This is a genomic window from Undibacterium sp. GW821-FHT11B02, from assembly GCF_058808955.1.
The window spans coordinates 1-57,671 of the sequence record NZ_JBXASD010000002.1 but is presented as its reverse complement, the minus strand read 5'-3'; the positions used below and the strand labels follow the sequence as shown (position 1 = coordinate 57,671).

Here is a 57,671-nt window from a genome sequence, read left to right as displayed (position 1 = left end):
TGACGCCTTTGGGTAAGAAATATGCCGAAGTCGAACAGGCGCAAAAGCAGGAATTGTTTGGTCAGCAGTTGTTGAGTCATGTGCCACTGGCTGCCCACATACGACGTAAGCTGGAAGTTGAAACCAGTGGCAGCTTGTCCGAACAGCCGCTGATTGATTTGCTGGAAGAATTCCTCAAAGCCGATGAAGCGAAGCGGGTCCTGGAAGTCGCGATTGAATGGGGCCGCTATGGCGAAGTCTATGAGTATGATTATCATACTGGCCGTCTGACCTTACCGGAAACGAATGACGAATAAGCGTACTTTTGGTATCGGTCCTCGAAAGGTATGAACTTACCGGGCGACGTACCTGCACTGGTGCATGATTCTTACCTGCTGAGGACGACACTTTCCGTGATCCTGTTCGGGCTAGTCGTGCTGCCAGTCGAAACGCGTGCCGAAGATCCAGCAAGCCCGACGGTGACTGTGACAGGCAAGAAAGAGTCCGTCGTCAAAAAGATCGACAAGACTGTCTATGACGTTTCCAACATGTCGAGAGCAGCAAACGGTACCGCCCAGGACGTATTGCAAGCTACACCTGAAGTATCGGTGACAGCCGACGGGCAAATCTCGGTCAAGGGAAATACCCAGGTTACGGTCCTGATAGACGGCAAGCCGACGGCGATGCTGTCCGGTGATGAGCGGGTGGTGGCGCTACAGACCATGAGTGGTGCTGACATTGCCAGTATCGAAGTCATCACCAATCCGTCCGCCGCCTATCAAGCCAATGGCGGTGCGATCCTGAATATCGTGTTGAAGCGAAACCGCAAGCCCGGCGCACACGCGCAGATACAGGGAAGTGTCGCGGACCAGGGACTCTGGAATGTCGGTATGTCAGGCGACGTGACCGGAAAAGATATCAGTGTGCATGGCAACCTGGCGTTCCGTCATGATGGCACGCTGAAATTCCGTCAGTCAGCAGTTGAGTGGAATAATTTTCTCAGTGGCCAAGGCGGGCAAACCATACAGACTTCTGAGGTGTTCGTCCGACGCATTGTCGAAAGTGCGGCCTTGGGTGTCGATTATGTGCTAAGTGACACGGATAGTCTTAGCCTGTCGGCTCGATACAATAATCGCCATTCGCGTCCGCTGTTCGACGTACTCAACGAGAGCCGTGCAGGAGCTGCCGAGACCATCTATCACCGTATCTCCTACGGCCCCAACCAGCAGTCTGACGACAGTGCCGGCTTGAGTTACAGTCATCAGGACAATGGGGCAGCGCTGAAGGCAATGTTCCAGCACAGTGATACGGTCGGTCTGATCGACAAATCTTATAGCGACGTGTTCGTCGAACCGGTGCGCGACACCAGCTACAGTCATGGTGCTACGAGGTCAGCGCGCCACCTCAGTCAGGCCTCCGTCGACTGGAGCCGCTCATCGGAACATGGTCAGTGGGGCATGGGCCTGGATATTCAGGACAAGCTTGACGACATTTACAATTATCAGGCGTCCGTCGATCCTGCAACAGGTACCGAAATACCTAATCCTGATACGACCAACGGCTACGCCGTGAAGACGACGCTGACTGCCGCCTATCTGACCGATAAGATCACGCACGAAAAATGGGAAGTACTGTTGGGCGGAAGGGCCGAGCGCATGGCGCTTCGGGTGAGTCCGGCAAAGGGTGTCATGCAGACAGGACATTGGCAGGCATTCAATCCCAGCGTTCACCTTAAGTATGCTGCCAGCGACCAGGCTGATCTGACGTTCAGCTTTCGCCGCAGTCTGCAAAGGCCCGATCCGCGCGACCTTAATCCGTACACCACCTATGTCGATGCGCAAAATCTGAGCCGTGGTAATCCCGGCCTCCAACCGCAGATACTGAACTCATGGGAGCTTGGCACCAATGTGGACGTGCAGCATCTGAGCAGCAGTCTTAGTGTCTTCTACCGTACCAGCCGCGATACGGTGACCGATGCACGCAGTTTTGATGCCGACAACGTGCTTGTTACCTCGAAACAGAATGGTGGTCAGGCTCGCTCAGCTGGTGTAACAAGCTCTTTCGATTGGACGTCTGATGCAAAGCTGCGTCTGGGCATAGACGCCAGCGTCTATCGTGTAATGCTGTATACGCCCGATCTCTATAGCCTGGTGCGCCAGGATGGTATCTCGGGCTATGTGAATCTCCGGGCTGCTTACAGCTTTGGACACAGCGATGTGTCGCTCGATGCCCATTGCCAGTCAGCGGGAATAACACCACTCGGCCAATATGGGCCAACCAGCAGTGTCAACCTGACCTGGAAGCACCAACTAACCAAGACGCTAAGTTTGACGCTCAATGCCAACGATGTTTTCGATGGCAGCAAGCGCACTTACCGGACGGACACGAGCACATTCCGTCAGACTGGATTTGATCATTTCGTCGCACGGCGCATCTATGTAGGCTTTGTAAAAAAGATTGAGTGACGCGAAGGATTGAACATGCCTCGAAGATGGCACACCACATATCACACTGTATATACAACGTAGATCAGGAACCGTGTACCTTTACCTGACTTAACAAAAATCTCTGCTGCCTACTGTCAATTGTCCCAGCAGATGTGCCGCCGATTGCGGGTGCAATTAGCCTGACGAACATGAAGATCAAGGTTCCCCATGGTGAAGATTTTGGTGAAACTTAAGGATGATTTTGCATTTGAATCTTCAATAAAGCCTTTGATTTGAAACTCTGGAAATATGTCCTGGCGCATACTAATCGACACTCAGCTAGTCATATTGCGTTGATATTCATCACATTGAGCTTTGCTTCATCGCGCAGCCACGTAATGAAGTGTTGTAGATCCTCGCGTTTTTCGGCATCCGGCGTAGATAAAATAAAATAAGCCCCCGAGACAATCGCTTTTTCGCCAAAAGGTGCAATCAAACTTCCTTGTTGTATCAATTGCCCAACTAGCGGACTGCGCCCCAGTGCAATACCTTGCCCGCTGATCGCCGCCTGAATCATTTGATCGTATTGATTGAAGTGCAAAACACCCTGTGGTTTGAGATTGGCAACTCCCATCATTTCCATCCAGTTGGCCCAGCTAAACCAGGGCCAGCGTCCGCTGACATCTTCATAGTGTAACAACACATGGTGACGCAAGTCTTCCGGCTTTGCCAATGGCCGTTTGGGATCGTTGCACAAGGAATGGCTACATACGACAAAAACCTCTTCGCCGAATAATTTCTGCGCCCCCGCCTGCGCCATATTCGGGCGCATATAGCGAATGGCGAGATCGAGACGCTCCCGTTTGAGGTCCTGGACTTCGAATGTCGCCGAAACACGCACATCGATTCCCGGATGGCGAGCGCGAAAGTTGCCTAGCCGGGGAATCAGCCACAACGTAGCGAAAGATACGGTAGTCGAAATTCCGAGAATTCTAGGTTCGCGGACGGCATGTATTTTTTCCAGCGAATCGCCCAGTTGTGCCAAGATATCGGCAGTACTCCGATACAGAATTTGCCCGGCGTCGGTGAGAAACAAGGCCCGGTGCCTTCGTTGGAACAGTTCCTGTCCAAGATGCTCTTCCAGCGCCTTCACTTGCCGGCTTACTGCCGACTGCGTTACGCACAATTCTTCCGCCGCAAGCGTAAAACTCAAATGTCGCGCCGCTGCTTCAAAACCGCGCAACAAATCCAGGGAAGGAAGTTTATGAAGTTGTTTATTCATTCTGAAAATGCATGCATTGACTGCTGAAATGTCGTTTGTCACCACCTTCAGTCTACCGCAAAATGCCTGCATTGCCAGCAATAATTAGGCTTTAAGCAAGTAATCAAACCCATACATGCATCTATTTTATGCATGCAAAAAGGAGGAAAACATGAAATCACGTGACAGCGTAAGTTTATTGCTGGTAGGCGCATTATTCGGTGGCTCGTTTCTATTCATGCGGACAGCAGTACCCGCATTCGGTCCAATACCGCTGATAGAAATGCGTGTCGTCATCGCTACCTTATTCCTGTTACCCATCCTGTGGACGAGAGGAATCTTGGCGGCCCTCAAAACTCATGCAGGCCCACTACTGCTGGTCAGCCTCATCAACGCCTCCATACCGTTTCCCTTGCTGGCGTACGCATTAATGTCACTAAGCGCAGGAACAGGATCGATCATGAATGCGACAACACCATTATTTGGCTCCTTGATTGCCTGTTTCTGGCTGGGTGAAAAATTAAGCTGGACGCGGATACTGGGGTTGCTTGTCAGTTTGATTGGCGTAGTTGTTCTGGTATGGCAAAAGGGATTTGGTGGCCATGCGGATGCCATCGCTGCTGCTGTGGGCGCAGCACTGTCATTCGGCATGGGGGCTAATTACTCCAAAAAACACCTTGCTGGTATCGACCCGATTGCGATCGCTACCGGTTGCCAGTTGGGTGCGGCTCTCACGTTGTTGCCATTCGCAATCTGGATGTGGCCTGGCAAGTTGCCAGGTTTACATGCCTGGTTAAGCGTTGGAGTGCTTGGTGTTGCCAGCACGGGCATTGCCTTCGCCCTGCTGTTTCAATTGATCAGCCGGATTGGCCCCTCCAAGGCCATGACAGTGACGTTTTTGGCGCCGGTATTCGGCGTGTTATGGGGCGCAGCATTTTTGCACGAAATCATCGGTGTCAATATGCTGATCGGCGGATGTCTGGTATTGCTTGGGACAGGAGTTGCGACCGGATTTATCACGTTCACTCGAACCCAATCATCAAAAAGCGAAGGACTGTTACCTTGTAGATGATTCGCAAAGCAATCCATCCTTTCACGGTCACAAATTGCGCTTTGATTGCCGTGGAAAAAAAGATCGATAAGACTTTCAACAAAAATCTCTGCTACCTACTGTCAATTGTCCCAGCAGATGTGACATATCCACCAGACGTTTGGCGACCAGGTGGCGGACTTCGGCTTCGCATTGCCAGATACCATAGACACCCAGCAATTGGGCGTTCAAGACTTCGCGTCTTTGCTTTTCTACCAGTGACGGCCAGATGATGACATTCACCGGCCCGGTTTCATCTTCTATGGTGATGAACAGTACCCCTTTGGCCGTGCCGGGCCGCTGCCTGACTGTCACCAAGCCGCAACCACGGGCAAATTGCCCTTGCTGGAAGGTATTGAGCATTTCGGCCGGCAGGAAGCGTTTTTCCAGTAACTGCGGGCGTAACAGGGCGACGGGATGGCGTTGCAGGCTCAGGCCCATGGCATGGTAGTCGCTACGGATTTCCTGTGCTTCTGTCGGTGCTTTTAGCACAGGTGTCTGTTCCTGTATGCTGGTCGGGCGCAGCAAATCCCGGTCTGGCAGGGCACCGACGGCTTCCCACAAGGCCTGGCGGCGATGGCCACTCAGGGAAATCAGTGCATTGCCCGCGGCCAGTACATGCAGGTCATGACGGTTCAATCCAGCCCGTCTGGCAAGATCCTGTATGTCGGTAAAAGCCTGTTCCTGACGGGCTTGCTGTATGCGCAGGGCAGTGCTTTCAGACATGCCCTGCAGCAGGGAAAAACCCAGGCGAACAGCAGGCTGCGGGGTACTGGTGTAACGATTGTTTGTGGGCTCTTCCAGCGAAGAATCCCAGTTGCTGTACATGATATCCGCCGCTTTGACTTTGACATCATGGCGGCGTGCATCCTGTATCAATTGTGATGGGGAATAAAAGCCCATGGGTTGTGAATTCAGCAGTGAGCACAGAAAGATGGCTGGTTCGTGACATTTGATCCAACTGCTGATATAGGCCAGTATGGCAAAACTGGATGAATGGCTTTCAGGAAAACCATATTCGCCAAACCCTTTCATCTGTTCAAAAATGGCTTCGGCAAAGGCTTTGTCGTACTTGTTTTTGACCATGGTGTTGACGATTCTGTCGTGATAGCCTTCCAGTCCGCCTTTGCGCTTCCATGCAGCCATGGCACGTCGCAGGCCGTCGGCTTCACCGGCAGTAAAATCGGCGGCCAACATGGCAATCTGCATCACCTGTTCCTGAAAAATCGGTACCCCCAGGGTTCTGCTCAGGGCGGCACGCATGGCCGGGTTTTTGTGTTCTTCTATGGCTTCCTTGCCCTGGCGACGGCGCAGATAAGGGTGCACCATGCCACCCTGTATTGGTCCGGGCCGTACTATCGCCACCTGTACCACCAGGTCATAAAATTTGCGTGGCCGCAGGCGTGGCAGCATGCTCATCTGTGCCCGCGATTCAATCTGGAATACACCTATGGTATCTGCCTTGCAGATCATGTCATAGGTAACGGAGTCTTCTCTGGGAATGTCTTGCATGCTGGCTGGTTTGCCTGGGAAACTGGCCATCATGTCCAGTGCCCGCTTCAGGGCTGACAGCATGCCCAGCGCCAGAACATCCACCTTCATCAAACCTAATGATTCCAGGTCATCCTTGTCCCACTGGATGACGCTGCGGTTTTCCATGGCGGCATTTTCTATCGGCACCAGGCGCGACAGTTTGCCACGGGTAATCACAAAGCCACCGCTGTGCTGTGACAGGTGACGCGGAAAGCCCAATAACTGCGTCGCCAGCGTGGCCCACTGTTGTGCCAGCACGGACTGGACATCCAGCCCGCATTCTGCAAAGCGATTCAATAATTCCTGCTTGCTGTCAAACCAGCGATGCGACTTGGCCACGGCATCGACAATATCCAGATCAACTCCCAGCGCTTTTCCTACTTCACGCAAGGCGCCGCGGGGCCGGTAAGTATGGACTGCGGCTGCCAGTGCGGCGCGATTTCTGCCATATTTGGCATAGATGTATTGCATGACTTCTTCGCGGCGCTGGTGCTCGAAATCGACATCGATATCGGGCGGCTCATTTCTTTCTTTGGAAATAAAACGACCAAACAGCAGGGTATGTGTTTCCGGATTGACTTCGGTGATGTGCAGGCAGTAGCAGACCACGGAATTGGCGGCAGAGCCACGCCCCTGACAGAGGATTTTTCTATCTCTTGCGAAATTGACGATGTCATACACGGTCAGGAAGTACGCTTCATACGCCAGGTCATTGATCAGGTGTAATTCAGTTTCTATCTGGTCTGCCAGCCCTGATGGCAAGCCTTGCGGGTAACGCAGTTGTGCACCCTTGTACACTGCCACGCGAAGATAGGTAGCGGGTGTATGCCCTTTAGGAATCAGTTCTTCCGGATATTCATAACGCAATTCACTCAGCGAGAAATGACAGGCATTGGCAATGTTGATGGTTTCGGCCAGCGCCTGTCGCGGGTAGATGTTCGCCAGCCGCAAGCGGGACCGCAAATGCTGTTCTGCATTCAGCGCCAGGGCGTAACCACATTCTGCTACTGGCTTTCCTATGCGTATGGCTGTCATGGTGTCTTGCAAGGGTTTGCGTGAACGCACATGCATACAGACCTGACCAATTGCCACTACAGGCAGTTTTAGTTGATCGGCGGCCAGGTACACTTGTTCCTGCTGATAGGAATCGGCCATTTGCGTCAGCAGATTCAAGCCTATCCAGGCACGTCCGGGAAAGGTGCGTGCCAGCCAGTTGGCTTGGCTGGCCAGGGTAACAGGTTCTGCCGGATAGGCGGGTACCAATATCAGCAGACAATCCGGTAGTGATGCCAGATGGCGCAATGTTTCGGGTGGTGTAGAGAAATCCTGTCTGGTCAGCAGGTAATGGCCTTTGCTACTGCGGCCACGTGCCAGCGTGATCAATTCACATAAATTGCCATAACCTTCACGGTTTTTCGCCAGGGCGATCAGATGCAGCCCGGTCTTTGCTGCCTGCACTTCATCTGTTTGTCCTTCGTTCTGTTCATCGCTGAGTATGAAATGGCTGCCTATGATCAGGGGGAAGCCACTTTTCTTTGCTTCAGTATGCGCGCGGGCTACGCCAGCCAGTGAACATTCATCGGTAATGGCCAGTGCCTGGTAATCCAGACTGATGGCACGTGCCACCAATTCTTCACCATGTGATGCCCCTTGCAAAAAACTGAAATTCGTCATGCAGAATAATTCGGCATAGGCAGGGAGTAAGCTGCTGGTTATCATGGCCATTACCCAAATACGCCATGTAAAAACCAGACTGACTTGTCACTGTCCGGGTCCATGGCGCGTTCACGATAAATCCAGTAACGCACGGCTTTAGCATCTATGGCGACAAAATAATCACGTGCCTGTATCTGTTCATGCCACCAGCCTGCTTCTATCCGTTCTGCTGGTGAAATCAGTGTCAGTTCTGATTCGTAATAAGGGCGGTGATTGCGAATTTCCAGCGGCAAAGCTTTGGGGAGCAACCAGTCCGGGCGCAAATTGGCTGCTGTACCTATGTTGGTAACCGTGCTGATAACTGGTGCCGTATTGGCAGTGGTTTTTTTCGTGGCCGGTTTCATCACCGACACCCAGGCATTGGCCACATCTGGTCTGTGGTCGGCTTGTGGCTGGGCTCTTAATACGGCATTTTCACCCAGACGGGCAACCAGTAATTCCAGCAATCGCTGATGATCTTCTGCCTTGCCACCGGGTTCGGGAAACAGAGTTTCACTCTGCAGTTCGCGTGGGGTAGTCTGTTTGACCTCCAGCACGATGGCGATGACGGCACTGTGCAGTTTTAACTGTGTCAGTCTTTCTTTGAACAGGCTGAGCAAATGTGATTCTTGCCAGCAGGCTTGTCCCAGCTTCAGATCAAACAGGGTAGGGGGAATGGCCTGGCGCCCCCGTTCATGCAATAACTCCAGATGGATATGACTGACTGCCAGGTGCTGTACCGTCAGCCAGCCCAGCAACTGGGTCAGCAGGCTGCGGGCATACATCAGCAGGGCATCCGCCTGCTCGATACGGTCGGGCAATTCCACCTTGGCCTTGAATTCGGGCGGTGCGACATGCCATTGATGCAGTTCAGTTTGTTCGCCGTAGGCAGCATCGAGTTCATGCAGGATGGCTTTGCCACAGCGCCTTTGCAGGCCAGGTCGCGGTAGTTGCCGCAAATCTTGCAGACTGTGGCAGGCTATGCCCTGTAATAATTCCAGCGAATCCTGTGCTGCTGCCAGCAGGCCAACGGGCAATCGGTCCAGATGTTGGGCTAGCTTTTTACTGCCCAGCACATGCTTGCCCACGCGCTTTTTCTGTGCAGCCAGCCTGGCAAAAAGCCATGCGGCCCTGGCCACAGGGGCTATGCCTGTGTTTGCCGTCAGGCCCAGGGCCTGCATGGTGACCTGAATACGCTTGCGCAAGGCGCGGATGCCGCCAAACAAACTCAGGCTGGCGCTGATATCGATGAGAATGCTATCGTCTTCTGCCAATGTCACCTGGGGCGAGTACTGTAGTAAAGCGGTGGCACTGGCCAGCAAATCTAGTTGCTCTTGCTGGATGTCACGCTGAAAGCAGCGAATATCAGGCAACAACATCTGTGCACCACCCGTGCGCATGCCCGGGTAGACACCAGCCTGCCGGGCTGACTTCGAGACTGCACTGACCCGACCCTGCTGAAGCACTGCACTGGGCATGGTTTCTTCGACTCCAGGCCAGTGTTTCACAAACACTTCAAGCTGGAGCATGGGCAGGTGTACGGCGAGCCAAAGTGGCGGACGTTGCGCCAGCGTGCCTGTCTGCCGTAATGTTTTCTTTGTTAGTATGGGCATGTGAGTACAAATAATGATGGGCTGCTATACGCAGAGTCAGCGGGCGATCACGCAAACCACCACGGCGCTTGATCATTGCCAGTTCCAGCCCGCCGACGACAGGCCGCAGACTTAGTCGCAATGGCGCCGGTGAGGGCAGCGGTGCCATTTGCATGCTGCGCATCAGGCAAAAAAAGGTATCTGAACTTTGGGCCGCCAGATGCAGGCGACGCAGTGTTTCACTGCGTACCTGCGATTGCCAGAACAGCAGGGCACCGCAACTGCCGTTGCGTAACACCTGTTCAGCTGCCCAGAATGCATTGGACTGCTTGTTGCAAGTGATCCAGATCAACTGCGAGGTTTCTAAATGGGCGCAGGACAATGCCAGTGCCTGCGGTGTATAAGGCGGTGTCAGCAAGACAATGGGGCGACCCTGCAATTGATTCAGCGCCGGTTTTAATAGCGTCAGTTCAGCAATGCCGGCAGTGGGCAATAGAATTTCCGTTAACTGCCCCAAAGGCCAGCCACCACCGGGTAATTCAAGGCGCAATTCAGGAAAACCGGTATCCAGATAAGCACCATGACCACGCGCCAACTGTGAGGCACGCCACAATGCGGGATGTATACCTTCGGCGACAAGTGGGGAAAGACTGGGCATGGTAGATTATACTGTATAAATATACAGTATATGTAATTCTGCCTGAAAGTTCAAACACAAACTCGCCGCTTATTTGGGACTGTTGCAGCTTTATCGTCGACTTGCTGCCTTATAAGTTTCTGCTGATACCCGTCAAAGTAGTGTCTTGACGATAAGCCCAATGACTGCACATGCACCTATGACATGTATTACATTCCGTTTGAAACGCAGCAAGGCAATGGCGGCAGCGATGGCGATCAGGGCAGATATCCAGTCCAGCGTGCCGGTAAATCCCTGGGGCCAGATCACGTGATAAGCAAAAAACAAGGCCAGATTCAAAATCACACCTACCACGGCAGCTGTAATTGCCGTCAGAGGGGCTGTGAAATTGATATCGCCATGAGTGGTTTCCACCAGCGGCCCACCAGCCAGGATGAACAGGAACGAGGGCAGGAAGGTAAACCAGGTTACCAGCGCGGCAGCGACTGCACCAGCCAGGAATAGCGAGTCTGGGCCGAATACGGCTTTCACATAGCCACCGACAAAACCCACAAAGGCCACCACCATGATCAGTGGACCGGGTGTGGTTTCACCCAGTGCCAGGCCATCTATCATCTGGGTCGGCGTCAGCCAGCCATAACCAGTGACGGCACCCTGATAGACATAAGGCAGTACTGCATAGGCACCGCCAAACGTCAACAAGGCTGCCTTGGTAAAAAACCAGCCCATTTGCGTCAGTGTATGGTTCCATCCATAGTTTGCTGTCAGCAAGCCCATGGGAATGGCCCACAATGCCATGCCTGTGATCAGTACCCAGAATAACCGGCCCCAGCTAAACCGCGCATGCGCGGGTGTGGGCGTGTCATCATCAATCAGCGCCGGACCATAGGAGGTGTTGGCATTGCCGTGGCCACCGCCGGTCTTGAAATGTTCCGGTGCCAGCTTGCCACCTATATAACCAGTCAATGCCGCCAGCATAATGATGACTGGGAAAGGGATATCCAGAGCAAAAATTGCCATGAAAGAAGCGGCGGCAATACCCCATAAGTAATTGTTTTTAAGCGCACGAGAACCTATGCGGTGTGCGGCTTGTACCACAATCGCTGTGATTGCCGGTTTGATGCCATAGAACAGACCTGCTACCAGGCTCAGATCGCCATAGGCGATATAGAGCCATGACAGAGCAATCAGTATCAGCAGGGAGGGCAGCACAAATAATGCGCCAGCAACAATGCCACCACGGGTTTTATGCATCAGCCAGCCTATATAGGTAGCAAGCTGCTGCGCTTCTGGCCCAGGCAGGACCATACAGTAATTAAGCGCATGCAAAAAGCGCCGTTCTGAAATCCAGCGGCGGTTTTCCACCAGTTCCTGATGCATGATGGCAATTTGCCCGGCAGGGCCGCCAAAGCTGATGAAACCCAGTTTTAACCAAAAAACTAAGGCTTTCCCAAAACTGATTGAGGTTGGTGGTGTGACTTGCTCCAGAGAAGGCGCGCTGGATTGTGTCATAGGAGGTAGCGTCATTCTTTATATTTTTGCTTGTCTATAGATGAGGTCAGAAAACGACATTAAAATAAATACTGATTGCATATACAGTATTTTATGTTAAAGTTCGTTCATGGACGAACAACGCTGCGTAATGATCTGCTTACTGTCCTTCTATCATTCGTAACCGACATGGAGATTAACTATTATGGCAAACCTTGAACAGTCTTTTGACACACGTTTTAGTCTGCAATTTGCACCGACTTCCTTTTTGATGCGTCTGGGCCGTCGTGAAATATTTGTCTGCCGGGATTTTCGTCAGCGTTCTTACTATGTTAACCCCATGATGGATTGCAGCACCGGCGTGCAGGCAGGCCATCTGGAAATTCTGTTGTTCCGCAAATGGCTGGTGATACTGTCAAGAGCACATTGGTAATCGCATCAACTTATATCCAGCGCTATGGCACAATTTTACTGAAAATGAATGTCAATATGATGTCAATCACAAGCGTTTACTGCCTGTGAACAAAGCCGGGGTTTTCTGCAGCATCCAGAATGTGCTTTGTTTGATGCGCGCTGATTTGTAGCCGTACTTTCAGCCCTGCAAAAAAGGCCCCGGCCCGGGCCAGGCAAGATCGGTGATGGGGGCGACCAAAGCTTCCTGACATCCTTGACCTGCACTCCACGACAGGTAGCGACTGCAACGCTGGGTATCTTCCAAAGTATGAATGTAGCTGACTTTTCCCCACTGCATACGCATGAACTGCATCACGATATTCTGGTAAGGCCCATTCGGTTGGTGGGGAACGATAAAGTCCAGCACCACATGAATGCGGGTATTCCATGGCGGGCCAAGGACGGCAACTTCTCTTACTTCAAAGCGCAAGCCAGGAAACAGACGGTACAGACGTTCCCACCACAGCCGCATCGTGGCTGGCGAGTTTCGCAGGCCGGAAATGGGGGAGTCTCCTTCAAATCGATAAACAAAATTGTCTGCGAGGCCATCAATCATGGGTGTTACATCACCGGCGCTGATAGCGGCAAAGATCTTGCGCAGTTTTCTTTCTACAATATAGGCATACATGGCAAACTTTCACTGGCATAATGCAAGTAATGTAAACAATTAACTTGCTTCAAGCAAGCTAAATTATGGAAAGAAGTTCTTTTGCCGATTTTTCTTGCTCCATTGCACGTAGTCTGGAAGTTATAGGCGAGTGGTGGACATTATTGATTTTGCGCGATCTGTTTCTTGGATTCGAGCGTTTTGATGAAATCCAGCGCAATCTTGGCGTTGCATCCAATGTGTTAACTGCCCGCCTGAAGCACTTGCTGAAGCAGGGGATAGTTGAACGTCAGACGGATGTTAACGATAAACGGGTCTGGCGTTATACGCTGACACCTCAGGGTCGTGATTTATATCCGGTATTGCTGGCTTTGACTGCCTGGGGAGACAAATGGCGTACTCCCAAAGGGCAACAACCTTTGCTGATACGGCATAAGACGTGCACACATCTCACCAGTGTCATACCTGCCTGTGCCGTATGTGGAGAGGTCTTGCATGTTGATGATTTGCGGTTTGAACCCGGACCAGGTGGTCGCGAAAGTGCTGGTGCAGCGCTGATAGGGCAGGTTATAGGTCGACAAAAATAAGGCCGATATCGGCTTGGTCAAAATAAACGTCAGGTTGCTCTGGCCACCTCTGTAGATTGAAAGCAAATACTGTAATTCCTGGCTTGCCATTTTGTTTTATGACAAGCCAGGGCGTACAAGAGCAGGTGCAATAAATCAGCTGATCAATTGGATCATGCCCCTGTCATGGCAGCTGGACAGCCATGCCAGCTTGAGCCCGCCGGTATGAATTCCCCTTTCATGACCAGTGTCAGTGCACCCAGGCTGGCATCGTCTGCCACCACTGCGCTATACAAGACGGAACTGCGTGGCCCCATGTATACGCGCTCACCGATGCTGACATGATCAATTTTCATGACGCGATCTTCAAACAAATGGGTTTGCGGACAGGCCAGGGCATTGATTTCGCTATAGGAACCAATACTGACGCAATCAAATTCGGTAATGTCGGTAGTGTCCATATAAACACCACGTCCGATTTTGCAGCCCAGCATATTGAATACCACTGGCAGCCAGGGTGTGCCACGCAAATACCGCATGAAATTTGGAACAGCTATCCCTTCATACAGATTGGTAATACCTTCTGACAACCAGACAAACGGCGTCCACATGGGAACGCTGCTCTTCTTGTAACGGAAAATAAGCAACCATTTCAGCACCAGAACAAAGACAAAACTGCCTACGCCATATAACAGACCAGCTACCACCAGATAATACAAGACTTCACTCCAGCGGTCGTCACCGGCCAAAGGCATCAAATCCAGAACGATGGTGTAGCCCACGGCAATCACCATGGCATGCGGCGCAATGATGCGGAACGCCTCAATCAAACCACGCCCTATGCGACGGATCGCTGACGGACGGAAGGTCAGGTTTTCCGGGAAGCCTTTGGTTTCTTCACGTGCAGGTAAATGAATTGCTGGCGAACCCAGCCAGGTGTCGCCTTCATGCATTTGCTGATTGGATGGTGCACTGGTATGCACACCGATAAGTACATTTTCCGGCAGTATGGTGCCATCCGGTATATACGCACCATTGCCGACAAAGCTGCGACGTGAAATGACAGTAGGGTGCATGCTCATCCAGCCACCGTCTATTTGCTCATCCCCCAGCAATACTGCATCGGCAATAAAGGTGTCATCCCCCAGCGTCAGCATATCAGGTACCACACCCAGCGCCGTTGAAATCTCGGCACCACGCCCCACTTTGGCACCTAACAGACGGTACCAGAACGGCGCATAAACCGTGGCATACACACCGTGCAAGACATTCAGACTTGATTCCTGTATCTGGTTCACCAGCCACTTGCCACAATAAGTATTGCCGTGTACAGGATAATTACCCTGTTTTAAGGTTGGCAAAATACTCCAGCGTATGCCAGCTGACAATAGTGCCGTGCAAACGATCAGTACCGCTGTCGCCGGGAAGGCCAGCAGGAAATACTTCACCAGTTGAAAAATCACGGAATTGCTTTGCAGAGCAGGGAATAATTCAGAATTATCAAACCAGTCTATGGTTACAAAGCTGGGGAATACCGGCATGAAAAACAATGCGCTGATTAATAAAGAGCCAAACACAAAAAATATCGTTTCACCCGTTAAGCGTAAGGCAGACACCTCTGGTCTGGGTGGGTAGATCTGCGGATCAAACGCACCCACATCCCTTGCCGGCGAACCTTTCCAGATACGCAATGCAGGGATGACCTGGCCGCTGCTCAGGGCAGACTGTCCTTCAAGATGGCCACCAGCTTCAATTTTCACATCGCCTTCCAGTACTGCATAGGAGCCGACATAGGCTTCATTGCCCATGGAAATGTTTCCCAGTAATAGTTCGCCGCGCTGTACGCGGGCATTTTCAAAATTGCTGGCATTGCCAATATTGCAACGATCGCCAATCTGTAAAAGATCAGGTGCACGTAAAGTCATCGAACCTATCACTACGTCGGAACCTATTCTGGCTCCCAGTGCACGCAACCACCATGCATACAGGGATGAACCGCTGAGCATGTATGCCGGTGCTGCCTCCACCAGCCGGTCAGCCAGCCACCAGCGATAATAGGTCCAGCCCCACAGAGGATAACGTCCAGCTTTCAGGCGGCCGGCAATCAGCCATTTGCCAGCAATGGCGACGGCAAATTCGGCCAGGGTCAGTAACAGGAATACACCCACCGACAAGGCCATCGCTCTGGCAATGGAATCGTCAGGATCACCAGTAAAGAAATGGTAGGCAAAAAAGGGTGCCAGCCACTGTACCATACGCATTGCCACCAGCCAGGGTATGGCGATGGCCTGGCCTAGCCCACACAGCCAGCGCTTCCAGTCGGGGGCGTGGGTCCATACCGGTTTACTGGTGCCAGATGTTGCCGCTGTAGTTGCCGCTATGGCCTGGGCTTGACTGGCACTTTCCAGCGCAGCCAGCAGCTTGAAAATGGTGCGATGCTGATAAACATCACTGATTCTGAAATACGCAAATTGTGGATGCTTGCGTAAAATGGAAACCAGCTTGGCTGCCATTAACGAATGGCCACCCAGGTCAGTAAAAAAATCAGAAGAGCGACGAATCGCCTGACCGGGGAACAGACTGGCCAGGGCAGGGAATAAGACTTCTTCCGTCGCTGTTTCGGCAATATCAGAATCATGATTCGCGGCCAGCTTCACCAATTCAATTTTTTTCAGGGTATTGCGGTCAATCTTGCCCGAGGTCAGCCTGGGCATTTCAGGCAAATATTCAAACCGTGTCGGTACCATATACACAGGCAAGGCTTTACCCAAAGTGGCACGCAAATCGGCTGCGTGCCGGGCAAAAGCTTCTGCGTCGGCATCAGCAGGCAATTGATCATTGACAATAAAGGCAACGATCTGGTCTATTTCATCTTCTTTGCGTAGCACCACGGCCACAGCACCAACACCAGCCTGTTTGGCGAGTACGGATTCAATCTCGCCCAGTTCAACCCGGAAACCACGGATTTTTACCTGATCATCCGCCCGCCCCAGGCACTGAACTGTACCGTCTGCGTTAAAACAGGCCAGGTCACCAGTGCGGTACAACCTCTCTTCATGCGGGTGGCTGGCCCAGGGATTGGGCAGAAATTTTTCTGCCGTCAAATCTGGCCGTCCCAGATAACCTATCGCCACACCCGGGCCGGAAATGCAAAGCTCGCCAGTTTCGCCCGCAGGCAGCAGGCGTAAGCCGTTTTCCGCATCGGTCGCAATCACCAACAGGGAATAATTCGGCAAAGGTTTGCCTATATTCACCACCTGGTCTGCTTGCAGTCTGGCCAGGCTGGCAGAGACACTGGCTTCGGTTGGACCATAGGTATTGAACATCTGCCGCCCTGGCTTTGACCAGCGTTTGACCAGTACCTCGGGACACATCTCCCCCCCCAGATTGATCAGGCGCAGACTATCGACTTCATGCGTGAACAGGGCAAGCAGGGTGGGTACTGCATGCAAGACCGTAATATGATTTGCATTCAGCGCCAGTGGCAAAGCATCCGGATCTGCTGTAATTTCTTTGGGGGCCAGCCATAAAGTTGCCCCCACCAGATAACTGATCCAGATTTCTTCAAAAGACATATCAAATGCCAATGAAAAACCCTGATAGACCCGGTCATCATTACGTATACCCAGCACATGATTTTCACTGCGCAGGAAGTGGCAAATACTGCTCTGATTAACCAGTATGCCCTTGGGCTTGCCCGTGGAGCCAGAAGTGTAAATCACATAGGCCGGATCTGTGCCTTTAACCGGGCCGCGTTTCAGCAAGGCTGCTTCAGTCGGTGCCAGCAAATCTTCCGCCAGCCATGTGGTGAAGGTGAGACTGTTCAGAGAATCGGCAAATGCCTGGCAACTGACGATGCCAAAGGCATTGGCATCCTGCAGGCAAACTGCGATACGATCAATTGGCGTGTCAGCATCAAAAGGCAGCCAGGCAGCTCCTGATTTGGCGATTGCGGCTTGCATGATCAGCAAATTGATGCCGCGTGGCAGCCACAACCCGACTATATGTCCCGGGCGTACGCCTGCAGTGATTAAAACAGAAGCAACACGATCAGCATGCTCGTTTAACTGGTGATAACTAAGGCTTTGCTCGCCTGCGATGAGTGCAATCTTGTCGGGAAACGCTGCTGCGCTTGCTTCCAACAGATCTGCCAGCACTTCATCACGTAAAAAATCGGGTCTTTGCTCGCCATATAAAATTTCTGGGTTTGCTATTGTGCTGCTAAACGAATGCATAAAAAATTCAAAAGAGAAAGGTCACTTAATATAGGCTAAATTTTGCGTGTTTACGCCAAATACTTTCTCATGTTGAGAAATCGCAACTAAGATAGGGATTTTAACATTTTGATAAATGAATCGTCTTGTTTTTATACCCGCTGCCATGAAATGGATTCACTAGCATGATGACGATCGTATTATTGCCTGGCATGGATGGTACCGGCACACTTTATGAACCTCTGCGCAAGGCATTGAATGGCAGATGTAAATTGATTGTCGTTACTTATCCTGTTGATCAGGTATTGGATTATGCAGCGCTGGAAAAAGTGGCCCGTACTTATTTACCGACAGATGAAGAGTATGTATTGCTTGGGGAGTCGTTTTCCGGGCCGATCGCCATCTCCATCGCCGCGAGTCGACCCGTACGACTTCGTGCGCTGATATTGTGCGCAAGTTTTGCCAGCAACCCTCGGCCTGGCCTTGCTTGGCTAAGGCATCTGCTTCCATTCTTGCCTGTCGGCTTGATGCCTGTGGGGTTGTTTAGCTATCTGTTACTGGGTAAATTCTCGAATGCAGAATTACACAAGCTATTGGTCAATGCGCTTGCCAAAGTATCGCCTGATGTGCTGAAGCGCAGGATGAACAGTGTTTTGCAAGTTGACGTGAGGCAGCGATTATCCAACATCAACACACCGATACTGTATTTGCGTGCCATACAAGACCGGGTCGTGCCGTTTTCAGCATACAAGGAAATTGCGCAGTACTTGCCATCAATAAGCTTGTACGAATTTGATGCACCTCATTTTCTATTGCAAGCAAAAACCGAAGAATTAGTAGATGTTATTTCAGTAAGTTGGCTGCATTAATGCAAAAACATCGCTACCAATATGAGCAGGTAGATTGATACATATTTCATGTTAATCAATCCAGCAAAACTGAGCCATCCGGGCCCCATTTTACTTTGGTAATACCTGGATCGGTTTCTTCCAGTCGTTTCATGGCTTCTTCCTGCGGTGTGATCATACCGCGTTGCAGGCGCAATTCATCTGCCAGACGATGTTCTTCTACTATTTGTTGGCGGCGTACAGTCGCCAGTTTGATGGTTTCGATTAACTCATCCTGATCCCATGGCTTGGCGATATAACGAAATACTTCTGCATCGTTGATGGCACCGAGAATAGTTTTAAATTCTGCAGAGGCGCTCAGCATCATACGTATGGCATCAGGTTGCATTTTTTTTGCAGCAGACAAAAATTGTATGCCATTCATTTCCGGCATGTGATAGTCAGAGACAATAAAGTCAAAGGCAGTATCTCCAAGGCGTTTCAGCGCTTCGGAAGGGGAATTGAACAGGTCTATCTTCATTTCTGTTTCTTTAGCAGTGCTTTTCAGGCTTCTTTGCAATGCCAACAGTACATTCTGTTCATCATCCAGCAATAAGATTCTAAGCATTATTTTCTCCTGTTACTGTAAACTCTTACCGTCAATTTAGCATTTCCGGGATGATCGAACAATGACAACTTATCGATGACATGCTGGTCGAGTACATATTCTGCGGGCAGCAAAAGCATGCCGTCCTTTGAAATGACGTCTGCTGAAAGGACCATGCCAATCTGCAGGTGGGGTATGCTGACTTCTTTATCATCAATATCGTCACTTTGATTGGTGACAATCTGTTTAAATGCTTTAACGACTTTTTCATCATAACGATTGCCCGCGCCACGAATGATCAATGCTTGCGCATCTTCCATGCGCACACGTCGTGGTACCAGGCTGCCATTCTGAAGGTTATCATAGTCGCCTGCAACTGCCAGAATACGGGCACCCAAAGGTATTTTTTCTCCTTGCAGCCCATCAGGAAAACCACGGCCATCAAAACGTTCATGCTGGGACCGGATGATTTTTGCAGTACCTTGCAAATCCTGCAAAGGCATCAATAACTGTTCTGCCCGTAGAGTATGTTTATGGAATTGCCCCAGTTGTTCGCCATTCATTTGATTGACTGGTGTTTCCAATAATTCATCGGAAAAGCCGATTTTCCCTATATCTGCCAATAGTGCAGCAACAAAAACTTCCTGGATTTCGCGCGTATCCAAATTTAATTTCCTGGCAATGTTTCTGCACAGATCAGCGACTCTTCTGGAATGGCCCACCAATTTTCCACCGCGCATTTCGACTACACTGGAAAATACTTTAATGGATGTCAGAAAATTATTTTTTAATTTATCGTTTGCTTGCAATAAGGATTCATGTGCCTTTTTTAAATCGGCAGTACGTTCGTCAACCTTTATTTCCAGAGTGGCATTGAGTGATTTCAGTTCTTCGTTCTGTCTGGATGTTAATTCTTCCAGGCGTTTCTTTTCTTGTTCCAGTGCTTTACGCTCCAGTGCCTGCTTTACGACCAGGACAATGTCATTGTCATCCCAGGGCTTGGTAATGTAGCGATAAATTTCACCACGATTGATTGCATCGATAGTCGATTGCATATCTGCGTAGCCGGTCAGCAATAAGCGTATGGTATCTGGCCAACGGGCTCTGACATGGGTCAAAAATACGGCCCCGTCCATGACTGGCATACGCATATCGGAAATAACCAGGTCAACCGCTTCTTTTTCAAGTATGTCCAAGCCTTCCTGACCACCATTGGCGATCAGTATCTTGTACGAGTGTGGCCTGAACAGCCTGCGCAGAGATGAAAGAATATTCGGTTCATCATCGACGAAAAGCAGTACTGGCGTGTGTTCTGGTTCGATCTCTCCAATCATGTTTTGCTACCTTCGTCTTCTTGCTCATCCTCAACGTGCCGGATCGGTAAGCTGATAAGAAAGCTGGTACCTTTGCCGATTTCACTGTTGACACTAATTTTCCCGGCATGTTTTTGAATAATGCCGTATGACAGGGATAAGCCCAATCCTGTTCCTTTGCCTACCGGTTTGGTGGTAAAAAAAGGATCAAAAATGCGATTCAGATTTTCTTTGGGGATGCCGCTGCCGTTATCTGCCACTTCTATCAATACATGATCGTTATCGCGACTGGTTCGAATGATGATTTCCCCTCTGTCAGGACCAATAGCGTGGGATGCGTTCACAACCAGATTCATGATGACCTGATTGATTTGTGAAGCCAGACATTCGACATCGGGTATGTCACCATATTCTTTGATGATATCTGCCTTATATTTGATCTCATTATTGACTATGTTCAAAGTAGAATCTATGCCTTGATGTATATTCGTCCATTGCCATTCCTGTTGAGAATCCACCCTTGAAAAGTCCTTTAAATCCTGGACGATCTTACGCACCCGCTCTATGCCTTCGCGCGATTGTAGTACAAGTTCAGGAATATCCTCCTTCAAAAAGGAGAGTTCTTTTTCTTCCTTGATATGGGCCAGTTCATTTTTTGTCTTTGCGTCGGCGATATGCAGCTCGGATGCTTCATAAGCCTTGATGATACTGAACAGGTCTTTGATGTAGCTTTCCAGTGTGGCGAAATTTGAAAAAATATAACCTATGGGATTATTGATCTCATGAGCAACACCGGCAGCAAGTTGCCCAATTGAAGCCAGTTTTTCAGATTGCAGCAACTGCTCTTGTGCCATGGATAGTTTGGCATTAAGTTCGGTAAGTTCAGAATTGCGTCTTACCAATTCACTTTCTATTGCCTCCCTTTGTTTGATATCTGATTCCAGCCTGTTATTCGTATCAGCGAGTTGCAAGGTGCGTTTTTTAACCAGGTTTTCAAGATTGTTGTGTGCCTGGCGCAAAGCGTTTTCAGCGTCGCAACGCTCCGTTATATCTTCCAGAGTTTCAATAGCACCGACGATTCTTCCTTCCTGGTTATACAGTGGGGCAGCAGTAAAATGCAGCCACAGGCCGTGTTCGTGTAAATCTGGGAAAAAATCGATTGCTTCGTAAGCACCGGGTATGAGTTGAGAAGAGGTAAATTTATTTTTGTAAAATTTATTGACGACAATATCGTCACCAGCTAAAACCAGGTCTGCCAGAACTGGACGGCTCTCACGGTAAAAGGCTTTCCATTGATTGCGCGTGGATACCATACTGGCAGCGGAATGACCAAGGATAAATTCGCAAGCCTTATTCCAGTGGGTAATAACGTGATTGGAATCGATCACAAACGTTGGGACAGGGCTACTGTCAAGAAATTGTGCCAGCTCAATACCCATGGTATTGAGTGCAAACGTATCCACCTTCTGTCTTTCTGGAAAAGCATTGCCGGAGCCAATTTGTTCTTGTAAGGGAAACTCTTTACTCATTTTTTCACCAGTTCTTCATTTCGTTCGGCAAGCTATGACGGTGTTATAAAGTGATAGTCGGGTAACGTTCATTATTTTCACCAGTTGTATTTTAGTGGCGCATATGATCATCAATCAGCATGACGATTTTTCCGCTGGGTTTATTTTTTTCACCCGTATTTTTCCATTGAGCATGAAATGGTTGTTGGTACACATTGACTGGGAACCATAGTCCTTCCGAAATTTTCTCGATACCTATACCGACATCTGGAATCAGGTACTCAATCTGACATCCCAAATCCAATCGTGATTCTGGAATAATCTGCTCGGCAGAGCTATTGATAAATACCACCATGTTTTCATCATCGACGGCGATAATAGGGAGGGGAACATATTGCAATACTTCACGAACAATACTTAAACTCAACTCACCAAGATTGATTTGTTTTTGTTTTTGCTGAAGTAATTCGGCCAATTGGCGATTTGCAGTCACCAATTCCTGATTCTTGGTTTGTATTTGCAGATTCAGATACCGGTTTTCATCTTCCATTTCCTTGTAATGAAAAGCTTCACGGATATTGGCCCGTATCAACTCATCGTCCCAAGGTTTGGTCAGAAACTTGTATATGGCACCTTCATTAATGGCATCAGTAATGTATTGCAGTTCAGTGTAGCCGGACAGAATGATACGTATGGTATCCGGGTACAGTTTTTTTGCGCTACGCAAGAACTCCACGCCAGTCATCGAAGGCATGCGCTGATCGGAAATGATGACGTCGACTCTATTTTTTTCCAGGATATCCAAACCCTCCTGTCCACCACCAGCGGTGAGGATATGGTAATCATCCCTACGTAACAAGCGTTTCAGCGCACTTAGTATATTCGGCTCGTCATCGACCAGCAACAATGTGCGATCTGGTTTTCCCATACGTAGCAAGTGTTTATCCAATACCAGGCCCTCTTTCAGGAAAACAGCCATTTGTACAGATGACAGGGGAACAGAAAAGAAGTGCCCTTGAATCTGATCACACATATTATCGCTAAGGAATTTACATTGCGCTTCTGTTTCCACGCCCTCAGCGATGACTTTAATGCCCATGCTATGCGCCATGGAAATGACCGCTCTGGAAATGGATGCATCGTCTGAATTATGTGGTAACTCCTGAACAAAAGACTGATCGATCTTGACGTAGTCAAACGGAAAGTGTTTAAGATAACTAAGTGCTGAATAGCCAGTACCAAAGTCGTCAAGCGAGAGTTTGTAGCCTTGCTGCTTGAAATCCCTGAAGACTTGATCTATGCCGCTATCGCGATGCATAAGTATGCTTTCAGTAATTTCCAGGGAAATTTGATCTGATGTTACCTGCATGCTTTGCAGAATTTCAGACAAGCGGACACTGAACCCGGTGTCCTGCAACTGCTTAGGTGAGATGTTGATGGCTACACACGGAACATCAGAATTGGTAATTTTCCAATCGTTGATATCTATGCAAGCTTGCCTGATTACCCAATCACCCAACTGAATAATGAGATCAGATTCTTCCGCAATCGGTATGAATAAAGAAGGGGGAACGGCACCATAGGTCACATGATTCCAGCGTAATAATGCTTCCACGCCGACGAGTAAACCGGTTTGTAAATCTGCCTTGGGTTGGTAATGTAACTGCAATTCATTGCCGGCAATCGCGAGTCGAAGTTCATTCGCCATATCCATTTGATTGATCTCACATTATGCTGACCATGCACAGCATTGTTACTAAGGGCATGGACGCTGGTTACTGTGTCGTTTGATTTTCTTGATGCAATGGGAGCCAGATTGTAAAGCAAGTACCTTTTCCTAACACACTGCTTACATCAATTCTGCCTCCGTGATTTTTGATAATGCCGTACGAAAGGGAAAGGCCCAGGCCGGTGCCGCTACCTACGGGCTTGGTAGTGAAAAAGGGTTCAAAAATACGATTCAGGTTTTCAGGCGGGATGCCGCTGCCGGTATCAAGTACCTTTATCCAGACCATATCCTTGTCACATCCTGTACTGACCTTGATGATGCCGTTTTCCTTGATCGCATGCGAGGCATTCACCAACAAGTTCATGACAACCTGATTGATTTGTGAAATGATGCATTTGACCAACGGCAGTTTCCCATATTCTTTAACGACGTTGGCCTTGTACTTGATTTCGTTTTTAACGATGTTCAAGGTGCTGTCTATGCCTTGATGAATGTCGGCTTCTTGCCATTCAGTTTCACCCACATGCGAAAAGTCCTTGAGTGATTGAACAATATCCTTGACACGCTTAAGACCATCCATGGATTCCCGGACCAGATCTTGTATATCTTCTTTTAAAAACTCAAGGTCAGCTTTTTTCCTGATGTCATTCATCTTGCTGCTAGCCTGGTCAGGTGTTTGTGCCTGTTTTATCAAGTCTTCATAATTACTAATGACGTCAAATAATTGTTCTACATAATTTTGCAGGCTGCCAATGTTGGAGTTGACGAAACCTATGGGATTGTTGATTTCGTGCGCAATACCGGCGGCCAACTGACCGACTGATGCCATTTTTTCGGATTGCAAAAGCTGCTCATGTGCTTCTTGCAATTTTCCGATCAAAAGTCGTTGTTCTTCACCCTTCTTGAATAGGTCTTCCTCCATTTCCTTGCGCTTGGTAATGTCCGTCAAGGATCCAACCACTTCCAGGGGGTTACCGTCTTTGTCACGAATCAGCCTCAGCATATCGTGCATCCACACATATCGACCGGCTTTACTCATGAAGCGGTATTCGTAAGTACGCTCTCCCTCGGTAAACAGTTTCGCAATGCTGGAAAAAATTTGTGGGACATCTTCAGGATGAATATGGTCGAACCAGAAATTCGGGTCAGCTACCATTTCTTCTGGTTGATAGCCAAGTACATGCAGCGCATTGTTACTGACGAAAGTCATTTTGAAATCGCCTGTAGGTACGCTGCTATAGATAATAGCCGGAGTATTGTCTATCAGGTATTGCAACCGGGCGTCAGTAGAAAGGCTTGCGGCCGAGTCTGGTGCTGCGGCTGTGCCCGCCGCCGGTGGGAGAATGCTGAATTCATCAAATTGATTGATCATAATCACCGACGCAGGAAAAGTGATGATAAGTATTATTTTTTTTAATTCCCTTATGACTACATATTAGAACAATAAGCATGCAGGTGGCCATAAATATTGTTTCTTTTTTCTTATCGAATTTCCATCTGGAAATTATTTAATTTTCATGGAATTGTCTTGTGTGGATAGATAAGTGCTATTGAGAACTTTTTATGCTTGTGGATAAGTCAATAAAATCAATTGCTTGGTGACAAATTTTTCAATTTCATTTACTCATTTTGCTCATGACGAATTGAGTTGACGCCATTTTTCGATGAAATATCGCGTTGATAATTAATGATTGAAAATGAGGCAATTATATTTTTGCGTTGTTTTCTGCACAATTTAAGGGCAATCGCGCACTGAAATGTGGAGTTTATATTTTAAAAATATATTGAAAAACAATTCTCCCCATTTTGGTTGGTTTTTGTGGTGCTGTCGATATTGAAAGGGCGCAGTTTACATTGAACAAATGGCTGTGCGATTGATCGCTAACACGTCGCTTCAGTCATCTTGTTGAGTGCCTTTGTCGTGATGAGGGAGGTGGCACGTTATCTGCTATCTGTAGTGAGAAGCTTGCAGTTTTTTGTTCCATGACCTCACCACTACCAGGAGAAAACATGTCACGTCGTACTGTTTTGAAAGCAACTGCACTTGCCGCAATGACTTTGGCCACTTCCGGCTGGATCTCGCAGGCACAGGCCGCCGATACCATCAAGGTCGGCATTCTGCATTCCCTGTCTGGCACTATGGCAATCTCGGAGACATCGCTAAAAGATGTAGCCTTGATGACGATTGATGAAATCAATGCTAAAGGTGGTGTCATGGGCAAAAAGCTGGAAGCGGTGGTTGTTGACCCTGCATCCAACTGGCCGTTGTTTGCCGAAAAAGCCCGCCAACTGGTATCACAAGACAAAGTATCTGTTGTATTTGGTTGCTGGACATCGGTGTCCCGTAAATCTGTACTGCCAGTGTTCAAGGAACTCAATAGCCTGCTGTTTTACCCAGTTCAGTACGAAGGTGAAGAGCTGGAGAAAAACGTTTTCTACACAGGTGCAGCACCGAATCAGCAAGCGATTCCAGCCACTGAATACCTGATGTCGAAAGAGGGTGGTGGTGCCAAGCGTTTTGTCTTGTTGGGTACAGATTATGTGTATCCACGCACGACCAACAAAATCCTGCGTGCGTTCTTGCATAGCAAGGGTGTCAAGGATACCGATATCGATGAAGTGTATACACCGTTCGGTCATTCTGATTACCAGACCATCGTTGCCAATATCAAGAAATTTGCTGCAGGCGGCAAAACTGCGGTTATTTCCACCATCAATGGCGACTCCAACGTGCCGTTCTATAAAGAACTTGGCAATGCCGGTCTGAAGGCAACGGATGTGCCTGTCGTCGCATTCTCTGTTGGTGAAGAAGAATTGCGCGGTGTGGATGCCAAACCCCTGGTCGGCCATCTGGCAGCCTGGAATTACTTTGAGTCTGTGAAAAATCCAGTGAATACTGAATTCATCAAGAAATGGAAAGACTATGCTGCCGCCAAAAAACTGCCTAATGCAGCCACGGTCGTCACCAACGATCCTATGGAAGCGACTTATGTTGGTATCTATATGTGGAAGCAGGCAGTGGAAAAAGCCAAGTCCACCGACACCGACAAGGTCATCGCCGCTATGGGTGGGCAGACTTTCAAGGCGCCATCCGGCTTTGAATTAATGATGGATAAAACCAATCACCATTTGCACAAGCCAGTCATGATTGGCGAGATCAAGGCTGACGGTCAGTTCAGCGTGGTCTACAAAACCAAGGCACCGATTCGTGCCCAACCATGGAGCCCGTATATCCCCGGCAATGAAGGCAAGCAAAAACTGTAATTGAAGGAATAACGCAGGCACTCATGGTCGCGGCGTAGTTGGGCTGACTGGCTGAATAGCTGGTCAGGATAGCTGTTGCCTTGAGTGCTGTTCCGGAATTTTTCCATTCTTGACCTGGTTGCCTATGACATTTCGTAAAATCTGCACGAGCATCGTCCTGCTCGTGTTCAGCCTGAGTGCGCACGCGGCTATCGATGGCAAGTTCTTGTCGGCACTGTCAGGTGATGACCCTGATGCACGCATTGTTGCCGTCAATTCCATTGCCGCCATGGGTAATGAAGAAGCTGTAGAAGTATTGACTGCTCTCAAAAATGAACAACTATTCGCCAAGGATGCTGTCGTCTACCTGGTTGACGGTGAACAGGCCAAAGACCTTGCCAATGGCAAAATGCAGAAATTGCCGGATGATGCCGAGGCAATCACCATCAACAACCGTTTGCGTGCTGCACTTGACAGCGCGCTGTCAGGCTTGAAACTCTTTTCCCCGGATAAAAATACCCGCCTCGTTGCTGCTACAGCCCTGGAGAAAGAAGCAACGCCAGAGCAGTTACCATTGTTGAACAAAGCCTATCTGAAAGAAAACGATAGCGAAATCAAATCCCGGCTGCAAATGCTGATTGCAACCGCCAACCTTCAAGCTAGTGACCCGGTAGTGCGCAAGGCAGCCGTCAAAGCTTTGCTGGATAGCCCGAATCCCAATTTAAAACCTGTGCTGCAAAAAATGCTGGCACAAAATCCCGATGGCAGCTACAACGAAACCGATGCCAGCATACGACTGGAAGCTGCCAATACCTTGAACGCTATTGATGGCCGTCTGGCGCGGATGGAATTTGTTGGCAACCTTTTTTATGGCGTGTCGCTGGGCAGTGTGCTGCTGCTGGCAGCGCTAGGCCTGGCAATCACTTTTGGTCTGATGGGCATCATCAATATGGCGCATGGCGAATTGCTGATGATAGGTGCGTACACCACCTATGCCTGCCAGATGCTGTTTCGCAAGTTCATGCCTGGTGCGCTGGATGCTTATTTATTACTGGCTTTGCCAGCGGCTTTCCTGGTCTCTGCTACAGTCGGTATTTTGCTGGAGAGGACAGTCATACGCTGGTTATATGGCCGACCGTTGGAAACCTTGTTATGCACCTGGGGTATCAGCCTGATGCTGATGCAGGCCGTGCGTTCCATTTTTGGCGCGCAAAATGTCGAAGTCGCCAATCCAGCCTGGATGTCGGGTGGTATTACGGTACTTGGTTCGTTGGTGCTGTCTTACAATCGCATCATCATTATTTTCTTTGCCTTGTTCGTCGTGTTTGCGGTCTGGTTATTGTTGAATAAAACCCGGCTTGGTTTGTTCGTTCGTGCCGTCACGCAAAACCGTCGCATGGCAGATTGTGTAGGCGTGGCTACCGGCAAGATCGACATGCTGACTTTTGGGCTTGGTTCAGGTATCGCAGGGTTAGGGGGAGTGGCCTTGTCGCAATTGGGTAATGTCGGCCCTGATCTGGGGCAAAACTATATTGTTGATTCCTTCATGGTGGTGGTACTGGGCGGGGTGGGGCAGTTGGCTGGTACAGTCATCGCTGCTTTTGGCCTGGGTGAGGTGAATAAATTTCTGGAACCTGTGGCCGGTGCAGTCATGGCCAAGATCGTCATTCTGGTATTCATCATCATTTTCATACAACGCAGACCGCAAGGCTTGTTTGCGCTCAAAGGCAGGAGCGTGGAATGAGCTCAACTATGACTACAATGAAAGGTCTGTTTTCCAAACCTGCCTGGACTGGTATTGTGATTTGCGCAGTGATTGCTGTGTTGTTGCCCATCCTTAATCTGAGTTTTCCTGCTGGTCATGCCTTGCATATTTCCAGCTACACCATCGCCCTGGTCGGTAAATTCATGTGTTATGCCCTGGCGGCATTGGCGCTGGATCTGGTATGGGGTTATACCGGTATACTGTCTTTAGGGCATGGTGTATTTTTCGCGCTGGGGGCTTACGCACACGGCATGTATCTGATGCGTGCGATTGGCCGTGAAGGTGTTTATCAAAGCAATCTGCCTGACTTCATGGTTTTCCTGGACTGGAAAACCTATCCCTGGTATTGGTCCATGACCGATAGTTTCTGGTATTGCATGGCGCTGGTGGTACTGGTGCCTGGTGTGCTGGCCTTTATTTTTGGGTTTTTTGCTTTTCGTTCCCGCATCAAGGGTGTGTATTTCTCCATCATTACCCAGGCGATGACATTTGCCTTCATGTTGCTGTTTTTCCGCAATAACACCGGTTTTGGCGGCAACAACGGCTTCACTGACTTCAAGCGTATTCTGGGTTTTACTATTACTGCACCTGGCACCAAGGCCGCCTTATATCTGATCACTTTACTGATTTTGCTGTCAGCACTTTTCCTGTGCCGTTGGATAGTGACTTCCAAACTGGGGCGTGTTTTGCAAGCGGTGCGTGATTCTGAATCACGTCTGATGTTCATTGGTTACAACCCCTTGTGGTTCAAGCTGTTTGTCTGGACGCTGTCCGCCATACTGTGCGGTATTGCTGGTGCCTTGTATGTGCCGCAGGTGGGCATCATCAACCCATCTGAAATGTCGCCAGCTAATTCCATAGAAATGGTGATCTGGGCTGCAGTGGGTGGGCGAGGTACCTTGCTGGGGCCTATCATCGGTGCCTTTACTGTCAATGGGCTGAAGAGCTGGTTTACTGCTGCATTCCCAGACTTGTGGCTATATGCATTAGGTCTGTTGTTCATCCTGGTGACGCTGTTCATGCAACAAGGTGTATTGGGTTTGGCTGGTAAATTCAAAAAACAGCAGGAGCCCGTATGAGTTACGTGATGAGTGGCGTCTTGCGGCCAGGGCAGCAATACGATAGCGAAACCGGCGACCAGGGCGTATCTTATGGCCGTATCAAACCGGAAGGGGTGGATACCACCCACGGTGCAATCTTGTATCTGGAAGATATCGTGGTTTCATTTGACGGTTTCAAGGCCATCAATAATCTGAACCTGGATATTTCGGTGGGCGAACTGCGTTGCATCATCGGCCCCAATGGTGCCGGTAAAACCACCATGATGGATGTGATCACCGGCAAAACCCGGCCCACATCCGGCACCGCATTCTTTGGTCAGACCATGGATCTGACACGCATGAGCGAAGTGGATATCGCCCATGCCGGCATAGGCCGCAAGTTTCAACGCCCGACCGTGTTTGAGCAGCATAGCGTATTCGAGAATCTTGAACTGGCCATGAAAATGGACAAGCGCGTCAAGACCACGCTGTTTGCCCGTTTGAACTGCGAACAGAAAGACAAGATAGCTGCTATTTTGCAATTGATACGCCTGGATGGGCAAGAGAGTAGACCAGCTGGCCTGTTATCGCATGGCCAGAAGCAGTGGCTGGAAATCGGCATGTTGCTGATGCAGGAACCGCAATTGATCTTGCTGGATGAACCGGTGGCCGGCATGTCAGATGCAGAAACAGCACGTACTGCCGAATTGCTCAATGAATTGCGTGGCAAGCATTCCATCATGGTGGTCGAGCATGATATGGGCTTTGTCACCGAAATCGCTCAGCAGGGCAAAGTTACGGTATTGCATGAGGGGGCCGTGCTAGCAGAGGGCACCATGTCGCAGGTACAGGCAGATGAACGCGTCATTGAAGTCTATCTGGGACGCTAAGGATATTGAGCATGCTTGAAGTCAAACAATTACATCAGCATTACGGCTCCAGCCACACCTTGCGTGGTGTTTCATTGTCTCTGAAAAAAGGGGAATGCATGGCTTTGCTGGGGCGCAATGGCGTCGGCAAAACCAGTTTGCTGAAATGCCTGATGGGTGTACTACCTGTCACCGAAGGCACGGTCACTTTTGAAGGTCGCGATATCAATAAGCTGTCGCCGCATGAACGTTCAAGGGCAGGGATTGCCTATGTGCCGCAAGGCCGGGAGATTTTTGCAAGCCTGACCGTAGAAGAAAACCTGCTCATGGGCATGGCCAATCTGCCCGCCCGCAAGGCAGGTAAAATCAAGGATGAGGTGTATCAGCTTTTTCCCGTGCTGAAAGAAATGCTGCACAGGCGTGGCGGCGATTTATCGGGTGGTCAACAACAACAGCTCGCCATTGCCCGCGCCTTGCTGGCCGAGCCCAAACTGATCATTCTTGACGAACCTACCGAAGGCATACAACCTTCCATCATCAAAGACATCGGTCGCGTCATCCGTTTATTGCGTGAACGCGGCGACATTGGCATCTTGCTGTGCGAGCAGTATTTTGATTTCGCCCGTGAACTGGCCGATCATTTTGTTGTGCTGTCGCGCGGTGAAGTGGTTGCCAGTGGTGGCCAGGAATTGATGGATGGTGATGACGTCAAGCGGCATCTGGCGGTATAGTGCAGTTTTTATCTATCGCTAGCTGAATATGGATGTCTGTAGTCCTGTACTAACTTCAAGCACCACCAAATCACACTGGCAAGCCAGCCTGCAACTGGGTTTTAGCAGGGATGTGGATGTCACTCGCCTGACGGAACGCAAACACAGCGGCCCTCTGCGTGTTCAAAAACCACTGTATCCCGAAGGCGATGCCGTTTGCCATGCCATCATCATCCATCCTCCAGGTGGGGTAGTGGGGGGCGATCAGTTAAAGATAGCCGCCAACCTTGCCACTGACACCCATGCGCTGGTGACCACACCGGGTGCGGCCAAATGGTATCGCAGCAACGGCTACACGTCAGAACAACATATCAGCCTGAAACTTGATGCAGGTGCGAGGCTCGAATGGTTGCCGCAAGAGACCATCTTTTTTGATGATGCCTGTGTCGACTTGCACCAAACCATCCATCTGGCTGCAGATGCGAGGCTGATTACTGCAGATATTTTTTGCTTTGGCCGTACTGCCTCTGGCGAAACCTATAACAGCGGCAAGATCGGGCAACATTGCACAATTTATCGTGAAGACAAAATGATCTGGCATGAGCAGGGTAGCCTGCAAGGTGGCAGCTCTGCCATGCAAAGCCCTTTGGGCTTGAACGGTAAATCGGTATCGGCGATGGTACTGGCTTCTGGGGCCATGCTATCCAGCGAACAATTGCAGGTTTTGCGTGAGCAAACTACAGCCTTACTGTCTGCACGTGAAGCGGATGCCCTATTTGGTGTCACGCAAATGAAGTCTGTCATTGTTGCACGCTACCTGGGCAACTCCAGCGAGGTTGCCCGGCATTGGCTGCAGTTGGTGTGGCAGCATTTACGCCCTGTTGTGATTGGGCGCGACGCTATAATCCCGCGCATCTGGAATACCTGATTCGTAAGATACATCAGGGCTCATACAACCCAGACCAGCCAGGCTGGAACGAACTGCCACATCTAGCGGTGTGCGTGGTTCTTCACCTAAAAAATCCAATAGTGCCTGATTCGATAGCTTGACTGGCGTGCGCCACAAATAGCGCATCTCCAGCATCTCTTTGAAGGTTTGCTGGAAGGGTGCCAGCAAGTAAAACAAGGGCCAGGGAAACCAGCTCGCCTTTAACGCCGGCTGGGCAATGACACGGCCTATGGCGGCGATCATTTGCTGGCCATTATGATCCCAATGACCTTCCATGTGGAAGCGAGCGAAATTGTCCAGTTCGTTTTCACGTTCCAGCAGACGCACCATGGTTTCTGCCACGTCTGGCAGGTAAGCCCATTGATGGCCCGTGCCCGCACTGCCGGGGTAGCGGACGACGTTGACGGCTTTACCCGGCGTTACCAGCCCTTGTGAAAACCAGTTGTTGGCTGCCTTGGGGCCAAAAAAATCACCGGCCCTGACAATCAGGGATTTCACACCCTTGCTGGCGGCCAGACGCAAACGGTGTTCCATTTCAACCCGGATTTTCCCTTTTTTGGTAATTGGGAATTGTGCTGCATTTTCTGCGATCAGCGGGAAGGTATCTGGGCCAAAATTATACACAGTGCCAGGTAAGAGTATGCGTGCACCACAGGCTTTTGCTGCGGCGACGGTGTTGTCCATCATTGGTAGTACCAGTTTCTCCCAGTCGCGATATCCGGGTGGGTTGACTGCATGAACGATGACGGATTTCCCCTCGGCTGCACGCATGACATCTTCTTGCACCATCACATCGCCAGTCAACCAGATGTGGGCCGCAGTTTTATCCTTTACTTGCTCAGGATGGCGATGCAGGCTTGTCACTTGCCAGCCGCGTTGCATCAGCAGTCGTGCCACTTCACCGCCTATGCCGCCGGTTGCACCTAAAACCAGTGCTTGCTTGTTGTTCTGGATATTGCCTGAAGTTTGCTGGTTCATTTTGATACTCCCTGTCGGTTGGTTGATGTAGTCATTGTGTATCTTGGTCGAGCTATATACAATTGCTTAAAATTGCATGGGTGATATACATTTTTGTATGGATGATAAAAATATCCACTGGGACTATTACCGTACCGCCCTGGCGGTGCTGGAAGAGGGCTCATTGTCAGGAGCAGCCCGCGCCCTGGGCTTGACTCAGCCAACGGTAGGGCGGCAAATTGAGGCGCTGGAACAGGCTTTGGGTACCAGCCTGTTTGTGCGCAATCAGTCTGGCTTGTCGCCAACGATAGCTGCACTGGCGCTCAAGCCTTATGCAGAAACCTTGCGGGCGACAGAAAGCGCCTTGTTGCGTAGCGTATCGGCAGAAGCGAATGAGGTACGTGGTACGGTGCGCATCACTGCATCAGAAGTCATGGGTGTGGAAATACTGCCTGCCATCCTGACAGACTTGCGGCAAATTTGTCCTGAGCTCAGCATAGAGTTGCAGATATCCAATCTGACCCAGGATTTGCTCAAGCGTGATGCAGATATCGCCGTGCGCACGACAGAACCATTACAAAACGCATTGATAGCGCGTCGTACCGGTACTATCAGCCTGGGGTTTTTTGCTCATGCCGATTATTTGGCGCGTCAGGGTATACCGGCTGACATGCAGTCGCTGAAAGGGCATAGTGTGATTGGCTTTGACCGGGAATTGCCGTATATACGAGTTTTGCAAAAACGCTTCCCGTTCATACAGCGCTCTGACTTTTCACTTAAGGCCGACAGTGATCTGGTGCAATTGGCCGCCATACGTAACGGCTATGGGATTGGTATTTGCCAGGTTGGCCTGGCAAAACAACATCCCCAGCTACAGCGGGTACTGGCAAGAGAATTTCAGATTGATATGCCAGTCTGGGTGGTCATGCATGAAGACTTGCGCTCAAATCAACGTTACAAGACGACGTTTGATCATCTGGTCACGACCTTGCAGACATTGTTGGGCAAGGCTTGAGTTTGTCATGCTTTGATCAGGACTTGATCAACAAGTCTGGATGTTGAATGGCCAATTCACGCCAGGCATCAAAGCCGCCGGCAAATGGCCTGACATCCAGAAAGCCCAGTTGCCTTAAAGTGTGCGCAGCATGGACTGCCGCAGCATCCCCAGGGCAGGCGCAAATGGTGACGATCATTTCATGGTGAGGCCAGTCGTTTGCGGCGATACCAACCTGTTTCATTTCACTGACCGTGGCATGCGGGATGGCACCGGTTTCTGCGATCAGGGCAGGGCTGCGCAAATCAATAATGCGCGGCATGCTGTTTCTTTGGATGGTTTCAGCCAACTCTGCTGGACTGAAATGCGGAATGGATGCCAGCCTTTCAAAGCGTTTTTTCTGCCAGAATTTCCACGCCAGCCATGACAATAGCAAGCCCACAAAGACTGCAATAATACGTATGCCATGCAAGGACAAAAATACCAGAGCAATACCAATTTGCGCTTGCAAAGCAAAGCCAGCCAGCAGAGCCATTCCAGCCCACAAAGCAGCCCCAATGGCAGATGCCAGCATGAAAGAAGCGCGCGGCATGCCCAAGGCCCCGGCTACAGGTGGTGCTACTGTAGAGAAACCAGGAATAAACTTGCCAACCACCAGCGACCACACGCCCCAGCGCATAAACCGGGCTTCTGTCTGGTTCACGCATGAGCCAGGGTTAATCGACATCTTGCACAAAAACTTTAAGACCCTGTAGCCAAAACTTTTGCCAGCCTGATACCAGACCAGATCCGCAATCAGTGACGCTGTGACTGCCGCCAGCAGCAACACGGCCAGTTGTCCCATTTCTGTCACCTGACTGGCATTGAGCATCATGGTTGGCACGGCAGGCACGGGCAGGCCCAATTGCTGCAGCAAAACGTTAACGAACACCATCAAATTACTGTGTTGATGAAAAAACTCTGTCAGCCAGCCTTGGTCCATACCGGTTCCGTTATTGGTGATGCAATGAACAGGTGTCTGGAAACAAGCTGAATATTGCCTGAATATCCCCATACCTGAAAGAAACTCTATTGTAGGGCATTGTGAGGTATTGCATGTAAGACCTGTTGTAAAGTGTAGTTGCCACGCTCAGGCTGCCAGTGCCTGCGCTGACGATTCAGCCCTGGCCAGCAATTCTGCATATCTGGCCGGGTCTACATTGGAGCCACAGACGATAACAGCTACCCGCTTACCCGCCAGCCTTTGCCGCAGGGGGCCAAATAATCCAGCCGTCGCGACTGCGGCGGCTGGCTCGGCAACCAGTTTGACATCATGATACAAGTCAGACATGGCAGAGCAGATTTCGTCATCACTGACCCTGACTATTTCATCTACAAAGCGCTGGCACACCCTGAAACTGTAATCCATGGCATAGGGCGCGCACAGGCTGTCGGCGATACTGTCAACCACCTGCAGTTTTTCGGCCCGGCCTGACTGAAAACTGCGGTACATGGCATCTGCACCATAAGGTTCAACCCCATACACCGCACAATGCGGTGCCAGTTGTTTGACTGCAGAAGCAATGCCCGCACACAAACCGCCCCCACCAATAGGGACGATAACGGCATCCAACTGCACCACCTGCTGCATCAACTCCAGCCCAACAGTTGCTGTGCCAAGAGCAGTCATCGGCCCATCATAGGGATGAACCATGGTGCGCTGTTCCTCTTCGACGATGCGCTGCCCCAGAGCAAATGCCTGGTGCATGTCTGCTTCCAGTATCACTTCAGCATCGTCGTGGCGACAGGCATTGATACGGGTAGGGCTGGCGTGTCGTGGCAAGACAACTTTGCAAGACACGCCCGCAAGCTTGGCTGCATAAGCAACTGCCATCGCATGGTTGCCGGCACTGACAGCTACCACACCGCGCTGACGGGCTGCAGCATCCAGGGCAGAAATACAATTGAGCGCACCACGCAGCTTGAAGGTGCCGGTTTTTTGAAACAATTCCAGCTTCAGCCAGACTTCGGTATCAGGCTCCAATTTGTTCAAGGCTGTTCCAGCTTGCCATTTCCATACCGGTGTATGCAAAACCTGCTGCGATAATTTGGCAGCCGTTTGGCGAATGTCTGCCAAAGAAGGGTAGGGGTAGTCATTTTTTTGGGTATTCAACGTAGCGGATGGTAAGGATGCAGGGGCGTGCGCGGGCCTGTCAGTGGCGACATGGGACATAAAAACTCCAGAATGGAAATCAGCAAAAAATCGTGAACGTGAAACGGTTCAAGACATCAGAAAAATGATGAGCTGAAGGGCCGTCAGGCACCGGCATGCGCCGTAGCTTAACGACCCGGAATAATTCGAATAATGGAAGTGTCAGAGAAGGAGACAACAGGCAGCACAATCGCGTACACAACAGCACATGCGGCATCAATAGCGCATGTGTTTGTGTTCAGCAGAGGATGAGAATTTGCGTGCATGCGAAAACTGTAACCGATCTTGGCTGGGATGGCAAGGGCTTATCAAAAAGTATCCTGAATCGCCTTGCTCGCACTCATCCCTATTGATGAAATGAGTTCTAGTCAACCAAGGTATTATCGACGGCATAACGCACTAATTCAGCAGTGCTCTGGATATTCAATTTTTTCATCACATGCGTCTTGTGGGTGCTGACGGTTTTGTTGCTGATAAAGAGTTTTTCGGCAATTCGTTTCAGTGTTTCCCCTCGGGCAATTAGTTTCAGAATCTGCAGTTCCCGCTCAGAAAGCTTACTGTGTGGGGCTTCCTCTCTTCCAGTTTTCACAAACATCATTTGTTCTGCCAGTATTGGATCAACGAACCGTCCACCTGATGCAACCTTGCGAATAGCGCCAATCAGTGTTTCCTGGCCGCTGCCTTTGGTGACATAACCAGATGCTCCAGCTTGTAGTACTCGCTTGGCTACCTGCAATTCTTCGTGCATGCTGAAGACGAGGATAGGTAAGGATTTGTCCTGGCATTGGATACGGGTAATCAAGTCGATTCCATGGATGCCGGGCATCGTTAAATCAAGCAGCAACAAATCGAAATCGTTTCCCGGCTTTAGCATGTCTAGTACTTCAGCGCCACTCGCGGCCTCCCCCCCAATGTTGATGTCGTCAATGGTTGCAAAAAATTGATTTAATCCCCCCCGCACAACGATATGATCGTCAGCAACCAATATGTTTATCAAGGCATTTCTCCTGGGTGAATCACTATGAAAACCTTTCTGATAAAGTGGCCTTATTCAGGCAACAAGAGTTAGATATTACGAATTGGTATCTGGACGTTAATTGCTGTCCCCCGACCGGCTACACTGTCTATTAATAGTTGACCTTCCAGCAAGTGCACGCGTTCGCGTATGCCTACCAGGCCAAACGATCCTTTTTTTGCTCCGTCAACATTAATCCCAATGCCGTTGTCTCGTACTTCCAGTACATAGTTGTCCTTATTTTTGCGAACAGTAACGTCCACCTTGCTCGCCTTTGCATGTCGCGCGACATTGGTCAATGATTCCTGGGTGATACGAAATAAAGCGATATTAGCGTTTTCGCTCAAATTCAGATCCCTGTCCTTATCGTGGACATGCATCTTGCAATTGATTCCAGTGTTTTTTGCGAATCTGCCAATTAACCATTCAATAGCAAAAACTATTCCCATATCAAGAGAGGCTGGGCGCAAAGCAGACGCGACATTGCGCGATATTGCCAGTGACTTGTCTACCAATTCCAGTGTACCAGTCAGATGTTCACGTAAGGCTGGCAAATCGTGGCCAAATTTACGGGTAAGTGTGAACACGTCCAATTGCAGACTAGTGAGAATTTGACCCAGTTCGTCATGTACTTCGCGGGCGATACGTTTTCTCTCTTCTTCTCGTACCATTTCATTTCTTTTGATTAAGCCGCGTAACTCTGTACGTGATTCTTCGAGTTGCTGTTCGATATCCATCAGTGCACTGATATTGCGACCGATGACCATGACTCCTATGACTTGATGGTTGGATGTCCATTCCGGGACAATCATCACATTGAAATAATGTATGGAGTTATCTGTTTTTCGTGTCTTGAATTTAATGAAATTCTTCGGCTCTCCCGTTTTCATTACCTGGCGCAGATAGCTTACATATTCTTCTGCCACGATTTCACCACGCCACATCGTAGATGGCACGACATCCAATGCTAAATCCAGTGGCGTTTCCATTTCCCGTACAAAGGTGGGATTGACATAGGTGCGCCGGCATTCAATATCGTAACGTACGATGATGTCAGGAGAGTTTTCAGCTAATGAGCGAAATTTCTGTTCATTAACTTGCAAGTCTTGATTGATCAGCCAACTGGTCAAACCGTCTTCCAGTCGCCTGCCAATTTCCTGGAGAAGTCTTTCTTCATGAGGAGTCCAAATCCGGATATCGGCGCATTGATGAATTCCGAATTGCCATGCCTTGCTCAATTTGGGATACAAAGCCATCGATATGAAGGTTTTGATATTAAAACGTTTGCTAACGTCTGGCGGTAAGGGATGTTCGGTCCCCTCGCCGAATTTCACAGGGCCATTGGCGTCAAGTATGATGCGAAGTCCGCTCGCTACATTCTCGTCCATAGGTATCGCGGCTCCGTCTGCAAAGACACCAGGGTATTCAGGTCGGGTACACTCTTTTGGTACGTGCCATGCTTTTGCTTCGGGGTCGCAAGGGTAGGTGAAAAAAGCGCGGTCGCATCCGAATATTGAAAGCACTGCGTTGAGCACATTGTGCATCATTTGTTCAAGATCATTGGCACTTTGTATTGCCCGGTTGACCAGATCCAGGCTTTCAAGAAAACGAAGATGAGACAGACGTTCCTCTTCTATGCACTTTCGTTCAGTAACGTCATGCATGAAGCCATGCCAGCGCGTACTTCCATCTGGTAGTCGCTGTGGCAGTGATCTGGATTCCATCCACCGCAAGCCCTTCTTAGGGTGAATGATTCGATATTCAACATGATAGACCGTCAGGGTCCGTGCTGATTCTGCTCTCAGGCGGTAGGTTTTTTCCACATCATCTGGATGAACCAATGCAATAAATTTACTTATGTCCTGTATCAGAGATTGAGGCTCTAGCCCAAGCAACTCCCGTATGCCTTGGCTGGCAAACGTAATGACGTAGTTACCCTCAGGACCAAGCAACATGGTGTAAAAATAACCCGGGGACACCGCAAAAAATTGCGACTGACGGCGCTCTGTTTCAGCACGTTCTAACAATACCTGTTCATAACGTTTTATGTCAGTAATATCTCTGCCGAAAGCAACAACGCCGACCATCTCACCGGACGCACCCCGTTCAGGTACGACTTGAATCTGCTGAATTTGCATCTCGCTTTCTGCGACAGGCTTCCGAAGTTCGATTTTTATCTCTGTTTCTTTTTCCAGCACTTCAAATACCGCTTGCTCAATAGCAGAGAACCGCCCATCCGGCCATGCTTCGCAGGGTAATTTCCCCACTATCTCGGTTGCTCTGACGTTGAATATGCTGAGTAATTTGGCGTTAATGTATCGAATCCTGCCCTCAAGATCATATCTGATGACGGTATCTGGTGAGGAATCCATTACCGAACGTAGCTCCATTTCTCTGAGAACTATGGCTTGTTCCATCTGTTTGCGTTCGGTAATGTCGAATCCAATCGCCAAAGCACCAACTATATCGTCCAGTGCATCACGTTCTGCGACAAAATGAATATGGTGATGACGTGCTTCTCCATTAGTATGGATGATTTCGATTTCAATTTCGATTGGGCGCCCTGTTTCTACTACTTCCTTGAGATGTGTTTGATACTCTATGATCTGGGGGGGAGCAGGCGTAAGTTCCATTGGCGTTTTACCCAGCATATCCAAAGCATCAGCTCCCATCATTGTTACAAATGCCGGATTGACATATAACATCCTGCATTGATTATCAAAACGAACGATGCTGTCAGGTGCATTTTCTGCCAAAGTACGGAACTGGCGTTCGCTCTCACGCCGCGCATTTTCGATCTGCTGACGTTCGATAGCAATTGCGGCAAGATGGCAAGCCCGATGCAGCAATTCTATATCTTCCTCAGACGGACGACCCGTCTCGCGCCGATAGATGCAGAAAGAGCCTAAATTTTTACCCTTGGAATCGAAGACAGGCACGGACCAATATGACAGTAATCCCATCAGGGCCATACATTCATGGAACCCATAATCAGGGTACAAACGAACGTCTTCCGCAATCGCCATCGCATTTTGAGATGTTGCACCAGTACGGAAATTCATCTCATGGCCAAGCACAGTGCCGCAGATTGTTTCAATGAAATCCGGTGAGAGGCTGTTGGAAAATGATGATATTGACTGAGAGATTTCTTCTGAATCAAGCAAAATAGTAACCATAAAATCTGGTCGTATGTTTTCAACATAACTTACGACAAGATCCAGCACAACCGATAAATCGGCCCCCTTTGCAATTTGCTCAAGAATACACAGGCGGATATCTTCCTGCGTTTCACGTCGTTTTCGTGACGTAATATCACGGGCGAGCGCCACACCTAAAGAAATACCATGGAAATTAAATGAGGCATTCGTTATTTCTACTGGAAAAATTCGACCGTCTTTGGCCTTATGACGTCGTTCCAAATGTACTATGCCGAAGGCATCTGCTTTTGCCCGAATTTGTGCAAAATCTTCTTCCTTAACATCGGGGTCGATGTCATATACTGTCATCCCCAATAGCTCTTCGCGGCTATAACCTAATGTCTGGCAGGCTGCTTTATTGACGTGAACAAGGCGAATTTCCTTGTCAATGATGAAAAGTGATTCACGCACACTGTTCAAAGCGAAATCCATCATTTGAATTTGCTGTTCTGCGTTTTTTCTTTCCGTAATGTTCCTGGACAAAACAACAAAGCGGGGAGCTCTTCCAGCGATGACACTCTTGCGTGCAACCGAAAGCTCAAACCAAAGTTTCGTGTTCGAATTGAGTAACTCAAACTGCTTGCCGACTGATACGCCTTTCTCGTGCGCCTCCCGGACTGCAGCAAGGCACACTTCAGCCGCCTTTGCTGGCATTGCTTCAAACACTGTCTTTCCAATCAGTTTTTCTGGGGAGAGCGTCAAATAATCAGCACATGGAGTATGACAATCATAGCAATGGCCATCGATTCCAAGGACAAACAACAGATCTGGCAACGCATCTAAAGTGGCTTGCAATTTGTTATGTGACTGCTGCCCTGATACGGTAAGCGTTTTCAATCTGCGGACAGAGCGTCTCAGACTTACGATGCAGCATGAGGCACAAATCAGTATTACAGTGACTGTTCCTAGCAACGCCCATAGCCACGCTTCAGCCAGTACGTGTTTATTCGCCGCGGGCATTTGTTTGTTGTAGTCGAGTTTGAACTCTACGTCAGTGCGTTTTTCAGGCCCGCCATCGGAGTGTTCTGAAATACCCGGCATTCTCTGGATCGCGTTCACACCTACCTGTACGGTTGCTTGAAAGCGCAGGGTCTTCAAGTCTATGGTACGTGCGATGATTTCAGTTATCTGATGGGAGTTGGAAGTCTCGTTGATCAATTCATCAATTGAGCTGACCGCGTAGGCGGTTCCTGGTAGAAAAAAATAGCAAATGGATAATGCAAACCAGGCTACGACGATATTCGGTAAAAAAGGAATTCCCCTCATTTTTGCTGCTTTATATTTGGTTGATGCTAAAAAAGAGCAATTGCGACGATGCTCGCTTCAATTTCCGAAAATGCATTATGCCGTCAAAGTTCCGGAATTGCATCCGGTCATGTCGGCAGATAGCTACATGATGTTTGGGATAGAAAAAAGTGATGACTCTTTTGATCAGGGTTGCTACGCCCGACAAGACGTGCAACGTGGCCCAGCATGTGCTACGTAGAGGACTAGGGTGAACCCGGAGGGAATGGGCGTGAAACCTCGCCTGGCGTTGTACGTCGCTCACTTGGATCACCAGGCAGCGCTCCGCTCGTCTGGTCCGACAAGGTTTCAAACTCATTTGCTTGTCTGAACGGCAGGTCAACACGCCCTAAATTGTCTGCCGTTAGTTATTTGTTGATGCTAATGGCTTCAAGAAGCTTATGTTGACTGGATTGGTTCCTGATTGAGTATCAGATTATTCTGATGCATCAGTTAATGCGCAATTAAAAATCAATGTTTTCTGATATTCGGTAGATGCGACATTTGCTAAAGTGACCAACGCCGGACATTCCATGGGGAAAGTCAGATTGCTCAAGCCAATCGTAATTGCTCTCTATTTTGCTGCCGATGATTTGGGGGATTTTGATGTTGTTGCCTGCAACATCGTGATGCACCGTAAATTTCATGTGAAAAAAATCGTTAGCGAAACTGAACAACATTTCTATAGGCAGATTCTATGATCAATATAATTTCCGACTTTTGCTTAAGGTGAAAAAGAATAATTGAACGATATTCGGGAGTTACTTGAGTTGCATCCTGTGAAAGCCAGAAGGAAATGCAAATATGCATGAATTTTCAAAGGATGTACCTGATCTGCTCGACATAGTCAAACCTTGGTCGACTACATTGAAATTAATATGCTGATCGATTTGATAATAGTTTTAGAAAAATAGGAAAAAAATGAACATCGGAAACTTGAAAATTGGCAGTCGCCTGGGGTTGGCATTTGGCCTTATGTTGCTGATGTTAATAGCCAGCACATTATTCGGTATGGCCAGCCTGAAGTCACTTAATGAGGGCACCAATTATATAGTCAATGACAAGTATCCAAAAGCAGTGTATGCCTTCGAGATTCGAGGTATTGTCAATAGCAATGCCAGATACATGCGCAATATGCTTCTTTTGAATGATCCGGCAGAAATGGAAAAGGAGCGTCAAAACTTACTGCGCAACAAACAAAAAAATTCCGAGAATTTCTCCGCGCTTGAAAAATTGGTGAAATCTGATCAAGGTAAGGCGTTACTGAAAAATGTTCTTGTTGCCAAGGCGCAATATGGTTTGTCACAGCAAGAGTTTCTGAAACTTATTGAGGCCGGAAAAAAAGATGAGGCAACCGCACTGTTGTTTTCTACGTTGGGCAAAGACCAGCAAAATTATTTTGAGTCCCTTGAAGAGTTGATCCGACATCAAACTGCTGGCGTTAGTGACAGCGTTAAGTTGGCTGAGAACACATATCAGCATACGCTTCTCATGTTGTCAGGTCTTGCCGTTTTTGCATTGGTGTTCGGTTGTGGTGTTGCAATATGGATTACACGCTCCATTACAGTTCCGTTACGTGAAGCTGTGAATGTCGCACACACAGTTGCGGCTGGTGATCTGAGAAGCAAAATTGAAGTTAATGGAAATGATGAGACAGGGCTTTTGTTACAGGCCTTAAAAGAAATGAATGACAGTCTGGTTGGTATGGTGACCGAAGTACGTTCGGGGGCGGACACAATTGCTACTGCTTCGGCACAAATTACCAGCGGCAACCTGGATCTGTCTTCCCGTACTGAGCAACAGGCTGGCTCGCTCGAAGAAACTGCCTCGTCCATGGAGGAATTGACTGGTACAGTCAAGCAGAACGCTGATAATGCGCGCGAGGCAAATGGACTGGTGGTGTCTGCATCTGAGGTGGCAGTCAAAGGTGGGGAAGTTGTCTCTCAGGTGGTAGGAACAATGATCTCGATTAATGAATCTGCCAGGAAAATTGTAGACATTATCGGTGTAATTGATGGAATAGCTTTCCAAACCAACATCCTGGCTTTGAACGCAGCAGTGGAAGCAGCACGTGCAGGTGAACAGGGCAGGGGCTTTGCCGTGGTTGCGGCAGAAGTGCGTAATCTGGCGCAGCGTTCGGCTGCAGCAGCCAAAGAAATAAAATTATTGATTAATGATTCTGTCGAAAAAGTGGAGACAGGTAGCAAACTGGTTGATCAAGCTGGCGCGACCATGAAAGAGATTGTGACTAGTGTCAGACATGTCACCGATATCATGAATGAAATCACAACGGCCAGTCAGGAACAGACGACTGGCATTGAGCAAGTTAATGAAGCAATTAATCATATGGATCAGGCTACACAGCAAAATGCGGCATTGGTTGAAGAGGCCGCTGCCGCTGCCGCATCCATGCAAGAGCAAGCTGGAAATTTGGTCCAAATGGTCAGCGTTTTCAAGCTTGCTGATTTCCAATCTACAAAATCAACTCACACTACAGTTGCTAAAGTTTTGCCGATCACTGCGGCAAGAGTTGGCTCGAGTCATAAAAACGACGGCGCTCCTTCAACACGGATAAAACGGATAACAAGAGCAAGTGCTGCCAACACCAATGCTAAGCCAGCAATCAGTGCAGATGGCTGGGAAGAATTTTGATCGCTAGCTATTTTTCTTTAATGATAAAAAGTCGAATTTCGATTAATTTATTGAAGCGTTATTTATGGAAAAAAATACTGAGATACCAGATATGTCTGATGTAATCAGGCAGCTTATTGCGATGCGAAATTCTCTTGTTAATGTCTCGCTGACTTTACGCGATTTGCATGCGGATCTGGATGTGGATGGGACAATGCAGGCGGAACAATTAATGGGTGAGATGCTTAAAAAGCATATAAAAATTTGAGCTATAAAATTTTTTTATTACCCTCCAGGGAATAGATGATTTAGAGGCTGTTGCAAAATTAACCTGGCGTTGTTGCACCTCCTGGCCATCTTAATTTCGCAACAGCATCTTAGTTCGTGAAGCACGATTTACGGAAAAATTCAAATGACGAATTGAGATTTGAAAATAAAAAAACTTTTCTTGATGAGCAAGAAAAATGGTGGCGTTAAGCTGCATAGCTAAAAATACTACTGCCAGGGCACTGCAAGTTTATAGCAAAAACTGCTGTATCTGCATGCTTGCTAATCGTGCAAGGTTCAACGTAATCATCCAGTAACGATGTGGTTTAAGAATGGATATGCCAGAACTCATTTCATCAGTAGAGATGAGTGCGAGCAAGGCGATTCGGGATGTGGTGCAATGTGACAACCTTGCGCTGTAATGCGCACGCGAAGTGTAAATTCGGCCAGCTTCGAAGGGTTTGCCTCATAACGCGTGCTGGACTGCAAGGTGTGAACAATTCGGCTCGTTATCAATAGCACCGCTATTGACTGCCTCGTCCCCCTGCGTACGATGTGCGCTGGTAAGTGCACATTGTACGCAGGCGTGCAGCATGCTGCGCGAAACCCCTGCTTTACCCTTGCCAGCCCACGTTATGAGGCAAACACATCTCAACCCTGTTGATGAAATGAGTTCTAATTAATTGCGAAGGTAGAAATGAAGCTCCAAAATTTGCGCATTGGTACCCGTCTTGGAATTGGATTCGCGATCGTCTTGTTGCTCGCAACAATTTCTTCTTGTATTGGATTGTGGCGCTTGAATCAAGTCGCAGCCAACACCCGCGAGATGATGCAAGATCCCTTAATGAAGGAACGCATGACAGAAGAGTGGCATCGGCTTTCCGTTGTTGGGTTCAAACGGCAGGTGGCCGTTTTTAAAAGTGCTGACGCATCGTTGGGAACGTATTTTGAGGAAGATCTCAAAGCAACGTCAAGCCAGATTACCGAAATTCAAAAATACATAGAAAATCATCTCGACACTCCGCAGGAAAAAGAGTTGTTTGGCAAGGTTGGAGTCGCTCGCAAGCAGTACATTAACATGCGCGTCATAATGGAGACAGAAAGAAAAGCAGGACGAGAAGATCAATTGGTAAAGTCGTTTGAGCAATTCATGGTGCTGCTAAATGCGTATCGAAATAGTCAGCTTAATTTCTTGAATTATCAAAAAGAAGCTGTGAATATTTTGAATAAAGAGATTGATGCAGCGGCGGAGAACAGTAAAACACTCGTCATATCACTCATTGCTGCTTTTGTCATACTAGGCGGTATGTTTGCATGGTTCCTGACACAAAGCATTACGCGACCTCTGGCATATGCTTTGCGCCTGGCAAAACGCGTGGCGAGTGGAGATCTCACTTCGAGTATAAGGCTGACTTCCAGCGACGAAGCTGGCCAACTCATACAAGCAATGAAAGGCATGAACGATAGCTTGCATCAAATTGTTGGTCAGGTGCGTAGTAGTGCTGACACTATCGTTGCTGCATCTGGTCAGATGTCTAATGGTAACCAGGATCTGTCGTTGCGCACAGAATCACAAGCTAATGCACTGGAAGAAACGGCTTCGTCAATGGAGGAACTGACCGGTAGCGTCAAACATAATGCTGACCACGCCCGCCAGGCTAATCAGCTTGCACTTTCTGCTTCTGCTGTCGCAATCAAAGGTGGTCTCGTGGTTTCGCAGGTAGTCAATACCATGGGGGCGATCAACGAATCATCCAAGCGGATTGTCGATATTATTGGCGTTATCGACGGCATTGCATTTCAGACCAATATCCTGGCTTTAAACGCTGCCGTTGAGGCTGCCCGGGCTGGAGAGCAAGGTCGGGGTTTCGCCGTGGTTGCGTCTGAGGTGCGGAATCTGGCACAACGCTCGGCTGGAGCTGCCAGGGAAATAAAAGCATTGATTGGCGATTCGGTGGAACGGGCCGAGGCCGGCTCCAGGTTGGTTGACGAAGCTGGTGCGACCATGAACGAAATTGTTGATAGTTTCAAACATGTGACGCAGATCATAGGCGAAATCACAGCCGCGAGCAATGAGCAAACCTTTAGCATTGAGCAGGTTAATCAGGCTATTGTCAGCATGGATAGCGTGACTCAACAAAATGTCATTTTAGTGGAAGAAGCTGCTGCCGCCGCTCAAAGTATGCAAGATCAGGCGGGAAATTTGTCTCAGGTAGTAAGCATGTTTAAATTGACGCAAGACAAAAAACATTTTTCTCTGTCGAAAAAACACACATCTCCAGTAACCATTAATAGTGGCGTTTCCAAAATAGTTTTGCGTGCAAGTTCAAGTGATGCCAGAAACGAGAATATAAGGAAGATTTGATTTTTATATGAAATTTACTGGGTAAATCGTATGCGATCTTCGTCAATCAGAACTTATTCCTATTGATGATGTGAATTTAAAATATTTTATGGACAAGAAATAATTTCCCAAATAAATTCAAAAGCGTTTTCCTCCGCAATCGAACATGCTTGTATCGACCAGTATTGCGTCAAAATCATTGCAAAAAAGAATGAGGAAGTTAGTTATGGATGGTAATGCGCGGGAAAAAGCCAAGAGCAAGATTGAGACGCAACTGGACATGAAAAACTTGCAAAGACAACTGAATAAAAAAAATGGAGAGTCGCAGGAGTATCTCAAGAACCTGGAACGGCAGTTGGCGGAGCGCATGGCTGATTTGCTTGAAAGTAATCAACGATTACGGGAACAAAACCGCGAGCACGAACGCACACAAGTTCAGCTTCGCGAACAAGAGCAGAAATTCCGCACTCTGGCTGAAAACAGCCCAGATCCCATTTATCGATATGACCGCAATTATCGTCGTCTGTATGTGAATCCTGTTGTTGGGAAACTCATAGGGAAACCGGTCGCAGAATTGATAGGGAGCTCGCCGATAGATGGTGCGATCCTCATTTCTGATCAAAGTAAAAAATTGATAGCAGCCATTCAGAAAGTTTTTGACAGCGGCGAAACGGGAAATATCGACGTTGACTTCATCAATCAGGAAGGTCAATCCCGCACCTATCATATGCTTTTGGTACCAGAACGGGATATCTCAGACCAGATTATTTCTACACTTTGTCTGGCGCGTGACGTCACGGATCGCAAACGTATGGAAGAGCTGCTGCGGATCAGGGAACAGGAATTTCGTACACTTGTAGAAAATTCGCCAGATACAATTGCTCGCTATGACGAAAATTGCCGCCGTGTCTATGCTAATCCCAGCCTCATCAGGCTTTCTGGCGGGAGCGAAAGTGGAATTTTAGGGAAAACACCTGCCCAGTTTCCGGGGGGAGTATCAGCTTCGAAATACGAGCAAAGAATTTTAGAGGTATTTCGAACCGGTGAGGAACGATATTGCGAGTTTCACTGGCGCGCTACTGACACAGATATTTGCAGTCACGTAAGACTTATCCCCGAATTTGACAGCGCTGGTCTGGTCAAACATGTAATGGCTGTGGGTCGTGACATCACGGAAATTGATCTTTACCGAAAAAAAATTAATCGGCAGGCGCTTTATGACACGTTGACCGATCTACCCAATCGTAGTTTGCTGTCGGATCGCATACGTGGAGCGATCGGTGAGGCTAGCCGTCATCGCAGCCAGTTCGGGCTGATGATATTGGATCTGGACAGATTCAAAGAGGTGAACGATACCTTGGGACACGAGGCAGGAGATCAGCTATTGTGCGAAGCGGCCAGGCGCCTTCAAACCTTAATACGATCACAAGATACTGTGGCGCGACTAGGTGGTGATGAGTTTGCCATGCTGATCCCGGGGGTGCGTAGCGGTATCGATCTCGGTGTAGTCGCTGATAAGATGTTGAACGCGCTGTCCGCTCCTTTCTTGATTGGTGGGCGTGAGATTTTTATTTCTGTCAGCATTGGCATCGCCGTGTATCCGATTGACAGTGTGGAAGTTGATGCTTTATTTAAGTTTGCTGATTCTGCGATGTATCATGCAAAAAAACAAGGACGCAATAATTTTCAATACTATGTAAAAGAGCTCACCGCTCGTTCATCGGAACGGTTGGAGATAGAAGCGGCACTGCACAAAGCTCGCAAGCAAGGCGAGTTGGAACTACACTACCAACCCCAGGTTGACTTATCAAGCGGTCGCATAACTGGCGCTGAAGCATTGTTGCGCTGGAACCGGCCTGGTTACAATGTTGTGATGCCGGATCGATTTATTTCAATCGCGGAAGATTCTGGTTTGATCGTCGATATCGGCGAATGGGTATTGCGAACCGCCTGCATGGCAGCAGCGGATTGGAATCGCGGACAGAGCATGTCCGTCAAGATGGCCGTCAATCTTTCTACTCGCCAATTTTTGCGTAATGATCTTGTTGCTTCCTTGCGCGACATCTTGCGTGAGACTGGTTGTAAGGCTGAATGGCTGGAACTGGAGATCACTGAAAGCCTGCTGCTGGAAGATAGCCAGGAAATTGCAGATATGCTGCGGGAAATGCATGCTATGGGCCTGTCGATTTCGATCGATGATTTTGGTACAGGCTACTCGGCACTGAGTTATCTTAATAAGTTTCCTGTGAGTCAGATCAAGATTGATCGTTCTTTCATCATGGATATTCCAACAAATCGGGATAAGAGCGAATTGGTAAAGGCTATGCTGTCTATTTCTACTGCGCTGCGACTGGAGGTCGTAGCCGAAGGAGTGGAAACTTTGGCGCAAGTGGAGTACTTGCTGGCACATGGCTGTAAGCTTGCACAGGGTTATTTATTTGGGAAACCGATGCCGCATGGTGAGTTTACAGCTATGTTGCAGAGTGCTCGCAAGATGTAGCTCGCCGGTGTAAATTGGCACGATACAGCGGTGTTGCGCTTGCCGTCAGACAAAGTCGATGTGCTTGCGCAGGGGCAGTTCACGAATGCGTTTTCCGGTGGCATGGAAGATCGCGTTGGCCAGCGCCGGGGCCGCCGGTGGCACACCGGTTTCGCCCACACCGCGGATCTGGCCACCGCTCTCCAGCACCTTGACCGCAATCTGAGGCGTCTGTTGCATGCGGAGCACCGGGTAGTCGTGGAAATTGCTCTGCTCGGCCACTCCTTTGATGAAGGTGATCTCGCCATAAAGTGCGGCACTGAGCCCGAAGATCACGCCCGACTGCACTTGCGCTTCGATGTTGCGCGGGTCCAGCACCGTGCCCACGTCGACGGCGACGAAGACTTTGTCGATCTTCACGCCCTGCTTGGTCGTCGTAATCTCGATCACTTGGGCCACCGGCACGCCACGACACAGGTGAAAGGCCACCCCTCTGCCGCGGCCAGCAGCCAATGGCTGGCCCCAGCCTGACATGGACGCAACCGCCGACAACACCTGGCGCGACGGTTCGTGTGTGAGCAGCGCCAGCCGCATGTTCAGCGGGTCGACACCGGCTTGTGCGGCCAGCTCGTCGATGAAACTTTCGATGAAGAAGCCGTTGTACGAGTTGCCAACCGAACGCGTGTAGCTCACTGGTCGGCCAGCTGGCGTGCGGTAGGCCGTGGCGCGGTAATTGGCGATGCCGTAGGGCTGGTCGTAGGCCCCTTCGATGATCAGCCTGTCCGGCCCCAGAGCAGGCAGGCCGAGGCGTCCCAGATTCGATTCGGCCACAGACAGTGACGACACACGCACGTCAACCGCGTTCACCTGCTTGTCGGCCATCGTGCCACGTAAACGTGCCACGGCCGCAGGACGGTAGAAGTCCTGCGCCATGTCTTCTTCGCGTCGCCAGGTCAGCTTGACCGGCTTGCCCGCCATCGCCACAGCCAGTTGTACTGCCTGCACCACATAGTCCACCTCGAGGCGACGGCCGAAGCCACCACCCATCAGCATGACGTGCACACGCACCTGGGCGACGTCGAGGCCCGCAACCTTGGCCGCCAGGTCACAAGCCGCTGTGGGGTTCTGCACGCCAGCCCAGATGTCGAGCTTGCCGCCTTGCAGCAGGGCCACCGCGTTCATCGGCTCCATCGTCGCGTGCGCCAGGAAGGGAACGCGATACTCGGCCTCTAGCACTGGGCCACCAACCTGTGCCTTGTCGACGTTGCCATCATCGCGCAGCCGGCTGTCATGGTCCTTCTTGTCCATCGATGCAACGATGGATTCCATCATCGCTTCCGTGCTGGCCGGGTAGCCGGGCTCCGCCCAGTCACACTGCACGGCCTGGGCGGCCTGGAAGGCGCGCCAGGTGTTGTTGGCGATGACGGCAATGCCGCCGTGCAGGTCGATCACCTTCAACACGCCGCGCATGGCCTTGGCGGCGGTGGCGTCGAACCTGATGAGTGGCGCACCCTTCGCCGGATTCATGCGCACGGTAGCGAACACCATGTCGGGCAGCCGCACGTCGATGCCGAAGGTGGCCGTGCCAGTGCACTTGCCCACCATGTCGACCCGCGGCATCGACTTTCCGAGGTAGCGCCACTGCTCGCGCGGTTTCAGCGGCGGCCTGGCTGGCAGGTCGATCCCGGCTGCTGCTGACGCCAGTTCCAGATAGGTCAAGCGTCGGCCGTCGGGGGCGAGGACGCTGCCGTTATCGGTCTTCAGTTGTACCGCCGGCAGACCGAGTTTCTGCGCCGCGGCCGCAACCAGCGCGAACCGCGCAGCCGCGCCAGCGACACGCATCCGGTCGAACAGGTCAGCCACGTTGGAGGAGCCGCCGGTGATCTGCATTGGTAACAACTTGGCCACCACGCCCATGGTGCCGCGCATGGCTTCGGCCGCAAGGCTGTGGTCCAAGTCGGAAAAGGGGACATTGTGTTCCACCAGCGCACGGTTGTAGTAGGTCGCCCCCGGCAGGCCATGCTCGACGCGGATACTGTCCCACGCCACATCCAGTTCCTCGGCCACCAGTGCCGCGAGCGTAGTGTGAATGCCTTGGCCCATCTCGGCGCGCGGGGTGATCAGCGTCACGCCCTGGCCATCGATGCGTATATAGGGTGTGAGTGCTGTGGCACCTTGGGGCAGGTCGTCCAGTAATGGATTGGGCGCCTCCTTTTTGACCTTGTAGACACCGAAGGCGACACCTCCGGCGACGAAGGCCGAGCCGATCAGGAACGTGCGGCGAGTGATAGTTGCAAGCTTTCCCATGGTCAGGCTCCCTGGATGCGCTTGGCAGCGCCATGAATGGCTGCGCGAATGCGCGGATAGGCGCCGCAGCTGCAGAGGTTGCCTGACATGGCTTCGTCGATGTCGGCGTCGGTGGGCACCGGATTCTTCTGAAGCAAGGCGGCAGCACTCATGATCTGGCCCGACTGGCAGTAGCCGCATTGGGCGACCTGGTGCTCAATCCAGGCCGCCTGCACTGCGTGCAAGGTGGCTGGCGTACCCAGGCCCTCGACCGTGGTGACGGCACCGCTGACCGAGCCGACCGGTGTAACGCACGAACGCACTGCAGTACCGTCCACATGCACGGTGCACGCGCCGCACTGCGCCATGCCGCAGCCGAACTTGGTACCAGGCAGGTTCAGTTCATCGCGAAGCACCCACAGCAGGGGCATCTCGGGCTCGACGTCGATCTCATGGGAATTCCCGTTGATTATAAGTTTCATGTCGCTTGCTCTGTCGGTGTAATGACACGATTGTATCAACAGCATCTTCTACGCGCACTCGCCGATGGCGCCAATACCCCCGCCTGTTTGGCGTAATCCGCAGATGCGCTGACGTGATGAGCGAACTAGAATAGACTAGAATGGAGGCATGCAAACCGCGCTTACCGACGACCTGATTACCCCCAACGACCGCCTTGCCCAAGCCCGCACCTACTCGGTCTGGCCCGCTTGGAAGGTACTTTTACATGACGCCGGTGTAAACGGCGCCAACGTGCTGCGCCACGCGAAGTTGCCCGGTGACCTGTTCGCACGCGAAAGTGTCCGGCTCGATTCTGCTGCCTACTATCGGCTCTGGGAAGCCGTCGAAGAGGAGGCTGGGAAAGCCGACGACCCTGCGCCGTTGCGGTTTGTGCAAAAGATGTCGACAGACTGGTTCAATCCGGAACTCTTCGTCGCCTTGTGCAGCGAAGACATGAACGGTGCGCTGGCCCGCCTCGCCAAGTACAAGAGCGGGCCGATGGCGCTGAAACTTGATCACAATGCACGCGGTACGACAGCCGCACTGGAGTTCCTCGACCTCACGCTGATTCCGCCGCGCGTGCTCGTGGTGTTCAAGCTGGTGTTCTTGGTGCAGCTCGCGCGCCTGGCCACGCGCAGCCCGGTCCAACCGCTTCGTGTAGGATGGCCTTCACCGGATCTGGCAGTCCGTGATGCTGATGCTTACGCCACCTGGTTCGGCGTTCCGGTGGAAGACCTGCCTGCGCCCACCGTGGTGTTCGCGACGGATGACATGCAGCGCCCGTTCCTCACGGCGAACTACGGCATGTGGAAGTTTTTCGAACCGGCCCTGTGCCAGCGCCTGGCCGACCTGGAGAAGCACGCCAGCACCGTCGAACGCGTGCGCGGCGCGCTGGTCGAAGCCCTTCCGGCTGGCGAGGCGTCCATGTCGGCCGTGTGCAGGAAACTTGGCATTAGCACACGCACTCTGCAGCGCAGGTTACAGGAAGAGGGCAGTAGCTTCCAGCAGACGCTCGACGCACTGCGCAATTCACTTGCGCACCACTATCTGCACAACTCGTCACTGTCCGGCACAGAGATATCTTTCCTGCTCGGCTTCAAGGATCCCAACTCCTTCGTGCGGGCGTTCCAGACGTGGACCGGATCGACGCCGCAGGAGGTTCGATTGGCGCACTCGAAAGGAGGAGAGCGCTAGCTGTTGCTGCCATCCTCGTCATAAAAACTTCCCAAAGCGATTGTTGACCGCTTTTTGCAGCGCGATCTATTCCGGCTGCGACAATAATTGCATGGGCTCGGTTTCTAAAGCCAATGCTAGCGCTAAGGCTACGCTGAATAAGCATCAATTTTCAGTACACGATACTCTGAGTAGTGCATTGAATTGATAAAAGTGACGCTCAAGCTGTTTTTTTGGGGGGGCATCAGGCCATTGAGGTGCGCTTCCCCCCACTTTTTGCCCATTATGGGCGCACCTGTGCCAACAAATGCCGACGCGATAAATAAATATTGGCCAAGGCCAGTGCAGTAAATGCGCGTGTGGCATTCTTGGCCAAACCACGATACCGCACCTTGTTAAATTCCCAGAGGCGCTTGATGACTGCAAAGACGTGCTCAACGCGCGCGAGGATCTTCGATTTGTTGCGGTTCTTGCCGCGTTCAAGCTCGTCAATCTCCCCTGATTTGCGGGTGCGTTGATTGGTAAAGTCTTTGGCTTGCGGCGCTTTGGAGAGAATCAATGCCTTTTGACTGGCATAGGCACTATCGCCATACACCCGCTTTTCACGCCCATGCAACAAGTTGGGTAGGGGATGCTTGTCGTGAATGTAGGCTGATGTTACAACAGCACTATGTGTCAGCCCACTTTGGCTGTCGACGCCTATATGCAGTTTCATCCCAACGTACTATTGCTTTCCCTTGCGCGTTTGGCGCATTTCGGGGTCACGTTGCTTCTCACTGTTCTTGGTCGAACTCGACGCAGCAATAATGCGTCGCATCGACGATCGTGCCGGTCTTCAAACTCATGCCGCTGTTGCTCAGAACCCGACCAACTACCGTGAATAACTGCTCAGCGAGCTTATGTTGCTCCAGCAAATGCCGGAACTTGAGCATGGTGGTGGCATCCGGCACCGACTCACAGCCAAGATCTATGCCAACAAAGCGGCGCAGACTGACGCTATCGTATAGGGTTTCTTCACAGGCAAAGTCGGCCAGATTGAACCAATGTTGGATGAAGTGAATACGTAACATCCGTTCGAGGCCAATTGGCGGACGACCATTCCCGCGCTTCGAATAATGCGGCTCAATGATGGCGCAGAGTTCCTTCCAAGGCACCGTCTTGCGCATCGTGTCGAGAAATACGTCACGTCATGTCGGTTTGCGATGTTGTTCAAGCTCGCATTCTGATCTTCTGCCGTCGCCAGTGTCTGTTGTTTCATGGAAGTTCAACGTCTTGTTTGGTTGTCTGTCTTTAACGCTTGAGAATAGAATCCGTTTTTTTAATCAGCGTTGCCTAAGGCGCCTGAAGCTGACATTTGCTTCTAATCCGCAAATATCGTTTTCAAAATTTATGCGATTTGAAAGAGTGATATTGGCCTCCATGGAGCTCGCAATTTCGGCGCAAATGGTTAATCCCAACCCTCCGCCTTTTGATGAATGATTGGCGGCAAATGGTTGGAAAACCAAATCAATAATTTCATCCGGTATCCCTTTTCCAGAGTCCCAAGTGCAAAGGTTGATGCCCCATTCAGTATTTTCGACATTGATGCCGATTTGAGATCCTACAGGAGAATGAGAAATAGCATTGTGGAGCAAATTGGATATTAATTCGCCGACCATCCAAGGGTGACCAAGTACATAGGCACTATTTTCTACCAATTCAAAATCCAGATTTTTTTTTGCAATTAGTGGGGATAAATCGAGCGTTACATTCCTGATGATGTCGATCAAATCACATTTTTCAAATTTGGCGATAGTTTGGAGCTGATTAATTTTTGCCAGTGAAAGTAATTGGTTTGCCAAATTTGTAGCGCGATCAACTGTAGTTGTCATCTCTTTGAGCACAACATACGGCGGTGCGTCACCGTTAAGACCAGATTGTAATTGTGTCTTAAGCACTGCAAGTGGCGTTCGAAGTTGGTGTGATGCATCCGCAACGAATTTCTTTTGAAGCTGGATTGAATTGCCTAACCTGTCAAGCAATTGGTTAAACGCGTCAAGGACAGGTTTTAGTTCAACTGGTGCCTCCGCAACTTGTATGTGCGCAAGGTTTTCATGTGCTTTTGTGTTTAGCTCATTGACGAAAGTATTGAGTGGTCGCAAAGCAAATCTGACTACTAAAACGGTGACTAATGCAACAACAGCGATCAGCATAAATTGAAATAAAATAGTTCTAATTAAAATACTTCTTGCGACATTTTCGCGATAACTGAGCGGTTCACCAATTTGAACCAAAACCCCTTCTTCTGTTCTGGAAGTTGCTGAGACAAGCGGTTTATATACAACAACGACCCTCACTGGAGTATCTCCGTAATGATCTTCATAAACGGCTATGAGCGTGGGGTGAATTTGTTTTTTATTTATTTGTTTGTTGTAAGCTGCAAGTGCTAAATCACCTTCGATCAAGTTTCCTTTTAAGTCACTTACTCGATATAGCATCCTTGTCGAATAACCTTCTTCAAACACTTCCAGTGCAGAAAATGGAATTGACGCTTGCACTGTGCCATTCTCAATTTTAATGTCGTCGCCAACGGAATAAGCGGTTGTTACTAACATCCGGTCAAACGCAACATTGGCAGTGTCAAGCGAGTATCTGTAAATAGCAAATGACTCAACAAAAATGAAAAGTACAATAGGCGTAATGATCCAAAAAAGCAGATAATTTCTGAATGAATTTAGAAAAAGTTGTGGTTTTATGTTCATTTATTTTGTTGGCAAGATCGAAGTAAATATCCAACACCACGTAAAGTAAGGATTTCTGTTTTTGTATCAACTAGCTTTTTTCTTAACCGATGAACTACTACTTCAATTGCTTCAGTTTGAATATTTTTTTCAAACGGGAAAACAAGCTGGAACAATCTCTCTCTTGTTACCGCATGGCCTGGTTTGATAAAGAGTGCTTTCAATAATGTAATTTCTCTTGGCGTAAATTCCAACGGCATGTCACGATGATAGAACGCACCCGAGCTGCGTTCAAAAACGAGTTCGCCACATTTTTGCGGCGCGTCAAGCGAATTATTTTTCCTTCTTAACAATGCATATATCCGCGCTTCCAACTCCTCCAGATCAAATGGTTTTGTAATGTAGTCATCAGCTCCAGTGTTGAGTCCGACTATTCGATCGCCTACGGAGCCCCGTGCTGTCAATATAATTATTGGTGTTTCTATTCCTTGTGATCTGACACGCTGCAGTAAGTGAAGTCCATCAATTCCAGGGATACTTAAATCCAAAATGACCAGATCATATTTGTCCGATTTGATTAATGACAACGCTGAGGTACCTTCAAAACAAGGAAATACAACAAAACCTCTTCTTACCAAGGCTCGTAATAAAGCATTCGACATATCGGGATCATCTTCAACGAGCAGAATATTCATATTCTTCCTAGGTATTCGTTATTCAATATTTGCAATTCAACACGGCGTAATTTATTGCATCGGTTATTCAAAAATAGATTTCGGATGTCAATTGACAGGAGATTGAAAGGATGTGGAAAGGTATCTGTCAGAAAACCCCATTTTTGGACACTACCTCATTCGCCATATTTTAAATCCTCTCTTAAACTCAGCTCTGGAAAAGATCACCCCCATCTTTACTTAACTTTTCGAAAGAAAGGTAATGCTGAGGCTAACTTGAGCTGCCAAGCTCTGTGCAGATTAATACGGAATCCTCAACCTGAGCTTCACAAAGGCAATAACGATTTTAGTAACCGAATCGAATCTCATTTAGATGCAAAGAGAACGAGAATAATTTAACACTAAATAAAATTCAAAACTAATAAAATAAGCGAGGAGTGAGCTTCCCCTGAAATTTAGTTCCCCAAAGGTGACGTAAAATAAACGTAACTTTGGAAAAACAAATGATGAACAGGATACCAAAAAAAGCTTATACGACCGAGTTCAAAGAACTGGCGGTCAAACGTGTTTCAGGCGGCGAAGCCATCTCTGTAGTCGTCAAGGAACTGGGTTTAAGCGACCAAACGCTGCGAAACTGGATCAAGGCTGCATCGGACGGGAAACTCAAAGGTGCAGGCACCAAAGTCGTCACGCCAGAAGCCATGGAGCTATCCCGATTAAGAGCAGAAGTTGCCAGGCTCAAGCGGGAGAATGAAATCATAAAAAAGGCGGCGGCATACTTCGCGAAAGATGTTGTGTGAAGTATGCATGGATAGCTGGCAACAGCAAAACTTATTCTTTAGCAGAAATGTGCG

41 protein-coding genes and 1 pseudogene (1 of these 42 running past the window's edge) are annotated in these 57,671 nt (G+C 49.5%); 20 read left to right on the top strand and 22 right to left on the bottom strand.

Annotated elements, in window-relative coordinates; translation table 11 throughout:
- Positions 1–296: the 3' end of an ABC transporter ATP-binding protein gene (locus AC1RVX_RS03505; RefSeq protein WP_493215199.1), read on the top strand. The gene continues 1,006 nt to the left of window position 1, outside the view; the window shows 296 of its 1,302 coding nt (coding positions 1,007–1,302); its start codon lies off the left edge, out of view; its stop codon occupies positions 294–296.
- Positions 297–326: 30 nt separating this feature from the next.
- On the top strand, positions 327–2,444 hold the full coding sequence (locus AC1RVX_RS03500) for a TonB-dependent receptor (protein ID WP_493215198.1): 2,118 nt from the start codon (positions 327–329) through the stop codon (positions 2,442–2,444).
- A gap of 304 nt (positions 2,445–2,748) precedes the next feature.
- On the opposite strand, the gene gcvA is transcribed toward AC1RVX_RS03500, so the two are convergent.
- Entirely contained in the window at positions 2,749–3,687 is a 939-nt protein-coding gene (gcvA, locus tag AC1RVX_RS03495; protein WP_493215197.1) for a transcriptional regulator GcvA, read from the bottom strand.
- Between the two features lie 151 nt (positions 3,688–3,838).
- Between gcvA and AC1RVX_RS03490 the strand changes: the two genes are divergently transcribed.
- A complete protein-coding gene (locus AC1RVX_RS03490; RefSeq protein WP_493215196.1) occupies positions 3,839–4,738 on the top strand; it encodes a DMT family transporter in 900 nt (299 codons plus the stop codon).
- 75 nt (positions 4,739–4,813) lie between these two features.
- Here the strand turns inward: AC1RVX_RS03490 and AC1RVX_RS03485 are convergent, their stop codons facing one another.
- From AC1RVX_RS03485 to chrA, 4 genes are all read right to left on the bottom strand, one after another.
- Positions 4,814–8,008: an error-prone DNA polymerase gene (locus tag AC1RVX_RS03485; protein ID WP_493215195.1), complete on the bottom strand. Its 3,195-nt coding sequence runs from the start codon at positions 8,006–8,008 to the stop codon at positions 4,814–4,816.
- Between the two features lie 5 nt (positions 8,009–8,013).
- A complete protein-coding gene (locus tag AC1RVX_RS03480; RefSeq protein ID WP_493215194.1) occupies positions 8,014–9,492 on the bottom strand; it encodes a Y-family DNA polymerase in 1,479 nt (492 codons plus the stop codon).
- A 7-nt stretch (positions 9,493–9,499) separates the two neighbouring features.
- A complete protein-coding gene (gene imuA / locus AC1RVX_RS03475) occupies positions 9,500–10,234 on the bottom strand; it encodes a translesion DNA synthesis-associated protein ImuA (RefSeq protein WP_493215193.1) in 735 nt (244 codons plus the stop codon).
- Between the two features lie 132 nt (positions 10,235–10,366).
- Positions 10,367–11,740, bottom strand: coding sequence for a chromate efflux transporter (gene chrA, locus AC1RVX_RS03470; RefSeq protein ID WP_493215192.1), 1,374 nt, complete (start codon positions 11,738–11,740; stop codon positions 10,367–10,369).
- 169 nt (positions 11,741–11,909) lie between these two features.
- On the opposite strand from chrA, the gene AC1RVX_RS03465 reads away from it, so the two are divergent.
- Positions 11,910–12,137: a hypothetical protein gene (locus AC1RVX_RS03465; protein ID WP_493215191.1), complete on the top strand. Its 228-nt coding sequence runs from the start codon at positions 11,910–11,912 to the stop codon at positions 12,135–12,137.
- A 159-nt stretch (positions 12,138–12,296) separates the two neighbouring features.
- On the opposite strand, the gene AC1RVX_RS03460 is transcribed toward AC1RVX_RS03465, so the two are convergent.
- The gene (locus AC1RVX_RS03460; protein WP_493215190.1) at positions 12,297–12,785 is read right to left on the bottom strand and encodes a nuclear transport factor 2 family protein; all 489 of its coding nucleotides are present in this window, start codon (positions 12,783–12,785) and stop codon (positions 12,297–12,299) included.
- Between the two features lie 65 nt (positions 12,786–12,850).
- Between AC1RVX_RS03460 and AC1RVX_RS03455 the strand changes: the two genes are divergently transcribed.
- Positions 12,851–13,351 carry a winged helix-turn-helix transcriptional regulator gene (locus tag AC1RVX_RS03455; RefSeq protein WP_493215189.1) on the top strand — a complete coding sequence of 167 codons (501 nt, stop codon included), beginning with the start codon at positions 12,851–12,853 and terminating at the stop codon, positions 13,349–13,351.
- Positions 13,352–13,503: 152 nt separating this feature from the next.
- Here AC1RVX_RS03455 and AC1RVX_RS03450 read toward each other — a convergent pair whose 3' ends face one another.
- Positions 13,504–17,565, bottom strand: coding sequence for a Pls/PosA family non-ribosomal peptide synthetase (locus tag AC1RVX_RS03450; protein WP_493215188.1), 4,062 nt, complete (start codon positions 17,563–17,565; stop codon positions 13,504–13,506).
- Positions 17,566–17,729: 164 nt separating this feature from the next.
- Here AC1RVX_RS03450 and AC1RVX_RS03445 point away from each other — a divergent pair, with 164 nt between their 5' ends.
- The gene (locus AC1RVX_RS03445; RefSeq protein WP_493215187.1) at positions 17,730–18,413 is read left to right on the top strand and encodes an alpha/beta fold hydrolase; all 684 of its coding nucleotides are present in this window, start codon (positions 17,730–17,732) and stop codon (positions 18,411–18,413) included.
- Positions 18,414–18,468: 55 nt separating this feature from the next.
- Here AC1RVX_RS03445 and AC1RVX_RS03440 read toward each other — a convergent pair whose 3' ends face one another.
- From AC1RVX_RS03440 to AC1RVX_RS03420, 5 genes are all read right to left on the bottom strand, one after another.
- Entirely contained in the window at positions 18,469–18,999 is a 531-nt protein-coding gene (locus AC1RVX_RS03440) for a response regulator (protein ID WP_493215186.1), read from the bottom strand.
- Positions 18,999–20,312, bottom strand: coding sequence for a response regulator c-di-GMP phosphodiesterase, NosR family (gene nosR, locus AC1RVX_RS03435; protein ID WP_493215185.1), 1,314 nt, complete (start codon positions 20,310–20,312; stop codon positions 18,999–19,001). The genes AC1RVX_RS03440 and nosR overlap by 1 nt, the downstream gene beginning before the upstream one ends.
- Positions 20,309–21,820 carry an ATP-binding protein gene (locus tag AC1RVX_RS03430; protein WP_493215184.1) on the bottom strand — a complete coding sequence of 504 codons (1,512 nt, stop codon included), beginning with the start codon at positions 21,818–21,820 and terminating at the stop codon, positions 20,309–20,311. Before AC1RVX_RS03430 ends, nosR begins: the two co-directional genes overlap by 4 nt.
- A 91-nt stretch (positions 21,821–21,911) precedes the next feature.
- The gene (locus AC1RVX_RS03425; RefSeq protein ID WP_493215183.1) at positions 21,912–23,507 is read right to left on the bottom strand and encodes an EAL domain-containing protein; all 1,596 of its coding nucleotides are present in this window, start codon (positions 23,505–23,507) and stop codon (positions 21,912–21,914) included.
- Positions 23,508–23,574: 67 nt separating this feature from the next.
- Entirely contained in the window at positions 23,575–24,900 is a 1,326-nt protein-coding gene (locus AC1RVX_RS03420; RefSeq protein ID WP_493215182.1) for an ATP-binding protein, read from the bottom strand.
- A gap of 638 nt (positions 24,901–25,538) precedes the next feature.
- Between AC1RVX_RS03420 and urtA the strand changes: the two genes are divergently transcribed.
- From urtA to AC1RVX_RS03390, 6 genes are all read left to right on the top strand, one after another.
- Entirely contained in the window at positions 25,539–26,792 is a 1,254-nt protein-coding gene (gene urtA / locus AC1RVX_RS03415) for an urea ABC transporter substrate-binding protein (protein WP_493215181.1), read from the top strand.
- Positions 26,793–26,916: 124 nt separating this feature from the next.
- Positions 26,917–28,515, top strand: coding sequence for an urea ABC transporter permease subunit UrtB (gene urtB / locus AC1RVX_RS03410; RefSeq protein WP_493215180.1), 1,599 nt, complete (start codon positions 26,917–26,919; stop codon positions 28,513–28,515).
- 8 nt (positions 28,516–28,523) lie between these two features.
- A complete protein-coding gene (gene urtC, locus AC1RVX_RS03405) occupies positions 28,524–29,615 on the top strand; it encodes an urea ABC transporter permease subunit UrtC (protein WP_493215179.1) in 1,092 nt (363 codons plus the stop codon).
- The gene (gene urtD, locus AC1RVX_RS03400) at positions 29,612–30,466 is read left to right on the top strand and encodes an urea ABC transporter ATP-binding protein UrtD (protein WP_493215178.1); all 855 of its coding nucleotides are present in this window, start codon (positions 29,612–29,614) and stop codon (positions 30,464–30,466) included. The genes urtC and urtD overlap by 4 nt, the downstream gene beginning before the upstream one ends.
- Positions 30,467–30,477: 11 nt before the next feature.
- Positions 30,478–31,176 (top strand): urea ABC transporter ATP-binding subunit UrtE, encoded by a 699-nt coding sequence (gene urtE / locus AC1RVX_RS03395; RefSeq protein WP_493215177.1) that lies wholly within the window; start codon positions 30,478–30,480, stop codon positions 31,174–31,176.
- Positions 31,177–31,204: 28 nt separating this feature from the next.
- Positions 31,205–32,083, top strand: a complete 879-nt coding sequence (locus tag AC1RVX_RS03390) for an urease accessory protein UreD (protein WP_493215176.1) — start codon at positions 31,205–31,207, stop codon at positions 32,081–32,083.
- On the opposite strand, the gene AC1RVX_RS03385 is transcribed toward AC1RVX_RS03390, so the two are convergent.
- The gene (locus AC1RVX_RS03385; RefSeq protein ID WP_493215175.1) at positions 32,027–33,082 is read right to left on the bottom strand and encodes an NAD-dependent epimerase/dehydratase family protein; all 1,056 of its coding nucleotides are present in this window, start codon (positions 33,080–33,082) and stop codon (positions 32,027–32,029) included. The genes AC1RVX_RS03390 and AC1RVX_RS03385 overlap by 57 nt on opposite strands.
- Positions 33,083–33,179: 97 nt before the next feature.
- Between AC1RVX_RS03385 and AC1RVX_RS03380 the strand changes: the two genes are divergently transcribed.
- Positions 33,180–34,076, top strand: a complete 897-nt coding sequence (locus AC1RVX_RS03380; protein WP_493215174.1) for a LysR family transcriptional regulator — start codon at positions 33,180–33,182, stop codon at positions 34,074–34,076.
- A gap of 16 nt (positions 34,077–34,092) precedes the next feature.
- Here the strand turns inward: AC1RVX_RS03380 and AC1RVX_RS03375 are convergent, their stop codons facing one another.
- The 4 genes from AC1RVX_RS03375 to AC1RVX_RS03360 all read right to left on the bottom strand — a co-directional run bounded on the left by AC1RVX_RS03375 (position 34,093) and on the right by AC1RVX_RS03360 (position 41,724).
- Positions 34,093–35,037 carry a VTT domain-containing protein gene (locus tag AC1RVX_RS03375; RefSeq protein WP_493215173.1) on the bottom strand — a complete coding sequence of 315 codons (945 nt, stop codon included), beginning with the start codon at positions 35,035–35,037 and terminating at the stop codon, positions 34,093–34,095.
- Between the two features lie 147 nt (positions 35,038–35,184).
- Positions 35,185–36,267, bottom strand: coding sequence for a threonine ammonia-lyase (locus tag AC1RVX_RS03370; RefSeq protein WP_493215172.1), 1,083 nt, complete (start codon positions 36,265–36,267; stop codon positions 35,185–35,187).
- Between the two features lie 343 nt (positions 36,268–36,610).
- Positions 36,611–37,243, bottom strand: a complete 633-nt coding sequence (locus AC1RVX_RS03365; RefSeq protein WP_493215171.1) for a response regulator — start codon at positions 37,241–37,243, stop codon at positions 36,611–36,613.
- Positions 37,244–37,311: 68 nt separating this feature from the next.
- Positions 37,312–41,724, bottom strand: a complete 4,413-nt coding sequence (locus AC1RVX_RS03360; protein WP_493215170.1) for a PAS domain S-box protein — start codon at positions 41,722–41,724, stop codon at positions 37,312–37,314.
- 551 nt (positions 41,725–42,275) lie between these two features.
- On the opposite strand from AC1RVX_RS03360, the gene AC1RVX_RS03355 reads away from it, so the two are divergent.
- From AC1RVX_RS03355 to AC1RVX_RS03335, 5 genes are all read left to right on the top strand, one after another.
- Positions 42,276–42,443, top strand: coding sequence for a hypothetical protein (locus AC1RVX_RS03355; protein WP_493215169.1), 168 nt, complete (start codon positions 42,276–42,278; stop codon positions 42,441–42,443).
- Positions 42,444–42,663: 220 nt separating this feature from the next.
- Complete coding sequence (locus AC1RVX_RS03350; RefSeq protein WP_493215168.1) at positions 42,664–44,394, top strand: methyl-accepting chemotaxis protein; 1,731 nt, start codon at positions 42,664–42,666, stop codon at positions 44,392–44,394.
- 64 nt (positions 44,395–44,458) lie between these two features.
- The gene (locus AC1RVX_RS03345; protein ID WP_493215167.1) at positions 44,459–44,641 is read left to right on the top strand and encodes a hypothetical protein; all 183 of its coding nucleotides are present in this window, start codon (positions 44,459–44,461) and stop codon (positions 44,639–44,641) included.
- A 696-nt stretch (positions 44,642–45,337) separates the two neighbouring features.
- Positions 45,338–47,005, top strand: a complete 1,668-nt coding sequence (locus AC1RVX_RS03340; RefSeq protein ID WP_493215166.1) for a methyl-accepting chemotaxis protein — start codon at positions 45,338–45,340, stop codon at positions 47,003–47,005.
- Positions 47,006–47,210: 205 nt separating this feature from the next.
- The gene (locus tag AC1RVX_RS03335) at positions 47,211–49,484 is read left to right on the top strand and encodes a putative bifunctional diguanylate cyclase/phosphodiesterase (RefSeq protein WP_493215165.1); all 2,274 of its coding nucleotides are present in this window, start codon (positions 47,211–47,213) and stop codon (positions 49,482–49,484) included.
- Positions 49,485–49,529: 45 nt separating this feature from the next.
- Here AC1RVX_RS03335 and AC1RVX_RS03330 read toward each other — a convergent pair whose 3' ends face one another.
- Together AC1RVX_RS03330 and AC1RVX_RS03325 are read right to left on the bottom strand one after the other, a co-directional pair.
- Positions 49,530–51,770: a xanthine dehydrogenase family protein molybdopterin-binding subunit gene (locus tag AC1RVX_RS03330; RefSeq protein ID WP_493215164.1), complete on the bottom strand. Its 2,241-nt coding sequence runs from the start codon at positions 51,768–51,770 to the stop codon at positions 49,530–49,532.
- 2 nt (positions 51,771–51,772) lie between these two features.
- Entirely contained in the window at positions 51,773–52,231 is a 459-nt protein-coding gene (locus tag AC1RVX_RS03325) for a (2Fe-2S)-binding protein (protein ID WP_493215163.1), read from the bottom strand.
- 148 nt (positions 52,232–52,379) lie between these two features.
- On the opposite strand from AC1RVX_RS03325, the gene AC1RVX_RS03320 reads away from it, so the two are divergent.
- Entirely contained in the window at positions 52,380–53,444 is a 1,065-nt protein-coding gene (locus AC1RVX_RS03320; RefSeq protein WP_493215162.1) for an AraC family transcriptional regulator, read from the top strand.
- A gap of 262 nt (positions 53,445–53,706) precedes the next feature.
- Here the strand turns inward: AC1RVX_RS03320 and AC1RVX_RS03315 are convergent.
- The 3 genes and pseudogenes from AC1RVX_RS03315 to AC1RVX_RS03305 form a co-directional block, all read right to left on the bottom strand.
- Positions 53,707–54,681: pseudogene (locus AC1RVX_RS03315) on the bottom strand (IS5 family transposase).
- A 64-nt stretch (positions 54,682–54,745) separates the two neighbouring features.
- Entirely contained in the window at positions 54,746–56,164 is a 1,419-nt protein-coding gene (locus AC1RVX_RS03310; protein WP_493215161.1) for a sensor histidine kinase, read from the bottom strand.
- Positions 56,161–56,838: a response regulator gene (locus AC1RVX_RS03305; protein ID WP_493215160.1), complete on the bottom strand. Its 678-nt coding sequence runs from the start codon at positions 56,836–56,838 to the stop codon at positions 56,161–56,163. Before AC1RVX_RS03305 ends, AC1RVX_RS03310 begins: the two co-directional genes overlap by 4 nt.
- 482 nt (positions 56,839–57,320) lie before the next feature.
- Between AC1RVX_RS03305 and AC1RVX_RS03300 the strand changes: the two genes are divergently transcribed.
- Positions 57,321–57,617, top strand: a complete 297-nt coding sequence (locus tag AC1RVX_RS03300; protein ID WP_493215159.1) for a transposase — start codon at positions 57,321–57,323, stop codon at positions 57,615–57,617.
- The last annotated feature ends 54 nt before the right edge of the window (positions 57,618–57,671 follow it).

Coding starts and splice junctions, on each gene's coding strand:
- AC1RVX_RS03500 (WP_493215198.1), top strand. CDS start 327: ATGAACTTACCGGGCGACGTACCTGCACTGGTGCATGATTCTTACCTG.
- gcvA (WP_493215197.1), bottom strand. CDS start 3,687: ATGAATAAACAACTTCATAAACTTCCTTCCCTGGATTTGTTGCGCGGT.
- AC1RVX_RS03490 (WP_493215196.1), top strand. CDS start 3,839: ATGAAATCACGTGACAGCGTAAGTTTATTGCTGGTAGGCGCATTATTC.
- AC1RVX_RS03485 (WP_493215195.1), bottom strand. CDS start 8,008: ATGATAACCAGCAGCTTACTCCCTGCCTATGCCGAATTATTCTGCATG.
- imuA (WP_493215193.1), bottom strand. CDS start 10,234: ATGCCCAGTCTTTCCCCACTTGTCGCCGAAGGTATACATCCCGCATTG.
- chrA (WP_493215192.1), bottom strand. CDS start 11,740: ATGACGCTACCTCCTATGACACAATCCAGCGCGCCTTCTCTGGAGCAA.
- AC1RVX_RS03465 (WP_493215191.1), top strand. CDS start 11,910: ATGGCAAACCTTGAACAGTCTTTTGACACACGTTTTAGTCTGCAATTT.
- AC1RVX_RS03460 (WP_493215190.1), bottom strand. CDS start 12,785: ATGTATGCCTATATTGTAGAAAGAAAACTGCGCAAGATCTTTGCCGCT.
- AC1RVX_RS03455 (WP_493215189.1), top strand. CDS start 12,851: ATGGAAAGAAGTTCTTTTGCCGATTTTTCTTGCTCCATTGCACGTAGT.
- AC1RVX_RS03450 (WP_493215188.1), bottom strand. CDS start 17,565: ATGCATTCGTTTAGCAGCACAATAGCAAACCCAGAAATTTTATATGGC.
- AC1RVX_RS03445 (WP_493215187.1), top strand. CDS start 17,730: ATGATGACGATCGTATTATTGCCTGGCATGGATGGTACCGGCACACTT.
- AC1RVX_RS03440 (WP_493215186.1), bottom strand. CDS start 18,999: ATGCTTAGAATCTTATTGCTGGATGATGAACAGAATGTACTGTTGGCA.
- nosR (WP_493215185.1), bottom strand. CDS start 20,312: ATGATTGGAGAGATCGAACCAGAACACACGCCAGTACTGCTTTTCGTC.
- AC1RVX_RS03430 (WP_493215184.1), bottom strand. CDS start 21,820: ATGAGTAAAGAGTTTCCCTTACAAGAACAAATTGGCTCCGGCAATGCT.
- AC1RVX_RS03425 (WP_493215183.1), bottom strand. CDS start 23,507: ATGGCGAATGAACTTCGACTCGCGATTGCCGGCAATGAATTGCAGTTA.
- AC1RVX_RS03420 (WP_493215182.1), bottom strand. CDS start 24,900: ATGATCAATCAATTTGATGAATTCAGCATTCTCCCACCGGCGGCGGGC.
- urtA (WP_493215181.1), top strand. CDS start 25,539: ATGTCACGTCGTACTGTTTTGAAAGCAACTGCACTTGCCGCAATGACT.
- urtB (WP_493215180.1), top strand. CDS start 26,917: ATGACATTTCGTAAAATCTGCACGAGCATCGTCCTGCTCGTGTTCAGC.
- urtC (WP_493215179.1), top strand. CDS start 28,524: ATGACTACAATGAAAGGTCTGTTTTCCAAACCTGCCTGGACTGGTATT.
- urtD (WP_493215178.1), top strand. CDS start 29,612: ATGAGTTACGTGATGAGTGGCGTCTTGCGGCCAGGGCAGCAATACGAT.
- urtE (WP_493215177.1), top strand. CDS start 30,478: ATGCTTGAAGTCAAACAATTACATCAGCATTACGGCTCCAGCCACACC.
- AC1RVX_RS03390 (WP_493215176.1), top strand. CDS start 31,205: ATGGATGTCTGTAGTCCTGTACTAACTTCAAGCACCACCAAATCACAC.
- AC1RVX_RS03385 (WP_493215175.1), bottom strand. CDS start 33,082: ATGAACCAGCAAACTTCAGGCAATATCCAGAACAACAAGCAAGCACTG.
- AC1RVX_RS03380 (WP_493215174.1), top strand. CDS start 33,180: ATGGATGATAAAAATATCCACTGGGACTATTACCGTACCGCCCTGGCG.
- AC1RVX_RS03375 (WP_493215173.1), bottom strand. CDS start 35,037: ATGGACCAAGGCTGGCTGACAGAGTTTTTTCATCAACACAGTAATTTG.
- AC1RVX_RS03370 (WP_493215172.1), bottom strand. CDS start 36,267: ATGTCCCATGTCGCCACTGACAGGCCCGCGCACGCCCCTGCATCCTTA.
- AC1RVX_RS03360 (WP_493215170.1), bottom strand. CDS start 41,724: ATGAGGGGAATTCCTTTTTTACCGAATATCGTCGTAGCCTGGTTTGCA.
- AC1RVX_RS03355 (WP_493215169.1), top strand. CDS start 42,276: ATGGGGAAAGTCAGATTGCTCAAGCCAATCGTAATTGCTCTCTATTTT.
- AC1RVX_RS03350 (WP_493215168.1), top strand. CDS start 42,664: ATGAACATCGGAAACTTGAAAATTGGCAGTCGCCTGGGGTTGGCATTT.
- AC1RVX_RS03345 (WP_493215167.1), top strand. CDS start 44,459: ATGGAAAAAAATACTGAGATACCAGATATGTCTGATGTAATCAGGCAG.
- AC1RVX_RS03340 (WP_493215166.1), top strand. CDS start 45,338: ATGAAGCTCCAAAATTTGCGCATTGGTACCCGTCTTGGAATTGGATTC.
- AC1RVX_RS03335 (WP_493215165.1), top strand. CDS start 47,211: ATGGATGGTAATGCGCGGGAAAAAGCCAAGAGCAAGATTGAGACGCAA.
- AC1RVX_RS03330 (WP_493215164.1), bottom strand. CDS start 51,770: ATGGGAAAGCTTGCAACTATCACTCGCCGCACGTTCCTGATCGGCTCG.
- AC1RVX_RS03325 (WP_493215163.1), bottom strand. CDS start 52,231: ATGAAACTTATAATCAACGGGAATTCCCATGAGATCGACGTCGAGCCC.
- AC1RVX_RS03320 (WP_493215162.1), top strand. CDS start 52,380: ATGCAAACCGCGCTTACCGACGACCTGATTACCCCCAACGACCGCCTT.
- AC1RVX_RS03310 (WP_493215161.1), bottom strand. CDS start 56,164: ATGAACATAAAACCACAACTTTTTCTAAATTCATTCAGAAATTATCTG.
- AC1RVX_RS03305 (WP_493215160.1), bottom strand. CDS start 56,838: ATGAATATTCTGCTCGTTGAAGATGATCCCGATATGTCGAATGCTTTA.
- AC1RVX_RS03300 (WP_493215159.1), top strand. CDS start 57,321: ATGATGAACAGGATACCAAAAAAAGCTTATACGACCGAGTTCAAAGAA.